The 57671-nt window shown below is 42.1% G+C and carries 56 protein-coding genes and 1 pseudogene; 36 read left to right on the top strand and 21 right to left on the bottom strand.

Features of this window, described 5'->3' with window-relative positions; all coding sequences use genetic code 11:
* The first annotated feature begins 76 nt into the window (after positions 1-76).
* Complete coding sequence (locus V7L01_RS17525; RefSeq protein ID WP_335036848.1) at positions 77-655, top strand: Uma2 family endonuclease; 579 nt, start codon at positions 77-79, stop codon at positions 653-655.
* A 61-nt stretch (positions 656-716) separates the two neighbouring features.
* On the opposite strand, the pseudogene V7L01_RS17520 reads toward V7L01_RS17525, so the two are convergent.
* A pseudogene (locus V7L01_RS17520) lies at positions 717-932 on the bottom strand (XisI protein); the annotation flags it as partial.
* A gap of 167 nt (positions 933-1099) precedes the next feature.
* Positions 1100-1264 (bottom strand): element excision factor XisI family protein, encoded by a 165-nt coding sequence (locus V7L01_RS17515; protein ID WP_335036847.1) that lies wholly within the window; start codon positions 1262-1264, stop codon positions 1100-1102.
* Positions 1265-1455: 191 nt separating this feature from the next.
* Between V7L01_RS17515 and V7L01_RS17510 the strand changes: the two genes are divergently transcribed.
* On the top strand, positions 1456-2400 hold the full coding sequence (locus tag V7L01_RS17510) for an NAD(P)-dependent alcohol dehydrogenase (protein WP_335036845.1): 945 nt from the start codon (positions 1456-1458) through the stop codon (positions 2398-2400).
* 157 nt (positions 2401-2557) lie between these two features.
* Here V7L01_RS17510 and V7L01_RS17505 read toward each other — a convergent pair whose 3' ends face one another.
* Positions 2558-3904 (bottom strand): PQQ-dependent sugar dehydrogenase, encoded by a 1347-nt coding sequence (locus tag V7L01_RS17505; RefSeq protein ID WP_335036843.1) that lies wholly within the window; start codon positions 3902-3904, stop codon positions 2558-2560.
* A gap of 255 nt (positions 3905-4159) precedes the next feature.
* Here V7L01_RS17505 and V7L01_RS17500 point away from each other — a divergent pair, with 255 nt between their 5' ends.
* The 7 genes from V7L01_RS17500 to V7L01_RS17475 all read left to right on the top strand — a co-directional run bounded on the left by V7L01_RS17500 (position 4160) and on the right by V7L01_RS17475 (position 9661).
* The gene (locus V7L01_RS17500; RefSeq protein WP_335037001.1) at positions 4160-7780 is read left to right on the top strand and encodes a HEAT repeat domain-containing protein; all 3621 of its coding nucleotides are present in this window, start codon (positions 4160-4162) and stop codon (positions 7778-7780) included.
* Positions 7781-7831: 51 nt separating this feature from the next.
* Positions 7832-8053 carry a DUF6888 family protein gene (locus V7L01_RS35470; protein WP_442936990.1) on the top strand — a complete coding sequence of 74 codons (222 nt, stop codon included), beginning with the start codon at positions 7832-7834 and terminating at the stop codon, positions 8051-8053.
* Positions 8037-8282: a DUF6887 family protein gene (locus tag V7L01_RS17495; protein WP_174710332.1), complete on the top strand. Its 246-nt coding sequence runs from the start codon at positions 8037-8039 to the stop codon at positions 8280-8282. Before V7L01_RS35470 ends, V7L01_RS17495 begins: the two co-directional genes overlap by 17 nt.
* Before the next feature lie 23 nt (positions 8283-8305).
* The gene (locus V7L01_RS17490) at positions 8306-8536 is read left to right on the top strand and encodes a hypothetical protein (protein ID WP_335036841.1); all 231 of its coding nucleotides are present in this window, start codon (positions 8306-8308) and stop codon (positions 8534-8536) included.
* 208 nt (positions 8537-8744) lie between these two features.
* The gene (locus V7L01_RS17485; protein WP_335036839.1) at positions 8745-8924 is read left to right on the top strand and encodes a type II toxin-antitoxin system HicB family antitoxin; all 180 of its coding nucleotides are present in this window, start codon (positions 8745-8747) and stop codon (positions 8922-8924) included.
* 32 nt (positions 8925-8956) lie between these two features.
* On the top strand, positions 8957-9211 hold the full coding sequence (locus V7L01_RS17480; RefSeq protein ID WP_335036838.1) for a hypothetical protein: 255 nt from the start codon (positions 8957-8959) through the stop codon (positions 9209-9211).
* A gap of 9 nt (positions 9212-9220) precedes the next feature.
* Positions 9221-9661, top strand: coding sequence for an HNH endonuclease (locus tag V7L01_RS17475; RefSeq protein ID WP_335036836.1), 441 nt, complete (start codon positions 9221-9223; stop codon positions 9659-9661).
* An 83-nt stretch (positions 9662-9744) separates the two neighbouring features.
* On the opposite strand, the gene V7L01_RS17470 is transcribed toward V7L01_RS17475, so the two are convergent.
* Positions 9745-9888 carry a hypothetical protein gene (locus tag V7L01_RS17470; protein WP_335036834.1) on the bottom strand — a complete coding sequence of 48 codons (144 nt, stop codon included), beginning with the start codon at positions 9886-9888 and terminating at the stop codon, positions 9745-9747.
* Between the two features lie 443 nt (positions 9889-10331).
* Positions 10332-11678 carry an NAD(P)/FAD-dependent oxidoreductase gene (locus tag V7L01_RS17465; RefSeq protein ID WP_335036832.1) on the bottom strand — a complete coding sequence of 449 codons (1347 nt, stop codon included), beginning with the start codon at positions 11676-11678 and terminating at the stop codon, positions 10332-10334.
* Between the two features lie 985 nt (positions 11679-12663).
* Here V7L01_RS17465 and cysE point away from each other — a divergent pair.
* The 9 genes from cysE (at position 12664) to V7L01_RS17420 (ending at position 18985) form a co-directional block, all read left to right on the top strand.
* The gene (gene cysE, locus V7L01_RS17460) at positions 12664-13404 is read left to right on the top strand and encodes a serine O-acetyltransferase (protein WP_335036830.1); all 741 of its coding nucleotides are present in this window, start codon (positions 12664-12666) and stop codon (positions 13402-13404) included.
* A gap of 59 nt (positions 13405-13463) precedes the next feature.
* Positions 13464-13730: an Asr1405/Asl0597 family protein gene (locus V7L01_RS17455; protein WP_335036829.1), complete on the top strand. Its 267-nt coding sequence runs from the start codon at positions 13464-13466 to the stop codon at positions 13728-13730.
* Positions 13731-14031: 301 nt separating this feature from the next.
* Positions 14032-14229 (top strand): DUF2949 domain-containing protein, encoded by a 198-nt coding sequence (locus tag V7L01_RS17450; protein ID WP_109012176.1) that lies wholly within the window; start codon positions 14032-14034, stop codon positions 14227-14229.
* 372 nt (positions 14230-14601) lie between these two features.
* Complete coding sequence (gene nifV, locus V7L01_RS17445) at positions 14602-15732, top strand: homocitrate synthase (protein WP_335036826.1); 1131 nt, start codon at positions 14602-14604, stop codon at positions 15730-15732.
* Positions 15722-16009, top strand: coding sequence for a nitrogen fixation protein NifZ (locus tag V7L01_RS17440; protein ID WP_094349913.1), 288 nt, complete (start codon positions 15722-15724; stop codon positions 16007-16009). The genes nifV and V7L01_RS17440 overlap by 11 nt, the downstream gene beginning before the upstream one ends.
* The gene (gene nifT / locus V7L01_RS17435) at positions 15984-16187 is read left to right on the top strand and encodes a putative nitrogen fixation protein NifT (RefSeq protein ID WP_114083693.1); all 204 of its coding nucleotides are present in this window, start codon (positions 15984-15986) and stop codon (positions 16185-16187) included. Before V7L01_RS17440 ends, nifT begins: the two co-directional genes overlap by 26 nt.
* A gap of 101 nt (positions 16188-16288) precedes the next feature.
* The gene (locus V7L01_RS17430) at positions 16289-16831 is read left to right on the top strand and encodes a (2Fe-2S) ferredoxin domain-containing protein (protein WP_335036824.1); all 543 of its coding nucleotides are present in this window, start codon (positions 16289-16291) and stop codon (positions 16829-16831) included.
* Between the two features lie 330 nt (positions 16832-17161).
* On the top strand, positions 17162-18358 hold the full coding sequence (locus V7L01_RS17425; RefSeq protein ID WP_335036822.1) for a PD-(D/E)XK nuclease family protein: 1197 nt from the start codon (positions 17162-17164) through the stop codon (positions 18356-18358).
* 51 nt (positions 18359-18409) lie between these two features.
* Positions 18410-18985: a Uma2 family endonuclease gene (locus tag V7L01_RS17420; RefSeq protein ID WP_335036820.1), complete on the top strand. Its 576-nt coding sequence runs from the start codon at positions 18410-18412 to the stop codon at positions 18983-18985.
* 345 nt (positions 18986-19330) lie between these two features.
* Here the strand turns inward: V7L01_RS17420 and V7L01_RS17415 are convergent, their stop codons facing one another.
* A complete protein-coding gene (locus tag V7L01_RS17415; RefSeq protein ID WP_335036818.1) occupies positions 19331-20260 on the bottom strand; it encodes an XDD3 family exosortase-dependent surface protein in 930 nt (309 codons plus the stop codon).
* Positions 20261-20785: 525 nt separating this feature from the next.
* On the bottom strand, positions 20786-22168 hold the full coding sequence (locus V7L01_RS17410; RefSeq protein WP_335036815.1) for a 1-acyl-sn-glycerol-3-phosphate acyltransferase: 1383 nt from the start codon (positions 22166-22168) through the stop codon (positions 20786-20788).
* 150 nt (positions 22169-22318) lie between these two features.
* On the opposite strand from V7L01_RS17410, the gene V7L01_RS17405 reads away from it, so the two are divergent.
* Positions 22319-24133: a proline--tRNA ligase gene (locus tag V7L01_RS17405; RefSeq protein WP_335036814.1), complete on the top strand. Its 1815-nt coding sequence runs from the start codon at positions 22319-22321 to the stop codon at positions 24131-24133.
* A gap of 305 nt (positions 24134-24438) precedes the next feature.
* The gene (locus tag V7L01_RS17400; RefSeq protein WP_335036812.1) at positions 24439-25059 is read left to right on the top strand and encodes a GerMN domain-containing protein; all 621 of its coding nucleotides are present in this window, start codon (positions 24439-24441) and stop codon (positions 25057-25059) included.
* Positions 25060-25123: 64 nt separating this feature from the next.
* Here V7L01_RS17400 and V7L01_RS17395 read toward each other — a convergent pair whose 3' ends face one another.
* From V7L01_RS17395 to efp, 3 genes are all read right to left on the bottom strand, one after another.
* Positions 25124-25471, bottom strand: a complete 348-nt coding sequence (locus V7L01_RS17395) for an ArsR/SmtB family transcription factor (RefSeq protein WP_190893788.1) — start codon at positions 25469-25471, stop codon at positions 25124-25126.
* 76 nt (positions 25472-25547) lie between these two features.
* Positions 25548-26105, bottom strand: coding sequence for an acetyl-CoA carboxylase biotin carboxyl carrier protein (accB, locus tag V7L01_RS17390; RefSeq protein ID WP_335036809.1), 558 nt, complete (start codon positions 26103-26105; stop codon positions 25548-25550).
* 108 nt (positions 26106-26213) lie between these two features.
* On the bottom strand, positions 26214-26771 hold the full coding sequence (efp, locus tag V7L01_RS17385) for an elongation factor P (RefSeq protein WP_335036807.1): 558 nt from the start codon (positions 26769-26771) through the stop codon (positions 26214-26216).
* 348 nt (positions 26772-27119) lie between these two features.
* On the opposite strand from efp, the gene V7L01_RS17380 reads away from it, so the two are divergent.
* The gene (locus tag V7L01_RS17380; protein WP_335036805.1) at positions 27120-28226 is read left to right on the top strand and encodes a peptidylprolyl isomerase; all 1107 of its coding nucleotides are present in this window, start codon (positions 27120-27122) and stop codon (positions 28224-28226) included.
* A 45-nt stretch (positions 28227-28271) separates the two neighbouring features.
* Here V7L01_RS17380 and V7L01_RS17375 read toward each other — a convergent pair whose 3' ends face one another.
* Positions 28272-28859, bottom strand: coding sequence for a Uma2 family endonuclease (locus V7L01_RS17375; protein ID WP_335036803.1), 588 nt, complete (start codon positions 28857-28859; stop codon positions 28272-28274).
* Positions 28860-28948: 89 nt separating this feature from the next.
* Between V7L01_RS17375 and thiL the strand changes: the two genes are divergently transcribed.
* Positions 28949-29971, top strand: a complete 1023-nt coding sequence (gene thiL, locus V7L01_RS17370; RefSeq protein WP_335036802.1) for a thiamine-phosphate kinase — start codon at positions 28949-28951, stop codon at positions 29969-29971.
* Between the two features lie 79 nt (positions 29972-30050).
* Here the strand turns inward: thiL and V7L01_RS17365 are convergent, their stop codons facing one another.
* The gene (locus V7L01_RS17365; RefSeq protein ID WP_335036800.1) at positions 30051-31064 is read right to left on the bottom strand and encodes a type I glyceraldehyde-3-phosphate dehydrogenase; all 1014 of its coding nucleotides are present in this window, start codon (positions 31062-31064) and stop codon (positions 30051-30053) included.
* Positions 31065-31180: 116 nt separating this feature from the next.
* Positions 31181-31807 carry a nicotinate (nicotinamide) nucleotide adenylyltransferase gene (gene nadD, locus V7L01_RS17360; RefSeq protein WP_335036798.1) on the bottom strand — a complete coding sequence of 209 codons (627 nt, stop codon included), beginning with the start codon at positions 31805-31807 and terminating at the stop codon, positions 31181-31183.
* 402 nt (positions 31808-32209) lie between these two features.
* Here nadD and murC point away from each other — a divergent pair, with 402 nt between their 5' ends.
* From murC to V7L01_RS17340, 4 genes are all read left to right on the top strand, one after another.
* The gene (gene murC / locus V7L01_RS17355; protein ID WP_335036797.1) at positions 32210-33673 is read left to right on the top strand and encodes a UDP-N-acetylmuramate--L-alanine ligase; all 1464 of its coding nucleotides are present in this window, start codon (positions 32210-32212) and stop codon (positions 33671-33673) included.
* A gap of 124 nt (positions 33674-33797) precedes the next feature.
* Positions 33798-34796, top strand: a complete 999-nt coding sequence (gene murB, locus V7L01_RS17350) for a UDP-N-acetylmuramate dehydrogenase (protein ID WP_335036795.1) — start codon at positions 33798-33800, stop codon at positions 34794-34796.
* 170 nt (positions 34797-34966) lie between these two features.
* Positions 34967-35314, top strand: coding sequence for a YbaB/EbfC family nucleoid-associated protein (locus tag V7L01_RS17345; protein WP_273768304.1), 348 nt, complete (start codon positions 34967-34969; stop codon positions 35312-35314).
* Between the two features lie 163 nt (positions 35315-35477).
* Positions 35478-35963, top strand: coding sequence for a low molecular weight protein-tyrosine-phosphatase (locus V7L01_RS17340; RefSeq protein ID WP_335036999.1), 486 nt, complete (start codon positions 35478-35480; stop codon positions 35961-35963).
* A gap of 74 nt (positions 35964-36037) precedes the next feature.
* On the opposite strand, the gene V7L01_RS17335 is transcribed toward V7L01_RS17340, so the two are convergent.
* Positions 36038-36721 carry a response regulator transcription factor gene (locus V7L01_RS17335; RefSeq protein WP_335036793.1) on the bottom strand — a complete coding sequence of 228 codons (684 nt, stop codon included), beginning with the start codon at positions 36719-36721 and terminating at the stop codon, positions 36038-36040.
* Between the two features lie 635 nt (positions 36722-37356).
* Here V7L01_RS17335 and smpB point away from each other — a divergent pair.
* Positions 37357-37824 (top strand): SsrA-binding protein SmpB, encoded by a 468-nt coding sequence (smpB, locus tag V7L01_RS17330; RefSeq protein ID WP_190893799.1) that lies wholly within the window; start codon positions 37357-37359, stop codon positions 37822-37824.
* A 181-nt stretch (positions 37825-38005) separates the two neighbouring features.
* Positions 38006-38287 (top strand): WGxxGxxG family protein, encoded by a 282-nt coding sequence (locus V7L01_RS17325; protein WP_335036791.1) that lies wholly within the window; start codon positions 38006-38008, stop codon positions 38285-38287.
* 71 nt (positions 38288-38358) lie between these two features.
* On the opposite strand, the gene V7L01_RS17320 is transcribed toward V7L01_RS17325, so the two are convergent.
* Positions 38359-39777 (bottom strand): IctB family putative bicarbonate transporter, encoded by a 1419-nt coding sequence (locus tag V7L01_RS17320; RefSeq protein WP_335036789.1) that lies wholly within the window; start codon positions 39775-39777, stop codon positions 38359-38361.
* Positions 39778-40054: 277 nt separating this feature from the next.
* On the bottom strand, positions 40055-41608 hold the full coding sequence (locus V7L01_RS17315; protein ID WP_335036997.1) for a GAF domain-containing sensor histidine kinase: 1554 nt from the start codon (positions 41606-41608) through the stop codon (positions 40055-40057).
* Positions 41609-42160: 552 nt separating this feature from the next.
* Between V7L01_RS17315 and V7L01_RS17310 the strand changes: the two genes are divergently transcribed.
* The 5 genes from V7L01_RS17310 to V7L01_RS17290 all read left to right on the top strand — a co-directional run bounded on the left by V7L01_RS17310 (position 42161) and on the right by V7L01_RS17290 (position 49319).
* Positions 42161-43354, top strand: a complete 1194-nt coding sequence (locus V7L01_RS17310; protein ID WP_335036787.1) for a DegT/DnrJ/EryC1/StrS family aminotransferase — start codon at positions 42161-42163, stop codon at positions 43352-43354.
* Between the two features lie 93 nt (positions 43355-43447).
* Positions 43448-44350, top strand: a complete 903-nt coding sequence (gene crtB / locus V7L01_RS17305) for a cyanoexosortase B (protein ID WP_335036785.1) — start codon at positions 43448-43450, stop codon at positions 44348-44350.
* Between the two features lie 124 nt (positions 44351-44474).
* Positions 44475-45197, top strand: coding sequence for a cyanoexosortase B system-associated protein (locus V7L01_RS17300; RefSeq protein WP_335036783.1), 723 nt, complete (start codon positions 44475-44477; stop codon positions 45195-45197).
* A gap of 202 nt (positions 45198-45399) precedes the next feature.
* Positions 45400-46761, top strand: coding sequence for a polysaccharide biosynthesis/export family protein (locus tag V7L01_RS17295; protein WP_335036781.1), 1362 nt, complete (start codon positions 45400-45402; stop codon positions 46759-46761).
* 383 nt (positions 46762-47144) lie between these two features.
* Positions 47145-49319 carry a GumC family protein gene (locus V7L01_RS17290; RefSeq protein WP_335036780.1) on the top strand — a complete coding sequence of 725 codons (2175 nt, stop codon included), beginning with the start codon at positions 47145-47147 and terminating at the stop codon, positions 49317-49319.
* A gap of 86 nt (positions 49320-49405) precedes the next feature.
* On the opposite strand, the gene V7L01_RS17285 is transcribed toward V7L01_RS17290, so the two are convergent.
* Together V7L01_RS17285 and V7L01_RS17280 are read right to left on the bottom strand one after the other, a co-directional pair.
* Complete coding sequence (locus V7L01_RS17285) at positions 49406-50089, bottom strand: rhomboid family intramembrane serine protease (RefSeq protein WP_335036778.1); 684 nt, start codon at positions 50087-50089, stop codon at positions 49406-49408.
* A 127-nt stretch (positions 50090-50216) separates the two neighbouring features.
* On the bottom strand, positions 50217-50936 hold the full coding sequence (locus tag V7L01_RS17280) for a rhomboid family intramembrane serine protease (RefSeq protein ID WP_335036776.1): 720 nt from the start codon (positions 50934-50936) through the stop codon (positions 50217-50219).
* Positions 50937-51339: 403 nt separating this feature from the next.
* On the opposite strand from V7L01_RS17280, the gene V7L01_RS17275 reads away from it, so the two are divergent.
* The 3 genes from V7L01_RS17275 (at position 51340) to V7L01_RS17265 (ending at position 55387) form a co-directional block, all read left to right on the top strand.
* The gene (locus tag V7L01_RS17275) at positions 51340-53553 is read left to right on the top strand and encodes a hypothetical protein (protein WP_335036774.1); all 2214 of its coding nucleotides are present in this window, start codon (positions 51340-51342) and stop codon (positions 53551-53553) included.
* Positions 53554-53570: 17 nt separating this feature from the next.
* The gene (locus V7L01_RS17270; protein ID WP_335036772.1) at positions 53571-54452 is read left to right on the top strand and encodes a TRAFAC clade GTPase domain-containing protein; all 882 of its coding nucleotides are present in this window, start codon (positions 53571-53573) and stop codon (positions 54450-54452) included.
* Between the two features lie 314 nt (positions 54453-54766).
* Positions 54767-55387, top strand: coding sequence for a tetratricopeptide repeat protein (locus tag V7L01_RS17265; RefSeq protein WP_335036770.1), 621 nt, complete (start codon positions 54767-54769; stop codon positions 55385-55387).
* Positions 55388-55390: 3 nt separating this feature from the next.
* Here V7L01_RS17265 and V7L01_RS17260 read toward each other — a convergent pair whose 3' ends face one another.
* The 3 genes from V7L01_RS17260 to V7L01_RS17250 all read right to left on the bottom strand — a co-directional run bounded on the left by V7L01_RS17260 (position 55391) and on the right by V7L01_RS17250 (position 57523).
* Positions 55391-55987, bottom strand: coding sequence for a hypothetical protein (locus V7L01_RS17260; protein ID WP_335036768.1), 597 nt, complete (start codon positions 55985-55987; stop codon positions 55391-55393).
* 323 nt (positions 55988-56310) lie between these two features.
* On the bottom strand, positions 56311-56919 hold the full coding sequence (locus V7L01_RS17255) for an AAA family ATPase (protein ID WP_335036766.1): 609 nt from the start codon (positions 56917-56919) through the stop codon (positions 56311-56313).
* A 43-nt stretch (positions 56920-56962) separates the two neighbouring features.
* On the bottom strand, positions 56963-57523 hold the full coding sequence (locus V7L01_RS17250) for a Uma2 family endonuclease (protein WP_335036764.1): 561 nt from the start codon (positions 57521-57523) through the stop codon (positions 56963-56965).
* Positions 57524-57671: the final 148 nt, after the last annotated feature.

Genomic DNA, 57671 nt, shown 5'->3' with positions numbered 1-57671 from the left:
AGGTTTTCCAGATACCGCTCTTTGTTGCTGATACTATTTAGCTACAATCAAACCAACCGTGAAAAAATCTTAAGTTATGAGAACCATCCCCCAACAGCCGCTAAAAATGACCGTTGAGGAATATCTGGAATGGGAACCTCAGCAAGACATTCGCTACGAATATGCTAATGGCGAAGTATTTGCCATGACAGGCAGTACAATTCCCCATAACGACATTGCACTTAACTTGTACACTGCCTTACATCCTCATTTACGTCCCAAAGGTTGTCGAGCGAATGTGTCAGGGGTGAAAGTGCAACTTACTCCCCAGAGTCGCTACTATTATCCTGATGTTATTGTCAGTTGCGACCCTGAAGACCTGAATGCTCGCAAGTTTATTCAACATCCCAAGCTGATTGCTGAAGTTCTTTCCCCAGGTACAAGCGCGAAAGATCGGGGTGAAAAATTTACTTATTACCTGAGAATTCCTAGTTTGCAAGAGTATATCTTGATTGACTCCGAACAAATCTCCGTTGAGCGTTACTGTCGGGGTGAGGGTAGGATGTGGCTTTACTATCCCTACACGGCTGGAGATATCGTCACTCTATCGAGCATTGAATTTGAATGCCCGATTGAATTGCTCTATGAAGGTGTTGTATTTACCACCGAAGAATAAAGAGAATGTTCTGTATTAAAGTTTTAAAGAACGATGTCTACGACGGCTGCGCCTACGCACCTTAAGCAACTGCATAGCCTGTGTAAGGTCTTAACTCCGGTGGACGAAAGCCTAGAACAATATGTTCTTTAGGAATTCCAGCCCGTTCTAAATCGGCGGCAATGCCTTCTTCCGTGCCATCCCGTTGAATCCAGATTTTGCCATCAATCAGGTCAATATGAACCAGACAGCCATGAATGCGGCGATCGCCATCCCAACCTAGATCCATCCATAAATAGCGAGTCTCTTTCAGAGAGGCTGCGCCAACGCGGTTTCGATCGAACCCACATTCCGCACTTCAAAATGTATCATCTCTCTTTTCAAGAATTATTCCTAATAATGCTCAAACCCTTAAGTATTAATATTTAAATACATTGGGAATTTGTGTTGTTCATTTAACCATTGTTAGTGATATTTTGGAAATCTACGCGTATTACACGATGAAGTGCGGAAAGTCGGATCGAACACCACTTCCGATTGAATATTGGCATAAGAATAGGGTATTGAAGCATATTCACTGAGGATCGTTTCAATCACTTGGCGATAGTGGTCTAACTTGGTGTAATCCATTGTTTAATAACCTCCTGTTTTGGATCAAAAATCAAAGCATTTTTGACATTATCGTGATATGAGTCTCTAGCTGGCATACAGGTGTAGTTTTAGACTGATATTTCTATTTGAGGAAATCGCTACACTAGATTTATCAGGAAAAACAGGCTGTCTGAGTTCATTCAGCAAAAGATGGTAGCAGGAGGAATGCGATGAAAGCAGTGGTTATCCATAGGTATGGCGGCGCTGAAGTGTTGCAGTATGAAGATGTGGAACAGCCGAAAATTGATTCAACGCAGTTACTTGTGAAAGTTCGTGCTAGTAGCGTTAATCCCATTGATTGGAAAATTCGCCAAGGGATGTTGAGTTTGATTACTGGCAACAAATTTCCGAAGATTCTGGGGTTTGATGTGGCGGGAGATGTTGTAGAGGTTGGCTCCGGGGTCACGCGCTTTAAAGCGGGAGATGCTATTTACGGCAGTACTAGCTTTCCTGGAGGAGGTTATGCCGAATTTGCAGCTGTTCCAGAAAGTGTGGCGGTTCTCAAACCAACGAACTTATCTTATGAAGAAGCTGCGGCTGTGCCTTTAGCAGCACTCACGGCTCTGCAAGCACTGCGAGATCAAGGAAATATTCAAACAGGACAAAGTGTCTTGATTAATGGTGCTGCGGGCGGTGTAGGGATTTTTGCGGTGCAAATTACTAAGGCTTTAGGAGCAGTGGTGACGGGAGTTAGCAGTACTAAAAATTTGGATTTGGTGAAATCTTTGGGAGCAGACCGCGTGATTGATTATACGCAGCAAGATTTCACCCAAGATACAGCGCAGTATGACATTATCTTTGATGCAGTGGGTAAGCGATCGCTCTCACAAACCAAAAAAGTCCTCAAACCCAACGGAATTTATATCACCACATTACCCAGCCCTGAAGTCTTGTTAGAGAGCGTCTTAACAGCATTCCTTCCCGGTCAAAAAGCGAAATTTCTCTTTGAAAAACCTAACACTAAAGACTTGCTTTTTCTCAAAGAATTGATTGAAGCGGGTAAGATTCGTGTGGTAATCGATCGCACATATCCTTTACAAGAACTAGCGGCGGCTCATGCATATAGCGAAACTGGGCGTGCAGTGGGGAAAATTGCGATCGCGGTTGCGAGTTGATTGCAGGACAATCAGCCAAAAGCAGTTTTATTTTGGATAACAAAATTTTTCTCGCGTTTAAATTCGCTTGCTTTTCAGACCTTTTTAAATTTTGGATTTTAAACTATTCAATCCAAAATCCAAAATTTAAACTCTAAGATTAGCTCAATGGTGCTACTTAACTTCCATAATTGTAGGAGAGCTTGTAGATAGTACCGCTGTAGTCATCCGAAATTAATAAATTACCTTGCAGATCGACTGCCATATCCACAGGTCGCCCCCAGACTTCTTGCGTTGCTGGAACTAGCCAACCGTTGACTAAATCCATCTCCTCCTCTAGAGTTTTTGTAGTACTGTTCCACGGAAAGTAAGCTATTTTGTAGCCCGTTTTCTTCTGCCGATTCCATGAACCATGCAGCCCCGCCACTACCCCACTTGAGTACAGGCTGGGAAACTTGGTATTTTGTAAGAATGTCAGTCCCAAGGGAGCGGAATGGGCTTGAATACCCTTGCTAATCCTGTCCATTGCATTGCAATTAACACTTCCATTAGCATTGAACTCATAGTCGCGGTCAAAGGGCATATTGTTGACGCCTGTTGAGGTGTCAGGATTGGGGTTGCAGAATGGCCAACCGTAGTTGCCGCCATCTCGGACTCGCGTTAACTCCTCTGGCGGGTGGTTGTCTACGTAAGAGGGGATAATCTTACCGTAATTGCCACTGTTATCCTTGAATGGATAGGCGATGTTGTCTCGATTATTAACGGCTACCCAAAGGTCATTTGTGCTGGGTAAGAATGCTAACCCTTCGGCATTGCGTAAACCTTGGGCAAAAAGCCGCTGATTGGTTCCATTACCGTTGTACTGGTAAATCGCACCACGCTTTGGGGTACTGACAGTATCTTCTTTACAAGCATTGCACCTAGAGGCGATCGATACGTACAGTTTGTGATTGGCATCAAGTGCGATATTTTTCAGTTCGTGCCCATAAGAGCCTTTGAGTTCGCGTGTGCTGCTATCTGGTAAACCAGTTACAACGATTTGGCGATTTTTTGCGATTAGGTCTCCAGACTTGTAGATGAAGCGGTTGATTTGATGAGTCTCAGAGATATAGATATATGTGGTGTTTTCAATCTTATGAAACACAATGTCGTGTGGTTTGCGTAGACCCGTCACGAAGTCAGAGATAATTGGGTCTTTGTTGCCATTGGGCCGGACAATTAACACTTTACCCGTACTAGGCTGTGATACTAGAAGATCCCCATTGGGAGCAACTGCCATAAAGCGAGCTTTGTTAATGCGAGCATAAACAGAGACAGAGAAATTGGGCGGTACTTTCAAGTAACGGCTAGTATTAAAGGGGGCATAAGCCATTGTACTAGGCACTTTCAGCTTGGTTTCAACAGACGCAGCGGGCGGCTTACTCAACACTGCGGTGGTAAAAACCTCTAAGGACATCAGACTAAGTAGCGATGCGGTTAGTATGCCTCTAAGCATCCGTATTGGGTTTAAAGCAAATGCAACCATTCTCAACTTTCCTCTAGCTTTGTAGTGATTTATATTACACGTAACTCTCGACTAGCAGATTTTACGGAGAGTTGGGACAAAACTAACTCAGGGGTACTAGTTTTTTAAAATACTTAAAATATCTTTATGTACTCCTTTTAGGAGAGAGAGGTTTTCCAAATACCTGTGATGTTTCTGCAATAACGCTGAAATTCGGAAACATTACTCAAGCTAGTGGATATACTCGTAATCAAACTCTCAACAGAAGCGAGTATTATGCTGGACTGGTTAGCTATTTGGGGTGTAACTCAGGCCGCCGGGTTGATTTTTAAACCCATTCTGGAAGACTTAGCCAAGGATGCTGCTAAAGATTGGGCTAAAGATTTATTAAAAGGCATCCCTGGCAATATTTTAAAGAAACTTAAGAAGGAAGATATAGAAATTGCTGCTGGTAAAGCCTTAAAGGAATTTTTGCAACTCATGCAGCAGCAGTTAAAGGTTCGTTGCAAACTTGCTGAAACTGAGATTAAAGACTACACCAAAGACATCAAGGAATTTATCCGCGATAAGTCAGTTGCAGAAATTCTTGGTCAGGCTTTTGATATTAATTGTGAATCTCTAGACGCTAAAACCTTAGAAGATAGTTGGAACAGGCTGCAATTAAAACCTCTGCCACCTAAGTTTAACTGGCAATCACTTACTGAACAGTATTTTACACAAGTCCAAGAACTTCTTTTAGATTCAAAAGAGTTACATCATATCCTAGAATTACAAAAGTTATCTGATATTGAAATAAATACAAAAGAAATTGCTGGTGTTATTGTAGATTTTAATTTAGTTAAATATCAAGAAGGAATCCGCGAACGCTATGGCAATCTCAAATTAGATAGCTTAGATACTAGCGGCTATGCCTATAACGAACTGAAATTATGGCGGATTTTTACTGCTCAAAATGTCCGGGAAACTCATCAAGTTTTAGCACAAGTTCACGAACTGCCTAAAGAACATCTTAGACGGCTGCGAGAAAGTGACCAAGTAGAAGCAGTTGAATTAGAAGAATTAGAACGCCACAAACGGGTTTATTTTGAACAGCCGATCCGTTCAGTTTTAGATGTTGTCAATAAAAAGCAAGATTATAAATATCTTGTGATTTTGGGCGATCCTGGTTCAGGTAAGTCTACATTGTTGCAATTTCTGGCTTTGAATTGGGCTGAGTCTCCACTGGATAATGTTATATCATTACCAATTCCGTTGCTAATTGAGTTACGCACTTATATGCGGCGACGGGAAGATAAAGAGTGCAATAATTTTCTAGAATTCTTCCATAAATGTAGTGGTGCAATTGCTCATCTCAATCAGCTTGAACTAGATAAACAATTAAAAGCTGGTGATACCTTAGTGATGTTTGATGGTTTGGATGAGGTATTTGACCCTGGTAAGCGAGAGGATGTAATTACTGATATTCATCGCTTTACTAATGACTATCCTGATGTGCAGGTAATTGTCACTTCTCGGATTATTGGCTATAAACCGCAACGATTGCTTAATGCTGAGTTTCGCCACTTTATATTACAAGATTTAGACTCAGAACAAATTCAGGATTTTATCAACCGTTGGCATGAGTTAACTTTTACTGATGCAGTAGATAAAGTGAGAAAACGGGAACGGCTACAAAGAGGAATTGAAGCTTCCAAATCTATTGCAGAATTGGCGGGAAATCCTCTGCTGTTGACGATGATGGCAATTCTTAATCGTAATCAAGAGCTACCAAGAGATAGAGCCGAGCTTTATAATCAAGCATCGCGGGTGTTGCTGCATCAATGGGATGTGGAACGTGCTTTGACAGAAGATCAGAGGTTAGATCCCAAGACGATTGATTATAAAGATAAGCAAGCGATGCTGCGTCAGGTTGCTTATCTTATGCAAACTGGTGAGAAAGGTTTGGCAGGTAATTTGATTAATGAAAATGATTTAGTCAAAGTTCTGACTGATTATCTCAGAACTATAGAATTTGATAAACCCAGAGAAGCGGCGCGGGTGATGATTAATCAGCTGCGGACTCGCAACTTTATGTTATGTTTCCTCGGTGCGGATTATTATGCTTTTGTGCATCGAACGTTTTTAGAATATTTCTGTGCTTGGGAGTTTGTCTGGCAGTTTAAAGAAACGCAAACGCTGACTCTTGAGCAACTTAAGAATGAAGTTTTTGGTAAAAACTGGCAGGATGAAAGTTGGCATGAAGTTTTGCTGCTAATTGCGGGAATGATTGAGCCAAGATTTGTTGGGGAGATTCTTGATTATTTAATGGCGCAAGATGGCGAAGAGGAAAAGTTTGTTAATCTATTTTTAGCGGCTAAGTGTCTTGTAGAGGTGAGAAATCGCTCGAACATTGCATCAACAGCTACTAAATTACTTGACAAGCTAAAAGCCTTAACTAAATATGACCTCTGGTACTATTACTACCCCCAGCGATATAGTGATAGTGAAGAAACTAACCTAGTTGAAGAAATTCGCACTCAAGCAGTCACAGCAATTGCAACGACCTGGCAAGAATCTATCGACACCAAAACCTGGCTCAAAGAACGCGTTACTCAGGATGATGATTATTTGCGACGTGCAGCAGTCCACGAATTAGCAAAGAACTTCAAAGATGACCCCTACACCAAAACTTGGCTCAAAGAATGCGCTACCCTGGATGATAACTGGGATGTGCGATATGCAGCAGTTGAACAATTAGCAAAGAACTTCAAAGATGACCCTGACACCAAATCCATCCTCAAAGAATGCGCTACCCTAGATGATAATGAGTATGTGCGAGGTATAGCAGTCGAAGAATTAGCGAAGAACTTCAAAGATGACCCCGACACCAAATCCTGGCTCAAAGAACGCGCTACCCAAGATGATCATAAGTATGCGCGACGTGCAGCAGTCACAGAATTAGCGAAGAACTTCAAAGATGACCCCGACACCAAATCCATCCTCAAAGAATGCGCTACCCTGCATGATAACTGGGATGTGCGACGTGCAGCAGTCCACGAATTAGCGAAGAACTTCAAAGATGACCCCGACACCAAATCCATCCTCAAAGAACGCGCTATCCAGGATGCTCATAGGTCTGTGCGAGGTATCGCAGTCGAAGAATTAGCGAAGAACTTCAAAGATGACTCCGACACCAAATCCTGGCTCAAAGAATGCGCTACCCTGGATGATAACTGGGATGTGCGACGTGCAGCAGTCCAAGAATTAGCGAAGAACTTCAAAGATGACTCCGAAACTAAATCCTTCCTCAAAGAACGTGCTACCCAGGATAATCACTACTTAGTGCGAAGTGCAGCAGTCGAAGAATTAGCGAATAACTTCAAAGGTGACCCCGACACTAAAGCCATCCTCAAGGAACGTGCTACCCAGGATGATAGCTGGGATGTGCGAAGTGCAGCAGTCCAAGGATTAGCGAATCACTTCAAAGATGACCCCGACACCAAAACCTTCCTCAAAGAACGCGCTACCCAGGATGAACACGAAGATGTGCGAGGTGCAGCAGTCCAAGGATTAGCGAATAACTTCAAAGATGACCCCGACACCAAAACCACCCTCAAAGAACGCGCTACCCAGGATGAACACGAAGATGTGCGAGGTGTAGCAGTCCAACAATTAGCTAAATACTTTAAATATCAGCCTGAGTTGTTTGATATCTACTACCAGTGCGCTGTTGATGATTCCTTTGAGCGCGAGGAAGAGGATGAAACCAACCCTCGGCGCATTGCACTGGAGATAATTATCAAGCAATATCCTCAGCATCCCCAGACTTTACCACTGTTGCGCGATCGCGCAGATAATGACCCAGATCAGCAAGTGCGGGAATTTGCTCAGAAGAAGTTAAAGCAGTTGGAAGGATAAATGTAAGCTGATTTACTATTCACAGTAGAAACCGCAAAAGAAAGGCTTACTATTATCTATGTCACAATTGAGGAACAGACGATTTACCCAACATACGCACAAGCTATAGCCTGTTTACGTGTCTGTCAGATGTTGTCAAACACCTATCGGAGTATTGAGCTATTTCGCTTTGATGACCAAACCGGAGTTGTATTTATTTTTGTCAATGAAGAACTCCAAATCATTGTACCCGCTAATGGAAACTGGAGGTTTTTAAATGCGACCGAATTTTGAAGCAATGACTAACAAAGAACTAATAGCTTACGCACTTGCACACCGTGAAGATGTCGAGCCTTTGCGTGTTTTGTATGGCCGCCGCACTCCTGACTCAGAAGCAACATGGTACGGGCCAATGGTAGCTGAAGACGGTACGCCAATAGAAGAAAATATTCGCATTGCAGAAGAAGCAATTAGACAACGCATTGAGCAAGCAAATCAAAGCAAGCAAGATTCTCAAAGTTAAAAATAAAAGATTGGCTAAAAATTATGAACAATACAGAAGTTCGTCAGCAAATCAACCAATATTTAGATGTATTATCTTCAGAACGCTTACAACTGGTTGCTGACTTTTTAGCATATCTAGTAGATAAAGAGAGTGAAGACGCTACCCAAGAGTTGCTTGATATCCCTGGATTTATTGAATCCTTTGAAAGAGGTAAAAAAGATATTGCTGAAGGTCGGGTAAAAAGCTGGAGAACAATTCGGTCTGATGTATAGAAGCCCTGGCGAATGGAATTTACAGCTATACAGACAAAACCCACCTCCGTGGGTTTCAAATTCTTAGAGTCCGCGCAGGCGGACTTGGTTTGTATAGCCGCTATTCCTAATCGCCAGGTATATTTGGTGTTGCTTATCGACGAGAAGCTTATGAATAAATATGAAATATACAATTATGATTCAATGGTCAGAATAAGACCAATGTTATGTGGTTTTGCTACCTGAGTTTACGCATATAATGCAGCCTTGCACTCACGGAGAGACTTACGAAGACGCTCTTAAAAATGCTCAGGAAGTTTTAGAGATGCTGATTGAGTCATCTTTGGCAAACGGCGAACCTCTACCAGAGCCAAAAACACTAATAAAGTCATTAAAAGTAACGTTGTAAATAAGTAAAATTAAATAAAAATAGGTAATCTCATGACTACATCTATAAATACAGCCAAAGTCTACGATGAAATTATAGAGTTTATTGCTGCTGGAACCACTCCCCAAAGTGTTATCGATTTCAAACTCTCGGATGCAGCCAAAGACCGTTTAGAGGATCTCGTTTACCGTGCAAAAACTGAAGGTCTTACAGGAAGTGACCAGCGAGAGTTAGATCATTTTCTCACGCTAGAGCATATTATGAGATTGGCAAAAGCAAGAGCTACTCAGTACATTAACCCTAAGTAAGTATTCAAAATGCCTCGGCTATATATTAATGCAGAACTGCGGCGTTTAATTAGCGATCGCGCTGCCCATCTATACGAGTATTGTTTATATCCAGAATTAGACGGCTTAGGTTTTCAAGTTGACCATATAATCAGTGTCAAACACGGCGGCGCTACAACAGCAGATAATCTCTGTTATGCCTGTATTTTTTGTAACCTGCAAAAAGGGACGGATTTAGGGTCAATTAATTGGCAAACTGGCGAACTGGTGCGGTTTTTTAACCCACGCAGAGACTTTTGGGGCGATCATTTTCGACTAGATGAGGCTGTAATTCAGCATCAAACAGATATCGGTGAAGTTACCGCACGCATCCTAGATTTTAACAGCGACGATCGCATTATAGAACGACAAGCTTTAATTGCATCTGGTCAGTATCCCTCAGCATTGGCGCTAAAACAGATAAAAAAATAGGTTATGATGTGCGATCGCATAGACCTAACCCCCAGCCCTTTCCCTACAAGGGAAGGGGAGTAAAATTCAAAGCCTCTCTCCTTTTAGGCTACGGTGTATACACAAGTCGAAAAATTCTCTACCCACATTTTTGTCAGAGTGAAACTGTCACACTTACCGACATCCCGCCCAGAAGTGAAGTTCAGGGCTGATAGCCCAAGTCCACTTAAGTGGACTGAATTAATCATTTAGTCCACGCTTAGTGGACTTTAGCTATGAGACTCGGAATTCATTCCGAGGCGGGATAGAAACGCAGTGCCAGTATATTTGGTTTTGTTGATTTCTAGCCAGTTGCAGAGCGGGAACTGAACTCTAGTGAGCGCTGTATCAATTATGTAGAGCTATTCTACAGCACTCATTTGACAACTGGCATAGCTGGGACACTAGAAGCGGAAAGTTTTACCTTATCCCCCGTACAACTTCTTTACTGTCCCTTTGTGTTGATATCTCCATTAAAACTGCAACTCGAAGTCATGAAATGCCAAATTGCCAAAATAGCTTAGGGCGGTATCTCATCCCCATATTCTTTTCGTGGAACAGCTAATCTTCGCCCAAGATTTCCCATTCTACGCCACTCATCACTCCAATAACCTCTTATCCCATCGTTGACTAATAGCTGCGATACCTGGAGTTACAGAGGTGTCACAGAAGGCTCTTGCACCCTATCGTTAACAGTTTTTGGTTCTACAAAAGCTTCTCGGCCTGTAATCAATCTAGAGCGACGATTACGAGTGATATAATTCCACGCCCACTGAAATACTACTAGTAATTTAGTGTCAAACTCGATTAAGAAGTAGATGTGAACTAGTAGCCAAAATGCCCAAGCAATGAAACCTGTGAGTTTGATTAAGCTTAAATCTACAACAGCTAAATTTTGCCCAATCATCGCCAAACTACCCACATCGTTGTAATGAAATTGTGGCAAAGTCTTACCTTGAAGCCGTCGTCGAACTAGTTTACCTACGTACTCTCCTTGTTGTTTAGCTACAGGTGCGACACCAGGTAAAGGTTTAGCATCTTGATGGGAGAAGTTGGCTAAATCTCCAATTACGAAAATGTTGTCATAACCCTCGATAGACAAGTCAGGTTCTACAATTACACGCCCAGAGTAATCGCGCTCTACACCTGTAGTTTCTGCTAAGACTTTCCCCATTGGGGAACCTTGGACACCTGCTGCCCACAATATAGTGTTTGAGGCAATTTCTGTAAATTTATTGTCTTGCTTGAAAGTAACGATACCACCTTCAATATTTGTCACTCTGGTGTGAGTGTGCAGTTCCACACCCAACTTTTGCAAAGATACTGCTGCTGATGCCGATAACTCTGGCACCATGTGTGGGAGGATGCGAGGCCCCCCTTGTAATAGTAAAATTCTTGTTTCTGAAGTGTCGATGCTGCGGAAATCTTCTTTGAGAGTTTTGTATGCCAATTCTGCGATCGCACCTGCTAATTCTACACCAGTCGGGCCACCCCCCACAATTACAAAACTCAACCAAGCACGGCGTTTTTCGGGATCGGTTTCTTTTTCTGCTGCTTCAAATGCGCCAAATATCCGGCAACGCATTTCTATCGCATCTTCCACAGTTTTCAAGCCAGGAGCAACTTCTTCCCAATGATCTTTACCAAAATAGGAATGGTTAGCACCTGTGGCGACAATTAATGTATCATACGGTACTATTTCATCACCCAAAATAACTTGTTGCGCTTTTGGATCGATACTATTTACTTCTCCCAATAACACCTTTGTATTCTTGCTTTTGCTAAATACAGATCGCAATGGTGCGGAAATATCAGAAGGTGATAGCGTACCTGTCGCCACTTGATATAAAAGCGGCTGAAATAGGTGAAAGTTACGTTTATCAATGAGAGTAACATTTACATTCGCTGCATTCAGAGCCTTTGCTGCATACAGTCCACCAAAACCACCACCAATGATAACAACCTGATGTGATGCATTCTTCTCAAGTGAGACTGCCATAAGGAAAATTGCCTTGTGTTAAGAAGTTGTAACTATTCTTCACAAAGATGTAACAGCATTATGATAGAGGTTGCTGTTTATTTAGAACAATTGAAAAAATACTAAAAGTAGTCAAAGTTAGTAATGAATGAAGAGGCAGGGGGCAGGGGGCAGGGGCAGGGCTATTTCGTTCTAGACATAAACCGCCCAGAACTAAAGTTCCGCGGCTCATAGCCCAAGTCCACGCTTAGTGGACTAAAAACCTTTCTAGTCGTCTTTAGACGAATGAGTGCTATTAGCCTCAGAATTTATTCTGAGGTGGGCTAGATGAGAATGAAATAGCCCTGGGGGCAGGGGGCAGGGAGCAAGGGGGAAACCCCATCCATAAAGGACGCAGTATTTCTTTTTTTTCTATAAATGAATTTATTTGGTCTGTACCTTTTTTATTTCCCCTGCTCTCTGCTCCCCGCTCCCCTGCCTCTTTATTGAACTGTTTTCTTTCAACACATCTATATAATAAGATATTCACTATGAGCGATAACTATATTTTGAAACGTATATATACATACAGACAGCAAATCCTAAAAGAAAATAAAGAAACCTGTCTTTCGCCTAACCAAATAATAGGATACTAATAGTAGTAGCATATACAAAAAATCAATTTATAGACTCATCAAATTCATATTTGAGTGCATCTGAGTACAGCTTAATATATTGCAAAATATCTTGATGAAATGTTTGCAAAGGCTTATAGGTAAAGTTTCTTGTAGCGAGCACAGAAATTCTTAACCCCTGCCCCAAAAATACTAGTACCCCCATCGTTAAACACTAGTGCCCCTAACCCAAGACAAATTTTAAGTTTATCTTGAGTCGGGGTTTCGGTATTTGAGTACAACCTTAATCAATCCAATAAATCCAATCAGCATTGGGTTTTGTATCGAGTTGGGAGTCACCTGATATAAGCATAAAAATAGCAGATGACTCTTCTACCAGATAGACATTACCGATGCAACAGTCTTTAGACAGTATTAGCGATCCCCCCAGTACCAAAACGCAGGATTCTGCACATACATCCATGCTGAAAAATTTACTCTCTGGCGTTTTTTTTGAGCCATTATTGAGTGATTTTCGCATTATTTTTGAGCGCGATCCGGCAGCACGTAATTGGCTAGAAGTGGTGTTTTGTTACCCTGGATTGCACGCGCTATCTTTGCATCGTCTTGCTCACTGGTTACATTGTCGCGGAGTCGGTTTTATCCCCCGCTTAATTTCTCACTTAGGGCGATTTTTGACCGGAATTGAAATTCATCCAGGTGCAGAGATTGGTCAGGGCGTGTTTATCGACCACGGAATGGGTGTTGTCATTGGCGAAACTGCGATCGTCGGCGACTATACACTGATTTATCAAGGCGTCACCCTTGGCGGAACTGGTAAAGAAAGCGGTAAGCGTCATCCCACGGTGGGCAAAAATGCAGTAATTGGGGCGGGTGCGAAAGTTTTAGGTAATCTGCAAATTGGCGATCGCGTCCGTATTGGTGCAGGTTCCATTGTCTTGCAGAATGTCCCTAGCGATCGCACTGTGGTGGGAGTTCCCGGCCGAATCATTTCTCGGAACGAAAGCGCCAGCCTTTCTCCTTTAGAACATGGAAAGCTACCCGATGTGGAAGCAACCGTGATTCGTTCTTTGCTTTCGCGCATTGAGCAACTCGAAAAACAACTGCAAACTTTAAAAGTCAAGAGTCATTAGTCATTGGTCATTAGTCATTTGCAAATGACAACGGACAAAGGACAAAGGACAACTGATAAATGACAAAGGACAACGGACAAATGACAAATGACACTTTAGGCGATCAAGTTTTGCAGATTCCTTTGAGCGATCGCTGGCGAATCCATCACCGTTTGCAAGAGTTAAAAATTAAGAGCTACTGTCCCCCCGATGGTTCTTTGCGAGTGCAAGTGAATAATTTGCTAGAAGTAATTCTAATTCGTAGTACAGTTATGCAATTTCTTGCTTCTCGTCAAGAATTATTAGAGTGGCTAGAACGTTGTTGGCATTACAGCGATGAGTCATGAGTGCTTTTAGCCAACCTAATTCAGACACCATTAATCTTGAATTCATGACGCAAGCACTGCATTTTATCCTTTTTGTTCATAGATGCACAAAGCTCGAATAGGTTTAGAAGTTGAAGCTACTGTACGCTAGGAGATTTTGTTGCAGACTGAGATGGATTAAGCGACTTTTAGATTTTGTTTGTCTACTAAATCTGAAACTTCCCTGACATATAGCAACAATTAAAAAGGCGAAATTACCAAATACAAACTGGAATTTCTGATTTTTAATTTTTTCCCAAATTAAGAAATTGAAAGTTCGACTATGGCGACTCGGAACAGAGATATAAAACTCCTCAATTTTTTGCACAATGAACTTGAACTTTCAAATGCCGATATTGCTGTAGCTCTGCGACACCGTGAATTAGAAAATGGGCCACTACCGATGCTCCTCTGGCAGTATGGTCTAGTTGACTTGGAGCAGCTAGGAAAAATTTTTGATTGGCTTGCAGAACAAAGTTAGCTAATTTGAACCTTTTAACTTTTCCTTCCCATTACCTGCCGAAATTACACACCAATGCTCTAGAAAATCTGAGGTTACTAAGATGATTACATCCTTAATTGCTGGATTCTGTGTTTTACTTTGTTCCGGATTTGCTAATAGTTACATTAGTTCGTTGCTAATCGAAGAAATTTCAACTGACATCGGTAAAAACGATTAGTAAATTATACATGGTTTTAGTTCCTTGCCATACAGATGTGATGCTGATAATAGGTCAATAATTAAGGATCATGTATCCTACATTATGAATTGTCATATTTTTAGCATTTACCATCGCTGGGGATTGTAGAGAGAAAGGATATTAAGAATACTACCAAGAGAGGGATATTTGCAATGAATCAAATCATAATTAATGACACAACATTACGTGATGGCGAACAAGCAGCAGGTGTTGCTTTTAACCTAGAAGAAAAAGTAGCGATCGCTAAGTTTCTCGATGCCATTGGTATTCCGGAATTAGAAGTCGGTATACCGGCAATGGGTGAGGAAGAAACGCGGGCGATCGCAGCAATTTCTGACTTAGGTTTACAAGCAAAACTCCTGGGCTGGAACCGCGCTGTCATCTCAGATATTAAGGCTTCTATCGCCTGCGGTCTGAACCGGGTGCATATTGCCATTCCAGTCTCTGGTATCCAAATCGCTGCCAAATTCCACGGTCAATGGCGAGTCAGTTTGCAAAAACTCAAAGACTGTATTAGCTTTGCTGTCGATCGAGGTCTTTGGGTAGCAGTCGGCGGAGAAGATTCTTCCAGGGCTGATGAAAACTTCCTCTTAGATGTAGCGCTTTATGCCCAAGAATGGGGTGCATCCCGCTTCCGCTTTTGCGATACCGTAGGAGTTCTCGATCCTTTCACCACCTACACCAAGGTCAAACGGCTGGTTTCAGCTTTGATGATTCCCCTAGAAATCCACACCCACAATGATTTTGGTCTGGCAACTGCCAACGCCCTTGCGGGTATCAAAGCCGGAGCATTATCAGTTAATACCACAGTCAACGGATTAGGTGAAAGGGCGGGAAATGCAGCTTTAGAAGAAGTTGTCATGGCGATCAAACGCATCTACGGCGTTGATTTGGGCATTGACACTCCCGGTTTGCTGAAACTGTCTCAACTAGTTGCAGCCGCATCAGGTGCAGATGTACCACCCTGGAAAGCGATCGTTGGCGAAAATACCTTTGCTCACGAATCTGGCATCCATGCTCACGGGGTACTGCAAAACCCCATTACCTACGAACCATTTGCTCCCGAAGAGGTAGGTTGGGAACGGCGTTTAGTATTAGGCAAACATTCTGGACGGCATTTGGTTTCAAACTTGCTAGAACAGCATGGAATTTTCTTAAACCCCCAAGAAACCCAATCTGTTTTAGACGCAGTGCGCCATCAATCGGTACAGAAAAAACGCAGTTTGACGACAGAAGAACTATTGAATTTGGTCAGAGAACAGAGGTACTCTCATGCAACGTGATGAATTAGAGCTAAACTTGCCACCTGCTTTTGAAATTGGTGAAAAAGTCAGAGTTCGGAAACTGCTGAAGAACGATGGTACTTTTCCTGGTAAAGAAGTTGGGCAAGTTTTAGTAAACAAAGGAGATATCGGCTACATAGCCAGTATAGGGACATATTTGCAGACTTCCTATATTTATGCGGTGCATTTCTTGGAAACAGGATTCGTCGTCGGCTGTATGAAAAAAGAACTAGAATCTGTTGAGGAATCTCATGAAAGTAATGCTACGGATGAATGACGCCGGCACTTTAGTAGTCTACGTTGCTAAGAAAGACCTTGAAGAAGAAGTCGTCAAACAAACCGATGGAAATGATGGCAAGATTCTCACCCTAGCAAATGGTTGGGAATTGGAATTTCGTGATTTGCCAGACACAGCAAATTTACCTCAAACAGTAGAAGCTAAACGCCTAGCTTAAAAACAGTTAGGAGTTAAGAGTTATGAGTTATAAATTTTAACTCCTAACTCCTCACTCCTAACTCTTCGCTTTAACTCCCCACTCCTAACTTTTTATCAATCATGGGTGACAAGTATTTGACGTTATCAGAGTTGAACCTTGAGGGACAGTTACTAGGTTTTGCTGGTGGTGAACCAGGAAAATATAAATACTTGCAATTGGCAGTTCCATCTGGAAATGTGGAAATTAAACTGCCTAAAGAGTTACGCCGTTTAATAAGTTCATCCTTAGTTCCTGGTCAGCAAGTTCGCGTTTGTGGTCATAGTAAGCTAGATTCGCGCACAAGTAAAATAAAAATTAAAGCCTATCGGGTGACACCAATTGATGCGTGTCCAAGCCAAGATTTACCACCTCAAACCAAAGCGAGGATTATGGTATGTCAAAAGTCAGGTTGCCTTAAGCGTGGTGGTAAAGGGCTATTATCAGAATTAGAAAAAACTTTGTGCGATCGCGGTTTGTTAGACAAAGTTACCATTGAACAAACTAGTTGCCAAAAATGCTGTAGCAGCGCCCCCAACTGTGTTTTACAGCTTGGGAAAAAGAAATACAAAAATATTCATCCTGAAGCGATCGCAACTTTGCTAGAAAGTCACTTAACAGAATAGTAATCTTCTCTAGCTATTCTTAAAATAATACATAACTTTGTAGGGGTAAAAATTTTACCCCTATTTGTTGTAAGTATCGTCTGTGTAGCACCCTTGTCAAACTGCGATCGGCTAAGTTATAACTGCTGCAACGCTAGTAATATCGAATACAAACAGAACTTATAAAAACCTTGCCCTAGCGAATGGAATTCGCGGCTATACAGACAAAACCCACCTCCGTGGGTTTCAACTTCTTAAAGTCCGCGTAGGCGGACTTTGTTTGTGTAGCCGCGATTTCTAATCGCCAGATATATTTGCTTTTTTGGAATTACCTTAAATACTTAAAAATAAATGTCTTTGTTTACAAATTTACTCAATCTGCATTCAGGAAACAAACCACGGGAAGATTTTTTTACTGAGATTGTCGCTTATTTTTTGTCCCTGAATAATGATATTTTGCTTGATTGGCTAAAACATCAATCAATCATTAGTGATGATAATTATTCCAGCATCAAGATTTCAACTCAACAAGAACATCAAGCACTGGCGATTCATACTGAGGATAGTAGACTTGATATTGTGGTTGAACTTTCAACTGGTTTAAATACAGACGTAATATTTATTGAATCAAAAATTGGCTCTACAGCAATACCGGGACAATTAGAAAAATATGCTGAGATTTTGAGTAACTTACCAAACCTTAGACATCGAATTCTAATTTACATCACCCGTGATTATGATCCAAAAGAAGAAATCAAACAATATGATTGTGATCTACAACCAGCAATCAAAGAGTATTGCCTTGAGTTATCACCCAAAATTAATTTCTTCCAATTGAGGTGGTATCAGTTTTATAGCTTATTGAAAGAACATGCGTCTGATATCTTAGCTCAAGAAATACTAATTTTTATGAGGAATAACAGAATGTCTCACACTAATCAATTTTCATCAGTTGACTTATTGACAATGGTGAATTATAACAAAACTCTCCTTCTTATGGAATCAACTCTCAGTGAAGAAGTACAGCAGGAATTCAAGCTAGCTTTTGGAGGTATTATCAACGGCGCAGCAAGTAGGACTCAATGGAAATGGGACGAGAGATATATTATCTACACTCACCTTTCTCCTTTAAAATGGGACTTATGTTGTGGTGTTGGATACTTCAATTTAAATCCAGAGAATTTAACTGATTATCCATATATCGGTATATTTTTGCAGGTTTCTCATAAGTTTGTAGAACGCCCAAAAATTATTAAATCCATGCAGAAAGTAATTAACGATAAACCCAATATATGGACTCCTGCTAATTTAACAATTTTGCCAGCATGGTCAGCTATTTTTTATCAAAAAAGCCTAAAGGAATTTTTATCTGAAAAAGACCAGTTGTCTGCTATTAAATTATTTTTCAAAGAGTCAATAGAGGAATTAAAAACGGTTCAAAAACAATATTTTAACTTTCCTTGGAATAGTGTAAGTACAGAAGAAGCTACAGAAATAGAGAAAGAAGAAGACCTAGACACCTCACTATCTTCCATCACACAACTTTAATCAGCTACAGCTATATTAAGATAAAAATAACTCTGCATTCTCGTAGTTGTTATGAGCCTTACCACTGCTAAACGCTTTACTATAGCTGAATATCACCGTCTAGCTGAACTCGGCTTCTTTAAGGAGAATGACCGAGTTGAGCTAATTAAGGGTGAAATAATCCAGATGGCAGCAAAAGGTACACGGCACTCTGTTTGTAAAACACGCCTAGAGAGAGAATTATATAAACTAGTAGGCGATCGCGCAACCCTGCGAGGACAACAACCAATTACTTTGTCTAACAACAGTGAGCCTGAACCAGATAGAGTAATTGCAAAAAATAGAGATGATGACTATCTAGCGAATCATCCCAGCCCATCTGATATTTTACTCTTAATTGAGATTGCCGATTCATCTTTAAAATATGACCAAGAGGAAAAGCTAGCTATTTATGCAGAAGCAGGTATCTCTGATTATTGGATATTTAATTTAGTAGATAATTATTTGGAGTGCTACAGCGAACCTTATCAAACTTTGCAAGTTAAATTTGGTTATCGCCGCAAGTTAATTTATCTGCCAAATGAATCAGTTAATCTGCCCTGTTTTCCTGATTTAGTTGTGGATTTATCTAAGGTGTTTCCAGGTTAAGATATAAGGGGCGATGTCTAACGACAAGCCGTTGCAAGCCTTATAGCGAGTATAGGTGTTATGACAGTTACCGAGATTGTTTGGAGAATTACCAAAGTAGTTTTTGTATTTGATAACTATCTGAAAAAAAATGCCCTTGCTTGAAAGTAAGGACATTGAAATTTACCTATTTAATATTTAGCGAGTAAATCTATACGGTTTGGTATACTTTTCGCTTAAGCTTCATCCAAAATTCCATATTCTATTACTCCAGCGATCATTTACATGAGAGAAAATAGTCTTTTATCTTGTTTATAATCACTGAAGAGAAATTAAGCCGGATTGCGAATAGTCCCCACACAATTGCTACGCTAATTTCTTGCGTAGCTTGCTACCAGCTAAGGCCAGACCGACAATTCCTAAACCAGCGAGACTAGCAGGCTCAGGAGTCGATTGGACAGTACCAGATTTCTTGAATTCAAATGCAATAGTTTGTGTGCCATTAAATTTGCTGGTATCATAACCAGTGGTTAGCAACTGCTGCGTTACATTACCCTGTGCTAGGAACGAGATTCCACTCAGATATTTTCCAGAGTCGATGACATTAAGGTTAAATGTATTGTCCTTGCCGTTATTAGTAAAATAACTACTGGTCAAATCACCATAACCGACAATACCACCACCTTGTTTTACCTGACTTTCGTAAGAATTCCCTCCTCCTGCTAAACCACCATATGTAGCAACAGTGTAGCCCTCTTTGATATTAGTAACTGTCTTTGCCTGAACACCACTATAAACACCTAGTTCTTGTACTCCTGAAGCATTCGCTGAAGCGAAATGAATACCAAACAAATCCCCACTGCTCATAGCATTGTCAAAGGTCTTACCGGCCATATTGAAGAACAAATCACCATATCCAATCTGACCGCCAGCAGCACCCTGTTCAGCCTCTCCTGTTAACTTCATATTGCCATTGATTGCTACAATGATGCTGGTAGCAGTTTCTTTGATAGCCATACCAGAGATATCGTAGGGATTTACTTTCCCTGCCGCAGCACCAACCCAGTAATTCCCGTTCATCCCATCTTTGTTTGAATCAAATGCATACTGCCAGCCACTAGCATCAGTGGAGTTTTGACCCAGTAAAAGACCAGTAGTGTCGTTCATACACTCCAAAGATATGCTAAATGCTGTTCCCTTTAAGTCGGAGGCATATGCTCCTTGACCAGCCACAAATAAGATTCCAAAAGTGGTAATGCCAACTTTGAGTAAATTGAATAAGTTTTGAGTTTTCATTATTTATAAGTTGATTGATTTAGAGAATCACAATTCACTGGACTTCTTTATTTGTAATTTGAATTACAAAAATAGAGAAGCGTGATTCTTCTGAAAATATAATTTTGCTAACTTAACGGTAATTTTATAAAACTCAAATAAAAAATGACATATTTAGTAAAAATTGCTTTTATCTAACGTAATTGTATTAAATGTGAAATAGTAACAAAGCCAAGTAGGCCTAGTAGCCTACGATTCCTGCACCCATTGAATTAGATAGCTTTAAAAAGCTTTTGGGTTTGTGTAAGCTTAATAAACCATATCCTGCCAGCATCTCCGTACAGGGCATCGAAACCCGCGATCGCTAGAAGTTTTTTGTCTGCATCGATCTACTTTAGAAAGTAATATCCGATTCGGATGAACAATTGGGCATTGACATTGCACCTTGCTAGTTAAGGGAGTCAAGAGCCAGGTGTCGAAATCAATAAACCTCCTGACAACTGACACCTTTATTCTGGTTCCTAGCTAAAGATGCAACCCTTGTAATCAAATCAAACTTTCCAATGCGTGTTGTAAATGATTTGTCACCTCAGCAACCGCTTGTTTAGCACCTAAGCGATTTTCCTTATACGCTGGGTAACGCTCAGAAATAGATATCGGTTCACCCACAGTTATTTTCACTTTTTGCTTACCCAATTGTGGACGCTGCACACTTTTATCGCCTTTGATTTTAGCAATCATTTGCCATAAAATTAAAGTCGTCTCAGCAAACCTTTCTACTGTGGGATTTTCACGTATATAATTACCAGAAACTGCCACGAAACTTTCTACTAAACGCATGTGCCACATCCGTGCATTCGCTTCTTCAGCAACGCGATCGCCTAAAGCTTTCTCTACAGCAGATATACCTTTTACATCCTTAAAATCTTCTCTAAATATATAATTCCACCCAGCTTGTTCTACCCGCCGACATCGGTCACTCAAAGTACCTTTTGACTGCAAATCAAAATGCTGTTCTGATATTAGTAGCGCCGCATTCAATAAAGCTTGCAAGCGAACTGCTAACGCTTCATTTCTATCTTCAATTTCTCCTACTACTGTTTTGATATCTGGCAGCTTTAAATGATAAAAGCGCGTGTAAAATTTTTCCATTAACGAAAGTAAATGTTCTGCCAAGGTTAATAACCGGGGATAAAGCGACTCTATAGAAGCCTGTTCTGGTGCATTCACAGGTAAACCACTAGCCGCTTCCAATTCACTTAAAAGATTGGCGATCGCATCCCAAGGAGCATCAACGTAACTATATTTAATCCCAACTGGTACAATTAGAACCTGTTGGTCGCGTCCAGCTTTGTGCAAATCTTCAGCACACCAAAAGCCTAATTGGGCAATACCGGGTTCCAGGGGGCTGATATTCTCTGATAAACCATTGGTTGCACCTTCTGGCGCAGCCGCCATTGGAAATTTACCATTGGCAAACAACTCACGCGCCGAACGTAACCCCGTCCAATCAGCCTTACCTCGCTGAATCGGAGTCCCACCTAAACGAGAAGCAATCCAGCCGACGTAGGAACCTGCCCATAGAGGAATGCCGCGATCGTAGATAAAATGAGCGTGAATGGGATGTTGTAGTGTTGTACCTTGCGATCGTGCTACCTTTGGCACGAGTTGAGACAGCAAGTAGGTCAAACAAAACGGATCGTCTGTTTTCGGATGGCGAAATGCCAGCATAAAACGGATCTTACCCTCCTGAAACTGGCGATAGAGATCCACCAGCGTCTCTACGTTGTCTGCTTCAATTTGGGTAATAGGTGTTTGCCAGTTTATCCAACTGGGTAGCAACAGATGGACAAATCGGAGAAATAAGGGATTAAACGCCGGAGGAATAAATTCTAAGGGTGGCTGTGCTTGATAAATTACATCTGCCAAGGTAGTTTTCTCCTAAAATTGCGATCGAAAAAGGTGGAAGGCTATAAGTAAAAATGAAAAATAAATAACGCTGTGTACTTTGTACTTCATCCTTAATACTTCATACTTTAGTTGACATAGAAATTAGCGATCGAAGAAAGGCTATAAACGATGCGACTGTCACAAATGTTATTCGTTACACTCCGGGACGATCCAGCTGATGCTGAGATTCCTAGCCATAAATTATTACTCCGTGCAGGCTACATTCGTCGTATCGGTAGTGGTCTTTATGCTTATTTGCCTTTGATGTGGCGGGTATTGCAAAAAGTTTCTCAGATTGTGCGGGAAGAAATGAACGCTACAGGCGCACAAGAATGTCTCCTACCACAATTACAACCTGCTGATTTATGGAAGGAATCGGAACGCTGGGACACTTATACCAAAGCTGAGGGGATCATGTTTTCCCTAATTGACCGCCGCGAGCAACAATTAGGATTAGGCCCAACTCATGAAGAAGTAGTCACAGCGATCGCTCGTGATATGATTCGCTCTTATCGCCAGCTACCACTAAATCTCTACCAAATTCAAACCAAATTCCGCGATGAAATTCGTCCCCGCTTTGGTTTAATGCGCGGACGGGAGTTTATCATGAAGGATGCCTATTCCTTCCATGCCGATGAAGCCAGCCTCAAGGAAACTTACCAGGATATGTATAAAGCCTACAGTAATATTCTGCGGCGTTCTGGTTTAGCTTTTCGCGCAGTGGACGCTGATTCTGGTGCAATTGGTGGTTCTGGTTCTACAGAATTTATGATTTTGGCAGAAGCTGGTGAAGATGAAGTTCTCTACACGGAGGATGGTAAATACGCCGCTAACGTAGAAAAGGCTGTTTCTTTACCAATTGACGCCGAAATTTCACGGTTTACAACCTATGAGAAACGCGATACACCTGGAACAGAGACGATTGAAAAGGTCTGTCAACTCCTCAATTCTTCTCCGACTCAATTGGTGAAAAATGTCCTTTATCAGACAGTTTATGATAATGGCGCAACGGTGTTAGTTCTGGTGAGCATTCGAGGCGATGGGGAAGTTAATGAAGTCAAGTTGCAAAATGAATTGACCAAATTAGCTTCAGATTATGGTGCTAAAACTATTATTAGTTTGAATGTACCAAATCTAGAAGCCCAGCAAGCATGGACAGCTAAATCTCTACCTTTAGGTTACATTGCGCCAGACATCGGAGATGAGTACATTAATGCCAACAAACAGATCCATCCTAAGTTTTTGCGGTTAGTGGATCGAACAGCCGTTGATTTAAAAAACTTTGTTACAGGCGCGAATGAAGCTGGCTATCATGTAGTTGGTGCTAATTGGGGCGAGCAATTTAAGTTACCAGAGCGAGTAGTAGATATACGAAAGGCAAGACCAGGCGATCGCGCCATCCATAACCCAGAACAAACCTTACAAAGCGCCCGTGGAATAGAAGCAGGTCACATCTTCCAATTAGGCACAAAATATTCCCAAGCGATGGGAGCAACTTATACCAATGAACAGGGTGAAGAGAAGCCGCTATTTATGGGTTGTTTTGGTGTAGGTGTATCACGACTAGCCCAAGCTGCCGTAGAGCAATCTTACGATAAAGATGGGATTATTTGGCCAGTTGCGATCGCACCCTACCACGCGATTATCACAATTCCCAACATAAAGGATGCTCAACAAATTGAAATCGCCCAAAAACTTTACACAGAACTCAATCAAGCGGGAATTGAAACCCTACTAGACGATCGCGACGAACGGGCAGGAGTGAAATTTAAAGATGCTGACTTGATTGGCATACCTTATCGAATTGTAACCGGACGAGCGATCGCTAATGGCAAAGTCGAAGTTGTAGAAAGAGCAACCCGCAAATCTCAAGAAATAGTCATTGATGAAGTGACAACTACACTCAAACAGTGGATTACCGCCACCACCCAGGTAAAAAATTAAACATCAACATTTACGCAGAGGAAGCAATACTTTACTTTGCGCTCCTCTGCGTTTTCCTTTGCGTTTCTTTGCGTTGTAAATTAATCATCTCCAGAAAGAATGAGATTTACATAATTTGGTAGGTGACGGATTAGAAATAGAAATTCTAAAATTGAATCAGGGACTTGCACAATTAAAAATAATCGCCTTTGAGGCATAAAGTCTCCTCCAGGTAGTGGGAAACTCTTCAGTTATAAGTATCGTCCTTAACCAGGCTGCTCCTCACGTAATTACCATATCAGCCCTCAGTCAGGAAGGTTTTGAACATGAAAGGCCAACAAGGATCTAATCGTATTTCTTCAGGCGCAATTGCAGCCGTCTCAGCAGTGGTTGTAGCGGTGGGTGGCGGTGTGGCTTGGTTTACTACACACTCCAGCAATACTCCCACACCATCAAACCCCTCTGGGCGCATCGAACAGCCACAGCCAGCACAGCCATCAACTAGGCAGCCAGCTAATGAGCAAAGCCCTAACGTTTATTGGCTCAGACCAACGGATAAAAATGTTACTTTAGTCCCCCAGCCTGTTAAAGTCGCTTCTATACGAACCAACCAGCCATTAGAAGCAGCTTTCCAAAGTTTGTTAGCAGGCCCACCAGCAGGAGCGACAGATTCCACAACTATCCCTAAAGGAACCAAACTTTTGGGACTGAAGTCAGAAAATGACGAGGTTCACGTTAATTTATCTGAAGATTTTACCAGTGGTGGTGGTAGCACATCAATGATGGGGCGGGTGGGACAAGTTGTTTATACTGCGACAACTTTAAATCCCAAAGCCAAAGTGTACATTGACGTGAACGGCAAACCACTGGATGTTTTAGGTGGTGAAGGTTTGGAGTTACAACAGCCACTAACTCGTGAAAGCTTTCAGAAAAATTATTCACTTTAGCCATTAGTCATTGGTCATTCGTCATTAGTCATTAGCAAAGGACAAAAGACAAATGACAACTGACCTAACGTTTGCTATTTAACACACGAAAATTACGGGCTTGTTCTTCTAACCTTGTGGCAAGGCGATCGCAAACCCGATTACACAAATCAAAAATCATTTGGTCTTCCACCCGGTAATAGGCGCAAGTTCCTTCACTGCGGCGGCTAAGGATACCTGCTTGCCACATTACCTTCAGGTGTTTTGACACATTTGCCTGAGAAGTCTGTGTTGCCTCTACCAACTCTTGCACGCATTTTTCTTCATCCCGTAATAAGTGGAGCAGCCGCAAGCGCATCGGCTCACTTAATAGGCTGAAGTATTCAGCTACTTGTTGCACCACTTCTGGCGGTAAAGGCAACGTTTGTTTCATCAGGATTAACCCGCAAAGATTGAAAGTTCTAACAATGACTCATTTTGGATGACTCATTTGATATATAGATTAATACTTAATCAGGGTTAATTCGCATCAAAGGTTGACCATATTCTACAGCGTCACCATTTTGGAGGAGAATTTCCATCACCTGTCCAGAGACTTCGGCTTCGATTTCATTCATCAACTTCATGGCTTCAATGATACAGACTGTTTGACCCTTGCGGACGCGATCGCCCACTTCCACAAATGCCGCTTCACCCGGCGCAGGAGCGCGATAAAACGTCCCTACCATTGGCGAAGGCACTTCTACTAATCTCTGGTCAATGGTTGAGGGAGGATTTACTGACAACTGCAATTGTGTGCCAGTTCCAGTATTCTCAAACACGCGACCTGTGGACACCTCCGTTACCTGACTCGTGGTGACTTGGTTTCCCGGAGATGAACCCGATGCCAAGCCCGAACCTACCACACCGCCTAAGGTCGCTTGACCTACCGACAACATATGATTGCTGACACTTACAGCCTTACGGACTGTTAGTTCAAAGTCATCGCTTTTGAGCGTCACTTCTGCAATATCTGTTTGTGCGATAGTTGCCAGTAGTTGGCGGATTTCATTAAAGTCCAATGGCACAGTTTTTATTACCTCGACCTAACCGTAAATGAGCATCTTAAGTGTGGCAGGGATTTAATCCCTATGTAGGGATTTAAATTGGGACTTGCATCTCCGTGGAGATGAGAGTTATTCCCTGCTGATATATTTATCTTCCTGAGTATCAATTCGGATGCGTTCGCCTTGGGAAATAAACAAAGGAACCATCACAACTGCACCAGTTTCCAGAGTTGCTGGTTTTGAACCACCTGTGGCAGTGTCACCTTTTAAACCTGGATCTGTTTGGACAATTTCCAAAACCACAGACTTTGGCAATTCTACTCCCAGCACCTGTTCGCCCCACCGAATAACTTCGGCTTCCATACCTTCCTTGAGGTATTTGACGCGATCGCCAATTTGTGCACGGGTCAATCTGCCTTCTTCGTAAGTTTCCATATCCATAAAGACGAACTCATCGCCCTCTTTATAGGTATGCTGCATCGTGCTTTTTTCTAGGGTGGCTTGGGGAACTGTCTCCCCGGCTCGGAACGTTTTTTCCATCACGCTCCCACTCTGAACATTTTTTAACTTAGTTCGTACAAAGGCGGAACCTTTGCCTGGCTTGACGTGGAGGAATTCGATCACTCGCCATACAGACCCATCCAATACAATTGAAACACCGGGTCGAAAGTCGTTACTGGAGATCATGAAACTTTCAAATTTTGGAAGACAATCGGCATTTATTGTACCCTTCTAGGGTCGTCATTGGGCATTTGTCATGAGTCATTAATCATTTGTCATTAGTCATTAGTCATTTATCCTCCGCCCTTAACGTGGGAAGATTATTGATGGGTTGCGTCCCAATACCGTTCGGTTAAGGAATTTATTGGTTGAGGCAGGCAGGGGGCAGAGGGAGAAGATAAGCAGGGAGAGAGAAGAATTACTAAGAACCTTCTTTCCTCAATAGCCTCCCCTGCTTCCCCTGCCTCCCCTGCTTATCCGAACCGTATTGGGTTACGTCCAGTCAACAATCTAATGCCGCATTTGAGTTATCCCATGCTTAACTTATTAAAATCCTGGCTGAAGAACAGCCTAATGGCAATACTGCTGGTAACAATATTTTTAGGCATAACTACAGCTGGGTGGACTCCCTCCAGTAGCGCCGCACTGCCAGCAGGCAATGCAATTACCGACGGAAAGGCTTTGTTGCGGTATGCACTCCCGATAGATAACAAACCTGTGCGGCAACTACAAGGCAGTTTAGAAGACATCTCTGCCCAACTGCGGGCGAATCGGCGTTGGGGTGCTATTTCCAAAGACATCAGCAAAGCATCCCGCATTCTCGATAAACCTTCCCAAATCTTAACAAGCGTTCCCGCAGAACGCCAACCCCAAGCCGAAGCTTGGATTACCGAGTTGAAATCTGGGGTGGGTAAATTACAAGAATTGGCGAACAGCAAAGATAAAGAACAAATACTGCAAGAGAGAGGTAAACTGCTAAATCTCGTTACTCAGCTAGAAGAGTCAATGGTGAAGCAATTCCCCTTTGAAGTCCCCGCCCAGTACAGTAACCTGCCACAACTTAAAGGTCGTGCCACTGTAGAATTCAAAACCAACAAAGGCGATTTGACTGTCGTTGTAGATGGTTATAGCGCTCCTGTGACTGCTGGTAATTTTGTAGATTTGGTGCAGAGGGGTTTTTATAATGGCTTAGAATTTACCCGTTCAGAAGAATCTTACTTTCTGCAAACTGGCGATCCCGCAGGTAAAGATGTGGGTTTCATTGATCCAACAACGGGCAAATATCGCGCTATTCCCCTAGAAGTCTTAGTTCAAGGCGATAAAGCACCTACTTATGGCATTACCCTAGAAGAAGCTGGTCGTTACGTTGATATGCCAGTTCTACCTTTTTCTGCTTTTGGCGCAGTAGTGATGGCTCGTCCCGAAAGTGAAGTAAATGGTGGTTCATCACAATTTTTCTTCTTTTTGTTTGAACCAGAACTCACCCCCGCAGGACGCAACCTATTGGATGGTCGCTATGCCGTTTTTGGCTATCTCACCGAAGGTAAAGAAGTTTTGGATAAACTGAAAGCTGGTGACAAAATCGAATCAGCAAAAGTGGTTCAGGGGATAGAAAATCTGGTTGAACCGCAAGCTGCATAAGAAGACACAGAGGGCAGGAGAAGAATAATTCTTGTACAGACGCGATTAATCGCGTCTCTCCTGATTCAGATTTCCGGCGGTGAACACCTGCTCAACTACGATCGCTATTTCTGGAAAAGTCCGTGATAAAATTTGCTGATTGACTGTAAAAACTGTTTCTTCATAAAATCCATCTTCCAGTAGTAACACTGAAATTTTTGTTTCCAGTGGGTCTATAATCCAATATTCAGGAACCTCTAAGGCCGCATATTCAGATCGCTTATGGCGATAGTCCCGTTTCACCGACTCTGGACTAACCACCTCGACAATTAGTAACGGTGGTGACTCAAATACTGCTGAAGCATTCAACAATTCTCTAGCTTGCTCCAGTGTCACTACACACAAATCAGTCAACCTAGATTTATTTCTACCCGTTCTCACCCCACTTTCCCGAAAACACAGCCAAGTCAAGTTACAACGTTTGATTTCTGCTTTCAAAGCAGTATCCAAAAAATCGACAATCAGAAAATGTTCAATAGTAGGTGGGTTCCTTAACTCTAGCTTGCCATCCACCAGTTCATAATGGAAATCGCTACCATCATCATAGGTTAAGTACTCCTCAAATGTGATGCTGGTTACTGGTGTTGTTACCATTCCAACTGACTCCTAGACGATACCCTTATCTTAAACAGTAAAGTAAATCATCAGTTTTCTTAGTAATTTTGCAACACGGAAAACCGATTGTGAACAGTGATTTATCTTCTCAACAGGTAAAAGACATTGGCGAACAAGGTCTTTTAGAAAGATTACAGCGTTTCTGTCCTCCAGAAATGATCGGCGATGATGCCGCAGTACTTGAGACTGCACCAGGGCAATCTTTGGTAGTGACTACAGATGTACTGGTTGATGGCGTGCATTTTAGTAATCTCACCACTTCCCCAGAAGATGCCGGTTGGCGAGCTGCTGCTGCCAATTTATCAGATTTAGCCGCAATGGGCGCTTCTCCATTAGGAATCACTGTCGGGTTGGGGCTACCCGGTGAACTTAGGGTGAGTTGGGTAGAACGCTTGTACCAGGGAATGACAGAATGCCTGCAAAAATACAACACCTCAATTGTCGGCGGTGATGTCGTGCGATCGCCTGTGACTACTTTGGCAATTACCGCTTTTGGTCAAGTTTACCCCCATCGAATTATCCGCCGTTCTGCTGCTGTCGTAGGAGATGCGATCGTCGTTACAGGCGTTCATGGAGCCTCCCACGCTGGCTTAGAACTGCTCTTACATCCCGAATTAGAACAAAACCTCAAAGATGCAGAACGCACGGCTCTAATCCACGCGCATCAACGCCCACAGCCACGATTAGATGTCTTACCAATCCTCTGGAAAATCCTAACTCCTAACTCCCAACTCCCTATTGCTGGGATGGATAGCAGCGATGGTTTGGCAGATGCGATTATTCAAATTTGCCGCGCCAGTGGTGTTGGCGCTGTCCTAGAACGCAGACAAATTTCCTTGCCAGCAGCTTTTGATCTTTGGCTGACACCAGAGCAAGCGCTGGAATATGCTTTATACGGTGGCGAAGACTTTGAATTAGTGCTGTGCTTACCACAAGAACTAGCATCAACCTTAGTGCAACATCTTGGTCAAGGTGCTGCGATCGCAGGCAGAATTACAGCCGGATCGACAGTAATATTGCACGACGAGCAAAAAAAATTCCCTGACCAAGTTCTAAATCTTAGCCAGGGATTTCAACATTTTAGTCAATAGTGCTTTGTCCTTTGTCCTTTGTCCTTTTTCTAATGACCAATGACCAATGATCAATGACCAATGACTAATGACAAATTAATTATTGCCACTTCTCAGCGACTAATTCTGCCAAATCCAAAACTCGTTGGCTGTAACCCCACTCGTTGTCATACCACGCCATAACTTTCACTAGGTCATTGCCCATAACCAAAGTCAAGTTGGCATCAACAATTGAAGAAGCATCACTACCTTGATAATCGGAAGATACCAGTTCTAGCTGGCTATAGTCCAAAATGCCTTTAAGTGGACCTTCGGCAGCATCCTTGAGAGCTTGATTAACTTCTTCAGTAATAGTACGCTTCTCAACCTGAACTACGAAATCTACCATTGAGACGTTCGGGGTTGGTACGCGCAAGGCAACGCCATTTAGCTTGCCTTTCAGGTCTGGGATAACCAGTGCCACAGCTTTTGCTGCACCAGTAGAGGTGGGTACAATGTTAATCGCTGCTGCCCTCGCCCGTCGCAAATCCCGGTGAGAAGCGTCTAGCAAACGCTGGTCACCTGTATAGCTATGGGTGGTGGTCATCGTGCCTTTGATGATGCCAAACTTATCGTTCAACACCTTGGCGATTGGTGCCAAGCAGTTGGTAGTACAGCTAGCGTTACTGATAATGTGGTGTTTGTTGTGGTCATAATCGTGATGATTCACACCAACCACAAAAGTGCCATCCTCGTTTTTACCAGGAGCGGTAATCAGAACTTTCTTGGCTCCAGCATTCACATGCTTGAGCGCTCCTTCTTTGCTAGTAAATACTCCAGTTGCTTCGATAATTAGGTCAATTCCCCACTCTTTCCAGGGCAAGTTTTCTGGGTTGCGATCGGATACGCACTTAATCGTCTTACCGTTCACGATGATAGAGTTATCATCGGCACTAATCTCAGCACCCTTGATCTTCCCTAGCATTGAGTCATACTTTAGCAGGTGAGCATTAGTTCTAGGGTCTGAAGTGTCATTAATAGCGACAAGATCGATTTTACTATTCTCTCTACCCACCCAGCAACGCGCAAAGTTACGTCCAATCCGCCCGAAACCGTTGATTGCAACTCTAATCACAGTGTCTTGCCCTCTGTATTTATGCTTATATGTTGATATCGTTGACCCCAATCATATCGCAAAGGGGGGGAGCACTTTTAACCATAAAGTGTTAGATCAATAAAAAAACACATAATTTATTCAGATTTGTGGGAGTAGAGATTGTTGTTAGTGATATATGATCTGACCGTTTCCGGGATTAAATAACGAATTGACTGGCGTTCGCGGCAAAATTTGCGAATTAGACTTGACGAAACTCCTACTAAAGGTATATTCAAGAGTTGCCAGTGAATGGTAAGCGACTGCTCCCTAAGTTGTTGCTCCACTTGCTTGCAGATTAATTTGCTTTGAGTTATAGTCTCACCACCTAGCAGTCGGGGTGCTATTAACCAATCACACATTTGTGCTAGTTCGTGTCCACGGTACCAGCCGGGTAAGGTTTGGAAAGTATCCAAGCCCACAATCCAGTACCAGTGAGTATTTGGGTAACAAGCAGATAAATCGAGCAGCGTGTTAATGGCATAGGAAGTCCCAGAGCGATTTGCCTCCACTAGTGAGACAGTAAATGCTGGATTGTCTTTTGTAGCTAATTGCAGCATTTCCAAACGATGCTCAAATAAAGCTGCTTCTTTATGAGGAGGATTTAGGGATGGCACCCAAATTACCTTTTCAAGGGATACTTGATGCAAAGCTGTCTCGGCTACGAGTAGGTGTCCCCAGTGAATTGGATCGAATGTGCCACCAAAAATTGCTAGTTGTTGCATCCAGTTATGCCTGGGTTTTATGCAATTGAAAAATAGTTTCATTACCAATGTACTATTGTACTCAATTCACGCCTAGACTTGATGCAATTTCAAATCAGTTTCACTAACAATGTGCAATGTAGCCAATTCCAGTAAGGTAGCCAAAAATATGTATTTGACATTACAAGAATTTCTTTCCCGATGCGGCCAAAATTTTCAGAATAATCTTAAGAACAGTTCAGAAAAAGCAAAAACCTCCAACCAAGGTAAAATCATTCTGAACAAGGAAAACCAGAGCATAAACATCTTTTGGGCATCAAACATAAACATGATACAGGAGTAGTTACGGTAAAAATCAAATTCCTGTTATGATACGCGTGTCATTTGTGATTATGGTGTGGTGTGGTGTAAGAGGAGCAATAAATGAATAATTTTGTAGATTTTAGTGGTAGACCATTTCATTTCATTGGCATCGGTGGCATAGGTATGTCTGCTCTGGCATACGTTCTCGCCAAGCGTCAATTTCCAGTATCAGGTTCGGATCTTCGTCCTAACCACATTACGCACAAGTTGGAATCTATCGGCGCTCATATTTTTGGTAAACAAGAGGCAAGCAATCTCGAATTCTTTCGCCCTCAGGTATTGGCTAATGCAGTAGTATTAGATTCACAAGAACAATTACCTATTGCTACTAACTCAATACTGCCTCAAGTTATTTGTTCAACAGCAATTAACACGAATAATTTAGAATACAAAGCAGCGCTGGAATTAGGTTGCCCAATTTTACATCGTTCAGATGTACTGGCAGCTTTAATTGCCGATTACCACAGTATTGCAGTGGCAGGAACACACGGCAAAACTACAACCAGTAGCATGATTGGCTATATGCTTCTGCAAGCAGGTTTAGACCCAACGATTTTAGTAGGTGGCGAAGTCAATGCTTGGGAAGGTAATGCTCGATTGGGACAAAGCCAATATTTGGTAGCCGAAGCAGATGAATCTGATGGTTCCTTAGTAAAACACGCTCCAGAGATTGGCATCATTACCAATATTGAACTCGATCATCCTGACCACTATGAAACATTAGAAGAAGTAATTGACATCTTCCAGACATTTGCTAAGGGTTGTAAAACGTTGATAGGTAGCATTGACTGTGCTACAGTGCGCGATCGCTTACAACCCACAATCACTTACAGCTTACACTCAGATACCGACGCTGATTACACCGTCACCAATATTGATTATCGTGCTGATGGCACTACAGCTTTAGTTTGGGAAAGAGGCAAAGCTTTGGGCGTGTTGAAGTTGCGGCTGCTAAGTCGGCACAATCTCAGCAATGCTCTAGCAGCTGTGGCTGTTGGTCGGGTCTTGGGCTTAGAATTTGGAGAAATTGCCAAAGGTATCGCCACCTTTGAAGGAGCAAGACGCCGCTTTGAGTTCCGGGGTGAAGTTGATGGTATTACCTTCATCGATGACTATGCTCATCACCCCAGCGAGATTCGCGCTACTCTCGCCGCCGCACGTTTACAGGCAAGACCAGGGCAAAGAGTGGTTGCCATCTTCCAACCCCATCGCTATAGCCGTACACTGACCTTTTTAGAAGAATTTGCCGATTCCTTTACCCATGCTGATTTGGTTGTGCTGACTGATATTTACAGTGCAGGCGAACCCAATTTAGGGCAAATCAGTGGCGAACATCTAGCGGCGGAAATTGCTAAACAGCATTCACAGGTAGTTTATCAACCAACTTTACCCTCAGTGTGCGAGTACTTGCTGCAAACACTACGCCCAGGAGACTTGGCGCTGTTTTTGGGGGCTGGGAACTTGAATCAGGTGATTCCTGAAGTAATTACGACACTTTGCGAACCTGCTAAAGCCACATCCTAAGTGGAGACTTTGCGAAGTTTTATTTCTGAGCAAAGCGCCCGTCTAGCAACGGTTCCATAGGTTAATTCTATTACCGTATCTTTACGGTAAATAAATGTAAAAATTTTACCAATACAAAGTAAAGATGACAATTTCCCAGGCAGCTGGAAACGTCTGCACAGTTTCTGCTTTGAATACAAAGAAACATCAAACAACTAATTCGGTGGAGAGTGAAGTAATTTACTTACCCAGTACTGATTGTGCAATCAAGCCCCAGGCTTCCTTGTCAGCGTTTACTTCCTATAGAGTTGGGGGAGCAGCTGATTTGTACGTTGCCCCCCGAAACTTAGAAGCACTGCAAGCAAGTCTTAAATACGCAAAAGAACGCGATCTAAAGGTGACAACGCTGGGAGCAGGTTCTAACTTGCTAGTCAGCGATGGCGGTATATCAGGCTTAGTCATTGCGACTCGTCATCTCCGCTTCAGCAACTTTGACCCCCAAACCGGTCAATTAACCGTTGCTGCTGGAGAATCAATTCCTAGCTTGGCATGGGCAGCGGCAGAATTAGGATGGCAAGGATTGGAGTGGGCTGTTGGCATCCCCGGAACAGCAGGAGGTGCCGTGGTGATGAATGCAGGGGCACATAATAGCTGTATCGCAGATATGTTAGTTAGCGCCCAGGTACTTTCACCCGATGGTACGCTGGAAACTCTTACCCCAGAACAGTTAGGTTATAGCTACCGGACTTCATTATTGCAAGGTGGCGATCGCATAGTCACCCAGGCCACCTTACAACTCGCACCAGGTGCCGACCCAGCAAAAGTTGTGGCAATCACCAAAGAACACAAAAAGCATCGTTTGAGCACCCAACCATACAACTTCCCTAGCTGTGGTAGTGTGTTCCGCAATCCCAAACCTTACAGTGCAGGCTGGTTAATTGAACAAACTGGTCTGAAAGGCTACCAAATTGGTGGAGCACAAGTAGCACTACTCCATGCTAATTTTATCGTTAACCGTGGTGGAGCAAAAGCTAGTGATATATTCTGTCTCATTCGCCACATCCAACATCAGGTACAAGAACGTTGGTCTATTCGGTTAGAGCCAGAAGTCAAAATGCTCGGAGAGTTTCAAGGTGCTTGTTGAAACTTTTAATTCAGGGAATGGGGACTGGGGAAGAAACTTAATGCCTTATTTCTTACTCCCTACTCCCCATACCACGATGCATTAATTATTGGTAAAAAAACAGGCAAATTACTTACCGCATCTATAATTGAATTTGATTTGTTATTCAACGCGCACGCGTACAAATAATTATGACAGGAAAAGGACAGGGATTCGGCTTTGGCTTAGGGAAAATGAAAGAACTAGCTGAAGCTTTTAAGAAAGCGCAGCAAGTTCAAGAAGGCGCAAAGCGACTCCAAGAAGAATTGGAGCAAATGGAGATTCAAGGAGAATCTGGCGGTGGTCTGGTGAAGGTAATTGTCAGTGGTAACCAAGAACCCAAACGGGTGGAAATTTCTCCAGATGCTTTAGCAGAAGGTGCAGAAGTGCTTTCCGATCTCGTGACAGTCGCAATGAAAGAAGCCTACACCAAATCTACTGCAACAATGCGGGAACGTATGGAAGAATTAACCAGTGGGTTGGAGTTACCTGGATTTTAGTCATTGGTCATTAGTCATTGGTTATTAGTCAAAGGACAAAGAGAGAAGTCTGAGCGCCGTCTGTCGGCGAGCAGAACTTCTCCGAAGGGAGAGGCTGTGCGTAGCTTGCTTCGATCTAGTAGTACGGTAACAAATGACTATTGACAAAGGACAAAAAATATCTATGCCTTACAAGTTGCTGTTTGTCTGCTTAGGTAACATCTGCCGATCGCCATCGGCAGAAAACATTATGAATCATCTACTTGAGCAGGCCAACTTGAGCGAACACATCCTCTGTGACTCTGCTGGTACATCTAGTTATCACAGTGGTAGCTCACCTGACAGACGCATGAGCGCTGCGGCGGCTACAAAGTTGGGAATTAAACTCCGTGGTCGAGCACGCCAGTTTCTAAAGTCAGACTTTCAAGACTTTGATTTAATTTTGGCGATGGATCGAGAAAATTATGAGAACATCCTCGCTCTCGATCGAACTAAGCAATATCAGCATAAAGTTCGTTTGATGTGCGAGTTTTGCTCTCGACACACCCTGAAGGAAGTTCCAGACCCATATTACGGTGGTCAAGAGGGATTTAATCAGGTTATTGATTTACTGATCGATGCCTGTGAAGGTCTGCTTACATACGTTAACAGCCAAAAAACAATAACCTAAAGTTATGAGTTATGAGTATGAGTTAGGAGTTACCTATTGACTTGTTAACTTTTCACTCCTAACTCCTCGCTTTTTTATTCCACCAGGCCATGCTTAATCGCAAAACGCACTAATTCCGCTCGGTTGCTGGTTGAAGTTTTTCTCAATAAACTACTAACGTACTTTTCCACTGTTCGAGGACTCAGGTGTAGCTGATGACCCATTTCGGCATTAGAAAGACCATGAGTCAATAACTCTAGGACTTCTTGTTCTCGATGAGTTAGGGATGAGTGCAGATGGGATTTATGAATTTGAGTGGACAGAGAATTATGAGCGTCCGCCGCTTTTGTTGAGGCGGAAATGCCCAAACTCTCTTTATGAGAAAAGCGGGACTCCGATTGAATAATTTGCGATCGCTCCAAAAGATTGCGAATTGCTGCTGCTAACTCTTCCAGTTCAAAAGGCTTGGGTAAGTATAAATCACACCCTGACTGGTAACCCAAAATTCTTTCCTGGGTCTTAGTACGTGCCGTTAATAAAATTACAGGCAATAAACGAAACACTGGTTGTTGACGCACCCGGCGCACCAGCTCATAGCCATTCATCCGTGGCATAACGATATCCGTGACAATCAAATCAGGATGATACTCATCCACCATAAACAAAGCCTCTTGACCGTCATTAGCCGCGATCACCGAGTAGCCAGACAGTTCAAGATAGTCGCTAACAGACAGACGAGTGCCCAAATCATCATCCACTACAAGGATCGTCAAGGGCATGGACAATACACCCCTAGCATTTTTTTTATCAGAAATTTGCTTCTACGCGCTTCATCAGGAACACAGACAAAAATAGTGTTCTTATGTTTCATACTATGACAGGATTAACAGCTAATGAATGCCTTCAGGGTTGATTTGTAAAGAAAATCTTAAATCCTTAGGAAGGTTAACGAACTTAAACTCACCTTTGACTCGCTGTGCTTGGGAGGCACAGGGAGCTTTGTAATTTGTAACAACTCATCAATCAGCCAGAGCAAATGCTCACTATAGTGTAAATTAATATTGACATAATTAATAATTTCCCAAAAGCTAAGTAATTATAAATATCTTTTGTCCTTTGTCATGAGTCCTTAGCCAATCACTAATGATTATTGGTGTCATACCAATTTTTTGTGAAATTGCACAAAATCAGGCTCGGCTAAACTTGGGGCAAAATCCCCAAAATTGGTAGCAACCTCACATGTAATCGGTATTAGGTAACTTAAAGTTATCAGAAAACTTTTAATTACGAACTTATAAAAGTTAAATTAGTGATATACAGTTCAGCATTTATAGCGGTTATGAGATACACCTTATAATTCACAAGCCAATCCAAATAATTTTTTAGGTACATTGTAAAGCACACAAAATTATCAATGAGCGACAAGAACGAAGGTTACAAAGTCATTAGTGACAACCGTCAAGCCCGTTATTTGTATGAAATTCTGGAAACTTACGAAGCGGGAATTGAATTGACAGGAACGGAGGTTAAGTCGATTCGTGCGGGTAAAGTCAATCTCCAAGATGGCTATGCTTTGCTTCGCAATGGCGAAGCATGGTTGATTAATGTGCATATCTCGCCTTATAACGCTAGTGGACAATATTTCAATCATGAACCACGGCGTACACGCAAGCTGCTGTTACATCGCAAAGAACTCCGCAAGCTAATTGGCACAGTAGAACAGCAGGGTTTAACTTTAATCCCTTTGAAAATGTATCTCAAGCGGGGCTGGGTAAAAGTGAGTATAGCCCTTGGCAAAGGTAAAAAGCTCCACGATAAGCGAGAAGACCTAAAACGACGCCAAGACCAGCGTGACATTCAACGGGCAATGAAAAACTATTGAGCCTCAGTGTCGCTAAACTACCACACCAGAGTGAGAAATGGATTGCTGGAAAAAGTATGTTGTATGTCCGCAGCGTGAGTTATGAAAATTCCTAGTTTATAGCCGCAGATTGATTTTCTTAAGGTTGGGAATCGATACAGTGGTGAGTAACTTCGGATGGCATAAGGAATTGTCACAATTTATGAAAAATAATTTCATTAAAGCTGTTAGTGCTGGCGTTCTCACCTTGAGTATGGGAGTTTTACCCTTAACTCTATCTGCACAAGCTCAGACGACAACTGACACCGGAGCCAATACTACTTCAGGAACGACCACTTCCGGCGATCGCAACAGTTTTGATTGGGGTTGGCTAGGATTAATTGGTCTAGCTGGTTTGGCTGGTTTGGCTGGTAAAAAGCGTGATAACGAACCAACTGCTTATCGCGACCCTAATGCTCCAGGGGCCACTACCTACAGGGACTAAATAATTCAAAATTCACTCATTTGTTCAGTTGTCAGTTGTTTAGTAGAAAAACAACTGACAACTTAATGATGTTAGTTTACTGTTGGTTCTGAGTTAGATGAATTTGTCTGGTTTTGAGCTAAAGGTGTCCAGTAACTGGCAATTAAGGCAACAATGAGCCACCAGAGAGTGTTGACTTCAGGACGATACCAGACAGTATCTACTGTGCCGTGAGCTAGCATACCCAACAAAATGGCGATCGCTCCAATTAACCAAAATCCCTCTACACTTCTGAATTTTCGCAATCGTCGCACTTGCAAAAATGCCGTATTAAATGTGACAATTATTAGCCAGAGAAAGCAGGCTAAACCAACAAAGCCAGTTTCTACAGTCACTTCAAACAAAATCGAATAGGCGCTCAAAGCAGTGTAACGAGGGCGTTGATAGAGGGGATAAACTTTATTAAAAGAGCCGTGACCGGGGCCAATGCCGAAAATTGGGCGATCGCGAATCATCTCAAAAACAGCATCCCACACATTTCGGCGAAAATTATTACTGCTATCTTGACGGTCGGCAAAAATACTAAACACCCGCAGACGGACTGGTTCTACAAATATAATTGCTACCAGCAATACCCCGATCAAGCCTCCCAAGACAATCGGTAGCGACCAAGTACGCCAAAAACGAGGCATTTCCACGCTTTTCCAATAAACTAGCAATGCCATCACAGCTAAAATTGCCACTACTAGCCCAATCCAACCGCCACGACTAAAAGTCAGGATCAGGCAGGCAATATTGACAATCAACATTGTTAATGCTAAAGCTTTTTTGATCCAGCCTTGCCACGCAAAAATTGCCACTAAACTAAAAATTACTGCTGGTAAGAGGTATCCAGCCAATAAGTTGGGATTGCCTAAATAACTGTAGACTCTTGTAGTCTTAGATAAAGGAGACTCTGGGTCAACCCAAGTTGCCAGTGCTGTGGCTCCAAAAAACCACTGCCGCAATCCATACACACTGACAATTAACGATATGTGCAGATAAAGGATGATAATCCAAGATCGGAGGCGAGGCGACCTCAGTACCCTGGCACAAAGGGCAAATAGTAATAAATACAAGGTCAACGTTCCCAAGTCGTTAAGTGCCGCCTTTTTCACTGGTGATAATGCTGTTGCTATTGCGGCAATTCCCCAGTAGAGCAATACCAGCAGGTGAATGGGAGTGACTGACGAGACATTTGCTGGTGTTACTTCATCAGATAAAGTCAACAACAGCCAAAATCCCACACAAGCCACCAGCAAGAAGCCCACCAATGTACTCGAAGCAAAAGGTGCAAGCGCATATACTAAGCTGAGTAAAGCCGCTGCGATCGCATCTCCCCACTGGAGTAAGACGCTGGTTTGCCGCCAAGAACTTAACAGTCCGACCAAAGAACGATGTACGTAACTGGTAGCAAGATATTCTTTGAGCGGTAAAGATGATAAAGTAAATCGTTGCCAGACTAAATTCATAAAAAACATTGCGATCGATTAGCCTGCCGACGCAGAACTTGGAATCGATCATAATGCCTATAGCTATAAAAAGGTAATAACAGAGATTGCACATCGTGCGATCGCGCTCTTATTCCCAGCCATTAGCCACTACTTTTATCAAAAACCACTTCAGCCAATACTAAGTTAAGATAGCCCTTCATGTACTTAGTACACAACAAATAGATGGAAAATACCTCTTTCCCAATCCTTACTCCCCAGTTGCCATACACTGTCACCTATTCTCTATAGATTGCGATCAGACATCATTAATTTCTTGTGAGGGAGTCGCCAGTTGCAGTGGCAAAGAAAGCACATAACGATATCCTGATTCTGGCGAACCTTGAATCAAAATTTGTCCGCTATGCAACTCTGCCAGTTGACAACTTAGCAATAGACCCAAGCTTTCACGAGAAAGACTTCCATGTGACTTAGCTAAATTTATACCTGAATTAGCAGCAAAGAATTTTGAGTGGGAATCATTCAAGTTTTTTGAATTATCCACTGTTACTGATAAAGTATGTGGTTGCTCTGGGCCTTCTGTATGAGTATTGTAAGTTGCTACCTCACCTGTAAGTTCTAGTAGGGACAATGAATTGAGACGGAAGTAGGGATCGACTTCAGTTATACCGTCCCCCAACCAGGGATGAGAAACCCAAATAGTAATGTTGAGAGTATCTTCTTTGTAAGAGACATGAATGCGAACAATGCTACCTGTCGCCGAAAGTTGAATCACACTGAAAACCAGGTGATAAAGGATTTGCCGCACCTTGTCTTTATCTAAAGGCAAAATACGATTGCGTCCTGGTTCTATAGAGAGGCGAATATCTTGATCGCGGCGATTAGCTACTTCTTCTAGGGTATTGATAGCTTGTTGACATAGCATTTCGATATCCACAGGAGCTACATTTAGCTCAGTAGAGTTGTCATCCATAGCTCCTAGTTCGGTAATTTCGTTTACTAAAGAAAGTAAGTACCGACCGCTGTGTTGGATAATCTCCAAATATTCTCTCTGCTTAGTCGTCAAAGGCCCATAAATCTCGCGTCCTAAAACACTAGCCATACCGAGTACAGAAGTTAAGGGCGTGCGTAACTCCTGAGTTAGCTGACCCAAAAGTTCCAGTTTCAGTTGCTTGGTAGAAACAGAGTCGCTATCTTTAGCGGGTGCGGTGATTTTAATCTCAGTCTTACGTTCGTCATTGAGTGAAAAGATAGGAGTGCTCTTGGGAGTGCTTGATTCGAGTCTCCCTTGGAGGAGTCGGTTGCGTTCAAATTCACTCATGCTCCAACGAGCTATGATTTGTAAAAATTCAATGTCTCGGGTTGTAAAATTGCGCGGCACTAAATCCATTACTGCCAATGCACCCAAACAATGTCCCTCAGCATCAATCAGTGGCGCTCCTAAGTAAGCACGAATACCATAATCCTGCACCAACTTGCTGCTAGCGATTACTGGATCTGTAATTTTATGCGTATCATTAATTACAAAAGCTTGAAAGCTCTCTACTACCTGAGTGCAAAAGGATTCCCGGCGTGACAGTTGGCGGCTTTGTGCTAAATGATTCATTAGTCCCAGCCTAGATAAGCCCACCGCTGACTTGAACCAGTGGCGTTCTTGATCCACAAATCCCAATATGGAAATTGGTGCTTCCAAAAAGTGGGCAGCAGTCTGTGTGGCTTCTTCAAAAACCGGAATCGTTTCTGGTTGCCGCAAACCTAAATCTGACAAAGCTTTGAGGCGTTGTTGTTCTCTTGATTCATGAGAATCCCAACCATCCTTTAGGGCAAATAATTTGTTTTCAGGCTCTACCATTGCCACTGCTACCTTAATAATTTCTCGATACTGTAATTGATACAAGTCCTATTTCTAGGTTATCAATTGCTATTTTTAAGCATTCCCTAATTTTGCCTCTGACAAACAAGTTTGGAGTAAAAATTTTTTACTCCTTCCATTAAGTCGTTAACGCAGTCTTTACCAGTTACTAGTTACTGGTGCTGATTATGCTCTGTTTAGAACTGGTGTAGTCTCTTTTACTTGAGATTTTGCAATCAGACTGCGTTAGATTTAGATTCAGTCAGGGTAACCTAATGCTAAGGATACAATACCAAAAGTCTGTCATTTTTTATGTACAGAAGGGAAAATTCCTATTGCAATATTTAGCGTAAAATTACCTATAAAAAAATATATATGTAATTTTTATAGCCAGTTTCACTGATAAAAGCTAGCACTGATGGCTGACAATCTTAGCTAGTTTATATAACTCTTCATCCGACAGATTGAACCTATTACAATTTCACACTGAAAATTGTGCAGGCTCTTCTATTTTTTCCATCCGAGGAAATCTCTTTATGAGGACAACTGGTAATGAATAAAATGACTGTTAGAGTTCCTTTTGTAGACCTGAAGTTACAACACGAGCCAATTCAAACACAATTGCAAGATGCAATCCAATCTGTATTGGAACAGGGAGATTTTATTTTAGGGCAAGCGCTCTCAGATTTTGAAGCAGCATTTGCAGCGGTGTCTGGGGCAGAACATGGCGTTGGTGTTGCATCAGGAACAGATGCGATCGCTCTCGGATTGCAAGCGTGTAATATTGGTGCTGGCGACGAAGTAATTTTACCAGCAAACACTTTTGTAGCGACATTGATTGGGGTGCTACGCGCTGGTGCCAAGCCAATTTTGGTAGATTGCGATCGCCAAACAGCTTTAATTGACTTAAGAGAAGCAGCAAAGGCAATTACGCCTCATACCAAAGCAATTATTCCTGTACATCTCTATGGGCAGATGGTATCACCACGCGAGTTATTGAACTTTGCCGATACCTACAAACTACTAATTTTTGAAGATGCGGCACAAGCACACCTCGCCCAAAGAGACGGATATCACGCTGGTTCAGTAGGAATAGCCGCAGCTTTTAGTTTCTATCCCAGCAAAAATTTGGGAGCATTTGGGGATGGAGGAATGTTACTGACACGAGATTCAGATGTAGCCCAGAAGATGAGGCGCTTGCGAAATTATGGTGCATCGCAAAAGTATTTTCATACTGAACCAGGTACAAATAGCCGCTTGGATACTTTACAAGCAGCAATCTTGCATCGAAAACTACCATATTTGCCACAGTGGAATCGCGATCGCCTGACTATTGCCCAGCAGTATGATAATGAACTAGCACCCTTGGCAACTGCTGGTATTATCCCTATGGAAAACCAAAGTGGTACAGGACATGTGTATCATCTTTATGTCATTAAAATTGATGATTCTTGCCCAATAGAACGCCAGCAACTCCAGGACAAACTCACAGCGGCGGGAATTCAAACAGGCATTCACTACCCAATTCCTTGTCATCTCCAGCCAGCATTCACCAACTTAGGCTATCAACCTGGAGATTTTCCTTCTTCAGAAAAACTGTCAAAGCAAATATTATCATTACCGATGTATCCTGGTTTGAGTAGCAGCCAAGTTAAAGAAGTTGTAGCAGCGATCGCTCATGCAGTCTCAACAATTTCTCAGGCAGATGAACTCTCTCCTGCTAACCTTAACAGCGTGGTAGCCTGAAGTGAATTCATACCTAATCACATTTTTTTGTTAAGACTGTCATTTATTCTTTTCTAATGACAATGACCTAAGTTTTTTGAATTACTGAAAATCATGGTACTCCGGCAACAGGTTAAAAACATAAACGCGTCAGGCTTGTTAAATCTAGCCATTTTAGGCGTTTTGCTGCTGCTTTATGCTCCTATATTGCTACACTGGTTCGATGGTTGGCTACACAAAAATATTAGTACCGAACACGAATATTTCAGCCACGGAATTATTGGTCTACCATTTGCTGCTTATCTGAGCTGGTTGAACCGGAAAAAGTGGAGACGTTTGCCAGATACCATCCATCCTTTGGGTGCTGTTCTCTTGTTATTAGGGGCAGTTTTTTATCTAAGCGGTGTTACAGAATGGGTCAACCTTTCCTTGCCCGTTATATTGGTAGGATTATGCTTGTGGTTTAAGGGAATATCAGGTTTGCGATTGCAAGGATTCCCCCTACTACTAGTATTTTTGGCAACCCCAACAGCATTACCCTATCTTATTGCTCCCTATACCTTGCCTCTCCAAAGCTTCATCGCTGGCGCAGCAGGCTTCATCTTGAATCAATTTGGGATGGAAGTAACCGTGGATGAGATAAATCTCTACGTGGGAGGACGGATTGTAGAAGTTGCCCCCTATTGTGCGGGGTTAAAAATGCTGTTTACTACTTTCTACGTCGGCTTGATGCTGCTTTATTGGACAGATTCTTTGTCTTCACGTCGTACAACTATATCGTTTTTATCTCTTGCTGCGATCGTTAGTACTTGTGCCAACATTATTCGTAATACTTTACTGACTTTCTTTCACGGCACAGGTCAAGAAGCGGCTTTTAAATGGCTGCATGAGGGTTGGGGTGGTGACGTATACTCTGCTTGTATGTTGGTGTCATTAGTACCTTTACTGAATTGGATTAATAGCTATTTCTCTGCATCTCCAGAAACTGAGCAAGAAGGAGAAAGCATTGGTCAATAAGTTCTTCTTCCCCACTTCCCAAATCCTTAATTTTTCGTTGCTGATGCGTAAGTCCTAAATATTACTGAACTCACCGTGTGATTTTATGAAGTAAAATTTTTTCTAAGTATTATAAATTTTACTGATGATTTCCTTCTCCAAGTTTTTCAAGGAAAACCAATTGAGTCAGGTAGTAGCACTTTTGTTATTGCTACTGCTGCTGGTGATAGGAGGGGTTCCCGGATACCTCACAGGACACTGGCAATGGAAACACCCGCCAGCTGTTACTACCCTCAACGAGTTAAAACAGATTCGCAAGACTGGATTAGCCCTTCCTGGTTGGCGAATTATTGAACAAGCAGAACAGCAAATTGGCGAACATAAATGGTCTTTGCAGGTAATTAAAAAAGAAGGTTCGCAATCCCAGGCAATCCTGCTTTTGCTACCGCAAAATGGGCCTATGGATCAACCAGAGGTAGAGTGGACAGACGTTAACGGCTGGGGAAGGTCGCGCTGGGGAAAGTGGGATATAGCTCAATATCGTTCTGCTGAATTTCCTGTGAAACCGCCTACAAAGTTGACATCTAATGTCGAAACTAAAGTAGAAGCTAGGTTCTTTCGCGCCGTCACACCACAGCAAACCTTCGCTGTCTTGCAATGGTACGCTATGCCACACGATGGAAATCCATCACCTTTACACTGGTTCTTGGCGGATCAATTGGCACAGTGGCATAAGCAACGCACTCCTTGGGTAGGTGTGAGTATTATGATTCCAATGGAGCCTTTGGGGCAGGTAGAAACATCTTGGCCTTTAGCCCAGTCTATCGGAGAAACAGTGCAATCTGTATTGATGGCAGGCCCTTTGTAGAGTCTGTTATAGATACCTTTGTACAGAAATTCATCAACAGTATGACTATAAATTGCGTATATGAAGTTAGAAATTAAATTTAGCAAAATTCTTCTCCTTTGTCTTGGTAGATTCTTGCAGGAGAAAAAGACATCCACGACATTTTTAGAGTAAAATAACCACTCGGCGCGACTAATTCCTATTATCAGTATTCTCTGCACCGATGTTCATAGTTCCTAGTTCTTATATGCGTGGATTCAGCGCCCTGTGTTTTGTCAGCCTTCAAGTAGGAGTTTTCTTAATAACACCTATCCAACTTGTTGTTGCCCAGCCTTTTCCATTTCAAGGACAATCACCAAGGCAACCCCCCTCGCCTGTACCAGGTACTGAGGTTGTACCTCCATCTGCAAATGACGAAATTTCTCCCCAACTCAGCCGCTATCTCTTGGGGCCAGGAGATATAATTGGCGTTGTCCTTCAGCGTCCTCCTGGCCCATACCGCTTAGGAATAGGAGATGGAATTAGCGTTTCGGTTCAGCGCTTTCCAGATTTGAGTTTTCAAGCTTTAATCAACCCAGAAGGTAATATTGTGGTGCCGTTACTGGGAACGGTGTCATTACAAGGTTTAACCTTGGAAGAAGCTCAAGCAAAAATTCGCTTGGGTTTAAATCGTTATGTGGTCGATCCGGTAATAGTTTTAGCCCTAGCAACGCAGCGTCAAGACTTAAGTTTTCAGGCTGTAATTAGTCCAGAAGGCAACATCGTAGTGCCGCAAGTGGGAACAGTGTCATTACAAGGTTTAACCTTGGAAGAAGCTCAAGAAAAAATTCGCTTGGGTTTGAGTCGCGTTTTACCAGATCCAATCGTAGTAGTATCCTTGGCAGGAACGCGACCAGTTCAAGTTACTATTAGCGGGGAAATATTTCGACCAGGAATTTATCCGATTAATTCAACAACACCCCGCGTTGCTGATGCTTTGTCAATATCTGGTGGTTCAACCTTAAATGCAGACCTGCGACAAGTGCAAGTACGCCGGAAGTTAATCGATGGTTCTGTGATTTCACAAACTATTGACTTATATGCCGCACTGCAAAATGGCGGTTCAATCCCTAATTTACGCTTACAAGACGGAGATGCGATACTCGTGCCTCGTCGTGAAATCGGAAATAATGACGATTATGACCGCAATTTGGTAGCACGTTCATCTTTGGCTACACCACAGATTAGAGTCCGGGTTTTAAACTACGCGGCAGGAGGTATTTCCACTCAAGCCTTGCCTAATGGCAGTACATTTGTAGATGCTTTGGGAGGAGTAAATCTCGACACAGCTAACCTCCGAGATATCGCTCTGGTTCGGTTCGATCCCGAACAAGGTAAAGCTGTTACCCAAAAACTTGATGCTAAAAAAGCTCTAGGGGGTGATGTATCTCAAAATGTGGCGCTTCAAGATAATGATGTTATTGTCGTTGGTCGGAACCTCATTGGTAGAATTACTAATTTACTAACTACGATTACCCAACCTTTCTTCAATGTTCAATCCTTTCTGCGGTTTTTTGACACCTTCGGTGGCGGTGGATCGAATTAGTGACTCTAAAAGAAGGATACAATCTGGAAATAGTTGGGAGTGGAAGAAGCCACATCTCCAGCTTATCTTTGAATTCATTAATGGAAAAATCTTAAAGATATCAACCGATATATATAGTAGGAAGTTGATAGCGTTCTTATCTCAAAGTCACTATCTTTAGTTTGGTGCTTCCTAATTTTGAATTTTGTTAGCGCGGCGTAAAGCCTTCTCTACGAGAGGCAACGCCAACGGCATAAGCTTTTCTTCTCCTTCGGAGACGCTAACGCGAACGAGAGGCTGCGCCAACGCTGAGAGCGAGTCCGCGTACTCCTACGGAGAAGCAAGCTTGGCGCAGCGTCTTGTAGAGAGCGTCATTTTAAATTTTGAATTGGATCGAAGCAACCATGACCCCACCAATTGTTAAGCGCTATCTTATTGCTTTTGATAAGTACAAGTGGATTGGACTAGCTAGTTTGGCTTTAGTTGTAGCAGGGTCAACTGTGGTGGCTATGCAACCAGAGCCACCTACTAGCTATATAACATCTGCCGCACTTACCTATAGTGGCCCACCAGTTTCTTTCTCTACAACTGGTAGTGAAATCCAACAGCAAGGAAAGGAACTGAATGAGGAAGTTTTACTATCAAACCAAATAATTGCAGCAGTGGCAGAAAAAGTCGGTGTAAAACCGAAAAGTCTCGGTGCCAATGTCGTACTTTCTGTCCCTAAAAAAAACGCTAGGACTGGAGAATTGGAATCTAGTATTTTGGAATTGAAATATGTAGATACCGATCCCAAACGAGGTATACAGGTCTTGGCGGAATTGATGCAAGCAATGATCAAGTTGAGCAGTGATATCAATACTGGGCGATTACAAGCAATTATTCAAAAGATTAACGATCGCACACCACAAGCGAAACGAGAACTACAAATTGCTGAAAAGAAGTTGGAACAGTACGATCGCATAGAGCGAACGGCAATATTAGCAGCAGAAAATGGCAGCTTGTTAAGCGCCATTACTTCCAGCCAAAATCTACAACGGCAAATTCAATTAACTATTTCTGGGGTTGATGGTCAAGTTCGCAGTTTACAAAATAAGTTAGGCTTAACAGTCGCACAGGCTTATATTTCTTCTGCTTTGAGTGCCGATCCAATTATTGGGAACTTGCGAGCGCAAATTTATCAAAGTGAGTCGCAAATCGCCGTACTCAGAAAAGATTTGCGACCGGAACATCCAACGATGGTTCAGTTGTACCGTCAGAAACAAGCTGCTGAGGAATTGCTGCAACAACGTGCTGCTGAGGTATTAGGTGGTGATGGTACGGCGGCTCCGCTTCAGGGTAGTGTTGCAGGTATTCGCACTCAAAGCAGCTTAGATCCAACCCGCCAGCAATTGGCAAACCAAATGGTGTCTTTGCAAACCCAACGGGAGACTCTGCAACAACAACTAACTCAAGAGATCCAACAAGAAGCGCGACTACGACGAGAGTATTCTCTGATACCCAATAAGCAATTAGAGCGATCGCGTTTAGAACAGGAGGTTGGACTCAAAAAAGCCATCTACGATCAAATGCAGGTGAAGCTAACGGATGCTAAAACCGCAGAAGCAGAAACTACCAGCAGCCTCAGCATTGCTAGACGGCCTACAGTTGCTGTTGACCTCAAACCTCCGAAGAGTGTGCCTATTACCCTTGCAGTGGGTGGTTTCTTAGGTGTAGTGATTGGTGGCGGGGTGATATTCTTGTTGGGAGCGCTGGAAAGCACTTTCAAAACCAGGGAAGATATCCGCGAAAGCCTCAAGCAACGGGAAGTGGCACTGTTGGGAGAATTGCCTTTAATGCCAGTTGATGATTTGGATAAAGATGCAGTGCCGGTGTTACTTTCCCAGGATTCTCCTTATTTAGAATTTTATGAGAAATTCCGCAGTAATTTGCGCCGGATTGGTGGTAATACCTTAAAGGTGGTTTTGGTTACTAGCACCAGTAGCCAAGAGGGGAAAACGGCAAGTGCATATAACTTGGGTATAGCTTCAGCTCGTGCTGGTAAAAGAACCTTGATTATCGAAACAGATTTGCGATCGCCTACCCTTTGTACATCCCTAAAAGTAATTCCTGACCCCGACGCCACTATTGAACCCCTGCGTTATTACGCTAACTTAAGTGAATGTATTCGTTTAGTTCCTGATGTAGAAAATTTATACATTATTCCCAGCCCCGGGCCTGTGCGGCAATCAGCTGCTATTCTTGAATCTAGCGAAATGCGGCGGCTGATCGAGGATGTCCGCGAACGTTTTGATTTAGTAATTTTAGATACTAGTCCTCTCAGTATATCCAATGACCCTTTGTTAATCCAACCCTACAGCGATGGGATCGTACTAGTGGCGCGACCACACTATACAGAAGAGAATATGCTAGGTGAGGCTATCGATCAATTGGTTGAATCGGAACTGGGGTTATTGGGAGCAATTATCAATGGTGCTGATATCATCGTTACTGTACCCGAACAAGTTGCACAATCATCAACATTTACATCTGAGGTCAAAGAATCTGAAGAAGTTTCAGCGAGTGCTAGCAAAAACTAATAATTTCTCAAATATTGCAAAGGTAGATGGCGAATTGGTAATTGTTTTTCCGAGGTTGCTCAGTGAAAATTTTAATTTTGAATTGCTTAGTCGCGCCTAAACAACCCAAATAGGGGAGCAAGAATTATCCCAAAAGCAAAACCACCAATGTGCGCCCAGTAGGCAACTCCACCAGTTTCCACGCTCATGTTAGCGGCTGTTTGCAGGCTAGCAAGACCGGAAATTACATTTTGCACAATAAAAAGTCCAATTATTACTAGTGCTGGCACTCTGATTGTGGTGATGAAAAACCCCAAAAATACTAAAGTCATGACTCTAGCTTGGGGAAAGCGGATAATGTAAGCACCTAGAACACCAGAAATTGCACCACTTGCTCCCAAGGAAGGAATCTCAGAATTCATGCCAATAAACCATTGAGACAAGGCAGCTAAAGCACCACACGCTAAATAAAAAATCAGATATTTGACATGACCCAATCGATCTTCAATATTGTTGCCAAAAATCCAGAGAAACACCATATTCGAGATTAAGTGCCACCAACCACCGTGTAAAAATTGCGATGTAAATAACGTTATCCACTCTCCACTCCAATTGGTGGTTAACTGTTGAGGTATTACTGCATACTGACTTAAAAACTGATTCAATTGTACATTTGACGATGCATTTAACAGCCTCACCTCGTGAAGAAAAACTAAAATATTCATGCCAATTAACCCGTAGGTGAAATACGGGGTAGCTCGCGTCGGATTTTCATCGTAGAGGGGAAACACAAATGTTTTTCCTAATTTATTCACTAACTGCAATATAGCTTGTAAGGCTAGCAGTTGCGAAGTTTAGGCAATTTAACCTAGCTAAATCAAACAGTATAATTGAGGGGCACTACGACAAAAGGTAAAATTATTTATACAAAAATTCTTCCTGGGATTTATCGCTAAATAAACCCAACAGCGGGCCGAGAATTGCCCCAAAGATAAACCCGCCTGCATGGGCCCAGTAGGCAATACCGCCGCCTTCCATACCAATGTTGGTAGGTGTTTCGAGACTAGCAAGTCCGTAGAAGGCTTGTTCGAGAAACCAGAACCCCAAAAAGAAATATGCCGGGACGCGGAAAGTCGGAAAGAAAATCCCTAAAGGTATAACGCCAAGAACTTCGGCATTGGGAAAGCGGAGAATGTACGCACCCATAACACCTGCGATCGCACCACTTGCACCCAAAGAAGGAATGCTAGAATCTTGAGCGAAGAACCACTGAGTCAAAGATGCCAAAATACCGCAAGATAAATAAAACAGTAAATATTTGGCATGACCTAACTTATCTTCAACGTTGTTGCCAAAAATCCAGAGAAACAACATATTGCCAGCTAAATGCAAGAAACCGCCGTGCAAAAATTGTGAAGTAATCAAAGTTGCCCACTCTGGTACTGGTTGATGTACAGAGATACCAGCAAAGCTTAAAGTCAGTTCTCGTGGAACTACAGCTGCAAGGTGTAAAAATCCATTTAATGCTTGGGGAGGAAGATTTGCTTCATAAAGAAAAGCAAGGACGTTGACAGCAATCAGCCCATAAGTTACGTAAGGCGTAATTTTTGTCGGATTATTATCTCTAATGGGAACCACGAGCGTTTTTTCCTGATTTTAAGACAGCAATTTTAGAATACGGAATTTTGTAAGTAGTTTCTTCTACCTGGTGGATGGCTTTCGCTTTTAGATTTGAGACTTAGAGGTGATTAACGCTTGGCTAAGATCGGGCATTGCATTGTTTAGCCTTTCTACTTTTAGATTGTTATAGGACTTACGCAAAAACCCTCTCAAACTCTAATTACTCCGTGACCTGTGCGTCCTCTGTGGTTGGTTTTCCGTTACCTTTGCGTAAGTCCTATGTTAATTCACTACTTATGCTTGGGAATACTAGCAACGGGGATATAAAAAGTCACTTTTGTTCAGTAATTTATATGTATATAATGTGGCTCTCCTCTAACCTGTAGCTAGACCCTAAACCATAGATTTAACAAGCTGCCACATGTACGCAACTATCAATAGGACTCAAAGAATTGCCAGCATTATTGAAAAGCGCCGTCCGCTTGCTGAGAAAATTCAAGGTGTAGAGGCGAATCTGCGATCGCTTTCCTCAGCACTACATTATCTGGAAGACCATCGCAATCAATTGCTGACAACAGTCGATGACCAAAATATCTGTGAAAGTTTGCAGAAAATTGATTTTACAGCGATTCAGATAAGCATCGCTAATGAACTCATTGCGTTGGGGAAACTTCAGATTCGGTTTTGTCGTGATACCCTGAACATTGGGGTAGTTGGACGGGCACGCCAAGGAAAGAGCCGACTACTACAAAGTTTAACTGGTCTAACTGCTGCTGAAATTCCAGATGGAGACAGGCAGCATTGCACGGGGGTTCGTAGTACAATCCAGCACAATCTCCGTGTTGATACTTATGGCGAAGTTTGGTTCTACTCTGAGCAATCATTTTTAGACGAGGTAATTAGTCCGTATTACGAAAAGCTGTATTTGGGTGCAAAACCGATAACAATCACAGAATTTGCCAGTAACCCACTACTGCCTTTACCTAATAATATTTCTGGATACGCTGAACCGAGAGCAATGTACGAACATCTGACGAGGTATCATAAAAATCTAGACAAGTATCGCCATCTGCTACGTGAACCTTCACCTCGTCGGATTTCTAAGGATGAAATTCGGGAATATGTAGCTCAAGATACTTCTGATGGTCAACGGGTATTTTTCAACTATCTGGCGGTGCGGGAAGTCAAAATTGTTTGTCACTTTCCTAACGCTGATGTCGGAAAGATTGCATTAGTTGATATGCCTGGTTTAGGCGATACGGGTGTTGGTGATGAAGACCGAATGATGAGAACTTTGGGGCAAGATATTGATGCAGCGTTATTTGTACGGATGCCAAAATCATCTGGCGACCACTGGGGTGATGTAGATGTCCGCCTGTATGACACATCTCGTGCAGCATTGGTTGACTTACCTCTTGAGTTATGGTCTTTCATGGTACTCAATCAAACTGATGCTAACTACCTTAAAAATGGCGACAACTCTAACAATTGCCAAGACTTAGCAGGAGACATCGCCAGACAACACATTAATGTTTGTGAGTGTTTAACAGTTAATTGTGCTAACTCGGAAGAGGCTAACAAGCTTCTAGATCAAGTTCTTGACTATCTAGCAAGAAAAATTACTGATTTAGATCAAAAATATGCATTCTCTTGTCAACAGAGATTGATGGAACTCCAAAGCGAAGTTAATAGTGAATTAGAGAAAGCTAATAAAGCTCTAGGTAAATTAACAGATAGCGATCCAGGGAATACTTTGTTTGAAATGAAATTCAAGGAGTTTTGGGGGGGGTTGAAAAACGAGCTTGAGAAATTACTAAAAGAACTGAGACAGAAACGGGAAGCCGAAGATACCAACTTTAAACAGCAAGTAGAAGCAACTCTGGAAACTTGTCGAAATGATACAGAAATTCCCACAATTGAAGAAATTGAAAAGCGAAATAATCAGGACGGGGGTTACGGAATAGCCTACGGAAATTATTTGAATGAGATTCGCGCCCACCTCTCGAAACATTTTTTATCGTTAGACGAAGGTTTGAAGCGATCGCTAGATCAGGTTAAGTCTCAAGTGGCAGAAGTATTGATTGAAAAAGCGAGTTTAGGTGGATTAACAGAAGCTAGAGGAGTCGAATTTATCAAAGCAATTGCAGAGCAATTGCCTGAACAATTGATATCAGGAAAAGCGAGTGAATTAAAGTTTGGCTTCCAGATGTTGGCTGATTTTGAACTATCTTATCGAGGATTAATACAACACCGCATTCGGCAACATCTTGATGGACTCACCCCCAACGAGGCTGTAACTTTGCAACTTGCGACTCCTCCCAATGCCCAGCAAGTGCTGCTTAATCTCAAAACAGCCCATACTGAAGCTATATACAAGTGTGAAAAACCTTTAGAGGATTTGCTGTGTGAACCTAGTCAAGCTGCTTTTGCAATTGTAGAGGAATTTCTAGATCGCATCTTGCGTGTAGCAGACTTGGATATTGAGTGGCGGATATTTTTAAGACAAGTGCGATCACAAGTTTGGGATGAGTTTAAAATATTAGCCGAACAGACTCGAATACAAGGCAAATGGATTAATGCTATCGAGCAAGTAACAGTAGCTAATAATTTAAAATTGATCCAATTTTTGAATTAACAAAATTAGGAATTCGGATGACACAAGAAATTAACATTGCCATACTGGGAGCAAGAGGTGTTGGCAAGACAAGTCTTTTAACAGCTATCTATGAGCAGTTTCCCGATACAATTGGTAAGACAAATCTGCAACTAACACCTGATTTGGAAAGCTCTGCGCTTCTACAAGAAAATTTAGGAAAGCTAAAAAGTCTTCTAGACGATTTTGAAGCTAAAGGCGGAATTGAAAACACTGAAAAAGAGAGAAGTTTTATCTTTGATTTAGGAAAGAAGGGTGCTAAACCTTCTGTCAGGCTAAAATTTACAGATTTTCCAGGGGGTTATCTCAATAGTCAAGCTACTGCTAATAATCACAAATTCGTAAATGATTTGCTCCAAAAAACATCTGTGGTTTTGATTACTATTGACACACCAGCATTGATGGAAAGAGATAGCAAATGGCATGAAGCAACTAATCGACCCCAACAGGTAGCTGATCTGTTTGCAAGGGTATATACAGATATCAAATCACCAAAGCTTGTTATCTTTGTACCTGTCAGATGTGAAAGCTACTTGAAAGATGCAAAATCTGCCAATATTCTAATTAATAATGTTAAGGAGAAATATGCACGATTACTAAACTTGTTCAGTTCTGCGCCTTTACTTCCGTGGGTAGTGAGTGTGGTTACGCCTGTACAAACTGTCGGTAATGTGGTTTTCTCTACTGTAAAAGAGATTGAGGGTCAGCCACACTTTTATTTTCACAAGACTAGCCATTGGATAGTACAAGATAGAGAAATAAAAAATATAAAATTTACAAATGAAAGGTTAGAAAAGCAAAAACAGGAAACGGACAAGAAGATACAGGAAACAGACAAGAAGATTGAAGAATTATATTACAGCACCAAAGCCAAGAAATAGATAAGAAAATTCACAATTTAGGGGCACTCATAAAAGAAAAACATTCTCTAAAATTTACTATAAAACCGTTTTGGTGAATTGCAAAAGTAAAAATCTGACTAATGCTGTTTTACAGATTCCTCCTGATATCCACTTATCAACAGGTTATGCGATCGCTATTTCCACAGCTTCACTACACCTAATGTGCATTTAAAATGCAAAGTCTACTTTTTTACTTTATCTTGCAAATGCCCAATGCGATCGCCTTTTATCGTAATGTAGGCGATCGCAACCCCTAAACTATTCACCGCATCTTATTCCAATTCAACAAACTCATGTTTTTTTCAAATTCTCTGGAAAATCAACTCCAGCGCTGGAACGAAACCATTCGCAATCAGCCGAAAAATCCCAATGCTTACATTCGCCGAGGCATGATTAACTTTCAACTAGCCAAGATTGATGAATCTATTCAAGATTTTGATATGGCAGAGCAATTAGATGCCCGTATCAAACCTTACCTCTGGCAACGGGGATTATCGTATTATTATGCAGAAAGATTTGCTGAAGGCGCTGAACAATTTGAAATAGATTTGACAGTGAATGCTCAAGATGTAGAAGAAACAGTATGGCGATATCTCTGCATAGCTCGTTCGTTAGGTGTTGAAGAGGCGCGAACTTCTTTACTAACTGTGAAAAATGACCCTCGACGTATTATGCAGCGCGTATATGATTTGTATGCGGGTAATTGTACACCAGATGATGTTTTAATTGTTGGTCAATCAGAAGGGATAAAGGGAAATTTTTACAGTCATCTTTACTTGGGATTATATTACGAAGTTGAGAATAATGTTGATTTGGCTCAGGAATATATAGTTAAAGCTGTTGATAATTACAAAATTGATGATTATATGTGGTATTTAGCGCAGGTACATAAAAAATTACGAGGGTGGATATAGTCTTTATAGTGACAGATATGGCACTCTTCGACGAATCTTTGCTATACCATGCACAATTCCTAAGACTGCACCGATGTAAAGTCCAATATGGATTCCCCAAACCAACATAAAATTGGAAACTTCTGCTGGCTGAACAACTGGCGTAATCCGATCTGCAAAAAAGGGAAATTGAAAATAATAAAATATGAATCCTGCAATCTGAGCAACTACAATTGCCCAAGTAATTGGATACCGTGCCATTTTAAGTAATTGACGATAAGACAAAGGTAACTTTCGTCTCTGATTAACCAATAAAAATATGCCGTAACTTAAAAAACCAGCAAAAAACCCTGCCTGAAATCCAACTTCACTGACTTCCCAGCGAAAATTAGAACCATAAGGAACATTTTTGAAGTAATAAAAGTAAGCGGGTGAGAGAGTACAGGTAATCTGATCGTTAACGATACCAAACCCAGCACCGATTAAACCGGACACGATTAAAAACGAGTATTCCTGAAGTTTTGTTGGTTTTGTTGGATTACGCCAGTAGTCTATCGCTACAACCAAACCCATCAGCAAAAACAAAATCAGCAGTCGGTATTGATATGGAATACTTTGCATAAGACAACTGGTTTAATCCAAAATTAGCCTTTCAGGAAGTGTAACTATTTACACTTTAGAATTTTCACCATTCTATGCGAATCATCTGTGGAGATGGCATGAAATTCAAAAATTGACTATCTATCATGTCAATTTTCGGTGGCTGCGGTTTCAAACTACACTTGTCGGTACAAATGGGCAATGTCTACGACGGGCTACGCCTACGCACGCACGCTGTGTAAAAATATCTATTCAGCAGTTTGTTGATCGTCTTTGAGCGACAGAACGGCGTTCCTGCATCGTTTTCATCGACTTGTTTGACTGCGATCGCTATAATTGACTAACTAGAAGCGAATATGTCCTACCTGCACAATTATCCGTTTCAGAGGACGTAAGATTGGATGCCAAGTTGGAGGTTTAAGATCAAGACCTACATAATTAGCAATTTCCTCTGCAACAGCCTCAATTGCTTTACCCTGCGTGTTGAGATGAACTGAAAATCTCTCATCAGATAAGGACTTTATGCAACGATCGAGTTGAGCCGCGCCCCAAGAGTTGCTTCCATCACCACGCCGACGCAACCGACGCAAAACCGTGTTGCGAGAAGCAAGTAGGGTAAAATGATGCACCGGAAATCCCTCTTTACGCAACATTCCTACGGTTTGATCGTAGTAAAGCGGATTAACTACGGTCATTGGAACGATAATTTCTCCTGCAAAGTTTTCTGCAACATACCGTAAACTTTGGTAAGTGAACTCACGCCACACCGGATAATCTTGGAAGTCTCTATGCATTGATGGCGGTACAACTTTACGAAGCGCAAAGCCAATTTGTTCAGGGTCGAACACAAAACTACCAGGAATTCGACTATGTAGCTCGAAGGCAGTTTGGGTTTTACCAACCCCAAAGGCTCCATTCAACCAAACGATCGTGCGTGACAGTGGCTTTCTCACATCGACTACAACCTAGCATTAATTCCATATTGATGATCGCCTCTCAGATTTTTCGCAACAATTCCCGAATAGCGATCGCACAATCACCAAAGGCTAAAGGTGAAATTGTCACATCCTCTGCAAGTATGCTCTCACTGTGATATCCGTCTGGACTGGGGAGACGATACATATACAACTTGCGCCCATTTACATCTAAAATCCAGTACTCAATAATACCTGACTTCGCATAAGCGATCGCTTTTACTTCTCGATCGTATTTAAGACTGGAATCAGCTATTTCAATCAGTAAAAACACTTCGGAAGCATTGGGATGGTGATCCTCATAATCTAATGGATTCAGCTTCACCACTGAAATATCTGGTTCTGGTTCCGAATAATCATCAAGTTGCACTGGTGACTGGATTCTTAATAAAACTTTGTCACCCAAACGTTGACGTAATAACCTTTCTGTGCGGGTAATTGCTGATTCGTGAGCAGTACCTTTTGCTGACATTCTGATAATTTGTCCCGCGATTAATTCTAAGCGTTCTTCAGGATGAAAAATCCCCGTTTCCGCCATTTTGTGATATTCGTGAACACTAATTAGGCGAATATTGGTGAGCATAAGATTCACGTTAACGTCCTAACATTTTATCCCGCAGATGTTTAATGCGATCGCGTATATAGGAATCATATTTGATTTCTGAAAAAAACTAAGAGATAATACTGAGGCATATATATGTCTAAGAACGAACAATGATAAACCAGCATCT

This window comes from Nostoc sp. (genome assembly GCF_036917095.1).
Lineage (GTDB): Bacteria > Cyanobacteriota > Cyanobacteriia > Cyanobacteriales > Nostocaceae > Nostoc.
The sequence above is the reverse complement of the archived record's forward strand: the minus strand, read 5'-3'. Positions and strand labels throughout refer to the sequence as shown.

Coding starts and splice junctions, on each gene's coding strand:
- V7L01_RS17495 (WP_174710332.1), top strand. CDS start 8,037: ATGCGACCGAATTTTGAAGCAATGACTAACAAAGAACTAATAGCTTAC.
- V7L01_RS17265 (WP_335036770.1), top strand. CDS start 54,767: ATGTTTTTTTCAAATTCTCTGGAAAATCAACTCCAGCGCTGGAACGAA.
- crtB (WP_335036785.1), top strand. CDS start 43,448: ATGGTACTCCGGCAACAGGTTAAAAACATAAACGCGTCAGGCTTGTTA.
- V7L01_RS17525 (WP_335036848.1), top strand. CDS start 77: ATGAGAACCATCCCCCAACAGCCGCTAAAAATGACCGTTGAGGAATAT.
- V7L01_RS17500 (WP_335037001.1), top strand. CDS start 4,160: ATGCTGGACTGGTTAGCTATTTGGGGTGTAACTCAGGCCGCCGGGTTG.
- V7L01_RS17325 (WP_335036791.1), top strand. CDS start 38,006: ATGAAAAATAATTTCATTAAAGCTGTTAGTGCTGGCGTTCTCACCTTG.
- V7L01_RS17340 (WP_335036999.1), top strand. CDS start 35,478: ATGCCTTACAAGTTGCTGTTTGTCTGCTTAGGTAACATCTGCCGATCG.
- V7L01_RS17345 (WP_273768304.1), top strand. CDS start 34,967: ATGACAGGAAAAGGACAGGGATTCGGCTTTGGCTTAGGGAAAATGAAA.
- V7L01_RS17515 (WP_335036847.1), bottom strand. CDS start 1,264: ATGGATTACACCAAGTTAGACCACTATCGCCAAGTGATTGAAACGATC.
- smpB (WP_190893799.1), top strand. CDS start 37,357: ATGAGCGACAAGAACGAAGGTTACAAAGTCATTAGTGACAACCGTCAA.
- V7L01_RS17490 (WP_335036841.1), top strand. CDS start 8,306: ATGAACAATACAGAAGTTCGTCAGCAAATCAACCAATATTTAGATGTA.
- murB (WP_335036795.1), top strand. CDS start 33,798: ATGACAATTTCCCAGGCAGCTGGAAACGTCTGCACAGTTTCTGCTTTG.
- V7L01_RS17320 (WP_335036789.1), bottom strand. CDS start 39,777: ATGAATTTAGTCTGGCAACGATTTACTTTATCATCTTTACCGCTCAAA.
- V7L01_RS17415 (WP_335036818.1), bottom strand. CDS start 20,260: ATGAAAACTCAAAACTTATTCAATTTACTCAAAGTTGGCATTACCACT.
- V7L01_RS17260 (WP_335036768.1), bottom strand. CDS start 55,987: ATGCAAAGTATTCCATATCAATACCGACTGCTGATTTTGTTTTTGCTG.
- V7L01_RS17510 (WP_335036845.1), top strand. CDS start 1,456: ATGAAAGCAGTGGTTATCCATAGGTATGGCGGCGCTGAAGTGTTGCAG.
- V7L01_RS17430 (WP_335036824.1), top strand. CDS start 16,289: ATGGGTGACAAGTATTTGACGTTATCAGAGTTGAACCTTGAGGGACAG.
- V7L01_RS17455 (WP_335036829.1), top strand. CDS start 13,464: ATGACAAAGGACAACGGACAAATGACAAATGACACTTTAGGCGATCAA.
- V7L01_RS17310 (WP_335036787.1), top strand. CDS start 42,161: ATGAATAAAATGACTGTTAGAGTTCCTTTTGTAGACCTGAAGTTACAA.
- V7L01_RS17465 (WP_335036832.1), bottom strand. CDS start 11,678: ATGGCAGTCTCACTTGAGAAGAATGCATCACATCAGGTTGTTATCATT.
- V7L01_RS17400 (WP_335036812.1), top strand. CDS start 24,439: ATGAAAGGCCAACAAGGATCTAATCGTATTTCTTCAGGCGCAATTGCA.
- V7L01_RS17335 (WP_335036793.1), bottom strand. CDS start 36,721: ATGCCCTTGACGATCCTTGTAGTGGATGATGATTTGGGCACTCGTCTG.
- V7L01_RS17395 (WP_190893788.1), bottom strand. CDS start 25,471: ATGAAACAAACGTTGCCTTTACCGCCAGAAGTGGTGCAACAAGTAGCT.
- V7L01_RS17250 (WP_335036764.1), bottom strand. CDS start 57,523: ATGCTCACCAATATTCGCCTAATTAGTGTTCACGAATATCACAAAATG.
- cysE (WP_335036830.1), top strand. CDS start 12,664: ATGCAACAGTCTTTAGACAGTATTAGCGATCCCCCCAGTACCAAAACG.
- V7L01_RS17380 (WP_335036805.1), top strand. CDS start 27,120: ATGCTTAACTTATTAAAATCCTGGCTGAAGAACAGCCTAATGGCAATA.
- V7L01_RS17315 (WP_335036997.1), bottom strand. CDS start 41,608: ATGGTAGAGCCTGAAAACAAATTATTTGCCCTAAAGGATGGTTGGGAT.
- V7L01_RS17375 (WP_335036803.1), bottom strand. CDS start 28,859: ATGGTAACAACACCAGTAACCAGCATCACATTTGAGGAGTACTTAACC.
- V7L01_RS17450 (WP_109012176.1), top strand. CDS start 14,032: ATGGCGACTCGGAACAGAGATATAAAACTCCTCAATTTTTTGCACAAT.
- nifT (WP_114083693.1), top strand. CDS start 15,984: ATGAAAGTAATGCTACGGATGAATGACGCCGGCACTTTAGTAGTCTAC.
- V7L01_RS17420 (WP_335036820.1), top strand. CDS start 18,410: ATGAGCCTTACCACTGCTAAACGCTTTACTATAGCTGAATATCACCGT.
- V7L01_RS17270 (WP_335036772.1), top strand. CDS start 53,571: ATGACACAAGAAATTAACATTGCCATACTGGGAGCAAGAGGTGTTGGC.
- V7L01_RS17300 (WP_335036783.1), top strand. CDS start 44,475: ATGATTTCCTTCTCCAAGTTTTTCAAGGAAAACCAATTGAGTCAGGTA.
- nadD (WP_335036798.1), bottom strand. CDS start 31,807: ATGCAACAACTAGCAATTTTTGGTGGCACATTCGATCCAATTCACTGG.
- V7L01_RS17295 (WP_335036781.1), top strand. CDS start 45,400: ATGTTCATAGTTCCTAGTTCTTATATGCGTGGATTCAGCGCCCTGTGT.
- V7L01_RS17480 (WP_335036838.1), top strand. CDS start 8,957: ATGACTACATCTATAAATACAGCCAAAGTCTACGATGAAATTATAGAG.
- V7L01_RS17470 (WP_335036834.1), bottom strand. CDS start 9,888: ATGATTAATTCAGTCCACTTAAGTGGACTTGGGCTATCAGCCCTGAAC.
- V7L01_RS17505 (WP_335036843.1), bottom strand. CDS start 3,904: ATGGTTGCATTTGCTTTAAACCCAATACGGATGCTTAGAGGCATACTA.
- efp (WP_335036807.1), bottom strand. CDS start 26,771: ATGATCTCCAGTAACGACTTTCGACCCGGTGTTTCAATTGTATTGGAT.
- V7L01_RS17440 (WP_094349913.1), top strand. CDS start 15,722: ATGCAACGTGATGAATTAGAGCTAAACTTGCCACCTGCTTTTGAAATT.
- V7L01_RS17475 (WP_335036836.1), top strand. CDS start 9,221: ATGCCTCGGCTATATATTAATGCAGAACTGCGGCGTTTAATTAGCGAT.
- V7L01_RS17290 (WP_335036780.1), top strand. CDS start 47,145: ATGACCCCACCAATTGTTAAGCGCTATCTTATTGCTTTTGATAAGTAC.
- V7L01_RS17405 (WP_335036814.1), top strand. CDS start 22,319: ATGCGACTGTCACAAATGTTATTCGTTACACTCCGGGACGATCCAGCT.
- murC (WP_335036797.1), top strand. CDS start 32,210: ATGAATAATTTTGTAGATTTTAGTGGTAGACCATTTCATTTCATTGGC.
- nifV (WP_335036826.1), top strand. CDS start 14,602: ATGAATCAAATCATAATTAATGACACAACATTACGTGATGGCGAACAA.
- V7L01_RS17425 (WP_335036822.1), top strand. CDS start 17,162: ATGTCTTTGTTTACAAATTTACTCAATCTGCATTCAGGAAACAAACCA.
- V7L01_RS17275 (WP_335036774.1), top strand. CDS start 51,340: ATGTACGCAACTATCAATAGGACTCAAAGAATTGCCAGCATTATTGAA.